Source organism: Beutenbergia cavernae DSM 12333, from assembly GCF_000023105.1.
Lineage (GTDB): Bacteria > Actinomycetota > Actinomycetes > Actinomycetales > Beutenbergiaceae > Beutenbergia > Beutenbergia cavernae.
Genome location: NC_012669.1, coordinates 1,943,678 through 2,000,501 on the forward strand (window position 1 = coordinate 1,943,678; position 56,824 = coordinate 2,000,501).

Annotated in this window: 53 protein-coding genes (2 of these 53 cut by a window edge); 39 read left to right on the forward strand and 14 right to left on the reverse strand. The window is 72.4% G+C overall.

Annotation, left to right across the window (positions count from 1 at the left end):
• From BCAV_RS08540 to BCAV_RS08560, 5 genes are all read left to right on the forward strand, one after another.
• Positions 1–566, forward strand: the 3' portion of a protein-coding gene (locus BCAV_RS08540) for a LacI family DNA-binding transcriptional regulator (protein WP_015882192.1). 463 nt of this gene lie to the left of the window's left edge; the window shows 566 of its 1,029 coding nt (coding positions 464–1,029); its start codon lies off the left edge, out of view; it ends in the stop codon at positions 564–566.
• Between the two features lie 133 nt (positions 567–699).
• Positions 700–1,782, forward strand: a complete 1,083-nt coding sequence (locus BCAV_RS08545; protein WP_015882193.1) for a glycoside hydrolase family 172 protein — start codon at positions 700–702, stop codon at positions 1,780–1,782.
• Positions 1,783–1,873: 91 nt separating this feature from the next.
• Entirely contained in the window at positions 1,874–3,217 is a 1,344-nt protein-coding gene (locus BCAV_RS08550) for an ABC transporter substrate-binding protein (RefSeq protein ID WP_015882194.1), read from the forward strand.
• Positions 3,214–4,161, forward strand: coding sequence for a carbohydrate ABC transporter permease (locus tag BCAV_RS08555; RefSeq protein WP_015882195.1), 948 nt, complete (start codon positions 3,214–3,216; stop codon positions 4,159–4,161). Before BCAV_RS08550 ends, BCAV_RS08555 begins: the two co-directional genes overlap by 4 nt.
• 46 nt (positions 4,162–4,207) lie before the next feature.
• On the forward strand, positions 4,208–5,032 hold the full coding sequence (locus BCAV_RS08560; protein ID WP_050761829.1) for a carbohydrate ABC transporter permease: 825 nt from the start codon (positions 4,208–4,210) through the stop codon (positions 5,030–5,032).
• Between the two features lie 4 nt (positions 5,033–5,036).
• On the opposite strand, the gene BCAV_RS08565 is transcribed toward BCAV_RS08560, so the two are convergent.
• Positions 5,037–6,293 carry an RNA polymerase sigma factor gene (locus tag BCAV_RS08565; protein WP_015882197.1) on the reverse strand — a complete coding sequence of 419 codons (1,257 nt, stop codon included), beginning with the start codon at positions 6,291–6,293 and terminating at the stop codon, positions 5,037–5,039.
• A gap of 34 nt (positions 6,294–6,327) precedes the next feature.
• Positions 6,328–6,768, reverse strand: coding sequence for a YciI family protein (locus tag BCAV_RS08570; protein WP_015882198.1), 441 nt, complete (start codon positions 6,766–6,768; stop codon positions 6,328–6,330).
• Between the two features lie 220 nt (positions 6,769–6,988).
• Between BCAV_RS08570 and BCAV_RS08575 the strand changes: the two genes are divergently transcribed.
• The 17 genes from BCAV_RS08575 (at position 6,989) to BCAV_RS08655 (ending at position 25,709) form a co-directional block, all read left to right on the forward strand.
• Complete coding sequence (locus BCAV_RS08575; protein WP_015882199.1) at positions 6,989–7,399, forward strand: RbsD/FucU family protein; 411 nt, start codon at positions 6,989–6,991, stop codon at positions 7,397–7,399.
• On the forward strand, positions 7,396–8,013 hold the full coding sequence (locus BCAV_RS08580) for an SIS domain-containing protein (protein WP_015882200.1): 618 nt from the start codon (positions 7,396–7,398) through the stop codon (positions 8,011–8,013). The genes BCAV_RS08575 and BCAV_RS08580 overlap by 4 nt, the downstream gene beginning before the upstream one ends.
• Positions 8,010–8,960, forward strand: a complete 951-nt coding sequence (locus BCAV_RS08585; protein ID WP_015882201.1) for a ribokinase — start codon at positions 8,010–8,012, stop codon at positions 8,958–8,960. Before BCAV_RS08580 ends, BCAV_RS08585 begins: the two co-directional genes overlap by 4 nt.
• Before the next feature lie 88 nt (positions 8,961–9,048).
• Positions 9,049–10,161 (forward strand): glycoside hydrolase family 172 protein, encoded by a 1,113-nt coding sequence (locus BCAV_RS08590; RefSeq protein WP_015882202.1) that lies wholly within the window; start codon positions 9,049–9,051, stop codon positions 10,159–10,161.
• Positions 10,158–11,318: a glycoside hydrolase family 183 protein gene (locus tag BCAV_RS08595; protein WP_015882203.1), complete on the forward strand. Its 1,161-nt coding sequence runs from the start codon at positions 10,158–10,160 to the stop codon at positions 11,316–11,318. The genes BCAV_RS08590 and BCAV_RS08595 overlap by 4 nt, the downstream gene beginning before the upstream one ends.
• Positions 11,319–11,388: 70 nt before the next feature.
• Positions 11,389–12,765, forward strand: a complete 1,377-nt coding sequence (locus tag BCAV_RS08600) for an ABC transporter substrate-binding protein (protein WP_015882204.1) — start codon at positions 11,389–11,391, stop codon at positions 12,763–12,765.
• 68 nt (positions 12,766–12,833) lie between these two features.
• Positions 12,834–13,811, forward strand: a complete 978-nt coding sequence (locus BCAV_RS08605; protein WP_015882205.1) for a carbohydrate ABC transporter permease — start codon at positions 12,834–12,836, stop codon at positions 13,809–13,811.
• Complete coding sequence (locus BCAV_RS08610) at positions 13,811–14,719, forward strand: carbohydrate ABC transporter permease (protein WP_015882206.1); 909 nt, start codon at positions 13,811–13,813, stop codon at positions 14,717–14,719. Before BCAV_RS08605 ends, BCAV_RS08610 begins: the two co-directional genes overlap by 1 nt.
• 29 nt (positions 14,720–14,748) lie before the next feature.
• Positions 14,749–16,113, forward strand: a complete 1,365-nt coding sequence (locus tag BCAV_RS08615) for an ABC transporter substrate-binding protein (RefSeq protein ID WP_015882207.1) — start codon at positions 14,749–14,751, stop codon at positions 16,111–16,113.
• A 71-nt stretch (positions 16,114–16,184) separates the two neighbouring features.
• Positions 16,185–18,782, forward strand: coding sequence for a GH116 family glycosyl-hydrolase (locus BCAV_RS08620; protein WP_015882208.1), 2,598 nt, complete (start codon positions 16,185–16,187; stop codon positions 18,780–18,782).
• Positions 18,783–18,846: 64 nt separating this feature from the next.
• Complete coding sequence (locus BCAV_RS08625) at positions 18,847–20,550, forward strand: lipoprotein (protein ID WP_015882209.1); 1,704 nt, start codon at positions 18,847–18,849, stop codon at positions 20,548–20,550.
• A gap of 88 nt (positions 20,551–20,638) precedes the next feature.
• Complete coding sequence (locus BCAV_RS08630; RefSeq protein WP_015882210.1) at positions 20,639–21,166, forward strand: hypothetical protein; 528 nt, start codon at positions 20,639–20,641, stop codon at positions 21,164–21,166.
• Positions 21,163–22,896 (forward strand): metallophosphoesterase family protein, encoded by a 1,734-nt coding sequence (locus BCAV_RS08635; RefSeq protein ID WP_015882211.1) that lies wholly within the window; start codon positions 21,163–21,165, stop codon positions 22,894–22,896. The genes BCAV_RS08630 and BCAV_RS08635 overlap by 4 nt, the downstream gene beginning before the upstream one ends.
• 7 nt (positions 22,897–22,903) lie before the next feature.
• On the forward strand, positions 22,904–23,377 hold the full coding sequence (locus tag BCAV_RS08640) for an SRPBCC family protein (protein ID WP_015882212.1): 474 nt from the start codon (positions 22,904–22,906) through the stop codon (positions 23,375–23,377).
• Positions 23,378–23,437: 60 nt separating this feature from the next.
• A complete protein-coding gene (locus BCAV_RS08645) occupies positions 23,438–23,998 on the forward strand; it encodes a toxin-antitoxin system HicB family antitoxin (RefSeq protein WP_015882213.1) in 561 nt (186 codons plus the stop codon).
• Between the two features lie 22 nt (positions 23,999–24,020).
• Complete coding sequence (locus BCAV_RS08650) at positions 24,021–24,917, forward strand: DUF4097 family beta strand repeat-containing protein (RefSeq protein ID WP_015882214.1); 897 nt, start codon at positions 24,021–24,023, stop codon at positions 24,915–24,917.
• Between the two features lie 66 nt (positions 24,918–24,983).
• The gene (locus BCAV_RS08655; RefSeq protein WP_015882215.1) at positions 24,984–25,709 is read left to right on the forward strand and encodes a vitamin K epoxide reductase family protein; all 726 of its coding nucleotides are present in this window, start codon (positions 24,984–24,986) and stop codon (positions 25,707–25,709) included.
• 30 nt (positions 25,710–25,739) lie between these two features.
• On the opposite strand, the gene BCAV_RS08660 is transcribed toward BCAV_RS08655, so the two are convergent.
• Genes BCAV_RS08660 through BCAV_RS08670 form a run of 3 tightly spaced genes read right to left on the reverse strand, consistent with a single transcriptional unit; the run spans position 25,740 to position 28,413 of the window.
• Entirely contained in the window at positions 25,740–25,964 is a 225-nt protein-coding gene (locus tag BCAV_RS08660; RefSeq protein WP_015882216.1) for a hypothetical protein, read from the reverse strand.
• On the reverse strand, positions 25,961–27,034 hold the full coding sequence (locus BCAV_RS08665; protein ID WP_015882217.1) for a hemolysin family protein: 1,074 nt from the start codon (positions 27,032–27,034) through the stop codon (positions 25,961–25,963). Before BCAV_RS08665 ends, BCAV_RS08660 begins: the two co-directional genes overlap by 4 nt.
• The gene (locus BCAV_RS08670) at positions 27,031–28,413 is read right to left on the reverse strand and encodes a hemolysin family protein (RefSeq protein ID WP_015882218.1); all 1,383 of its coding nucleotides are present in this window, start codon (positions 28,411–28,413) and stop codon (positions 27,031–27,033) included. Before BCAV_RS08670 ends, BCAV_RS08665 begins: the two co-directional genes overlap by 4 nt.
• A gap of 281 nt (positions 28,414–28,694) precedes the next feature.
• Between BCAV_RS08670 and BCAV_RS08675 the strand changes: the two genes are divergently transcribed.
• From BCAV_RS08675 to BCAV_RS08685, 3 genes are read left to right on the forward strand one after another with little or no spacing between them, the layout of a single operon-like run.
• Entirely contained in the window at positions 28,695–29,846 is a 1,152-nt protein-coding gene (locus BCAV_RS08675) for an LLM class flavin-dependent oxidoreductase (RefSeq protein ID WP_043349212.1), read from the forward strand.
• Entirely contained in the window at positions 29,843–30,322 is a 480-nt protein-coding gene (locus BCAV_RS08680) for a MarR family winged helix-turn-helix transcriptional regulator (RefSeq protein ID WP_015882220.1), read from the forward strand. The genes BCAV_RS08675 and BCAV_RS08680 overlap by 4 nt, the downstream gene beginning before the upstream one ends.
• On the forward strand, positions 30,319–30,939 hold the full coding sequence (locus tag BCAV_RS08685) for a CE1759 family FMN reductase (RefSeq protein ID WP_015882221.1): 621 nt from the start codon (positions 30,319–30,321) through the stop codon (positions 30,937–30,939). The genes BCAV_RS08680 and BCAV_RS08685 overlap by 4 nt, the downstream gene beginning before the upstream one ends.
• Positions 30,940–31,034: 95 nt before the next feature.
• Here the strand turns inward: BCAV_RS08685 and BCAV_RS08690 are convergent, their stop codons facing one another.
• Positions 31,035–31,469, reverse strand: a complete 435-nt coding sequence (locus tag BCAV_RS08690) for a MarR family winged helix-turn-helix transcriptional regulator (protein ID WP_015882222.1) — start codon at positions 31,467–31,469, stop codon at positions 31,035–31,037.
• Positions 31,470–31,596: 127 nt separating this feature from the next.
• On the opposite strand from BCAV_RS08690, the gene BCAV_RS08695 reads away from it, so the two are divergent.
• Both BCAV_RS08695 and BCAV_RS08700 read left to right on the forward strand, forming a co-directional pair.
• The gene (locus tag BCAV_RS08695) at positions 31,597–32,253 is read left to right on the forward strand and encodes a hypothetical protein (protein ID WP_015882223.1); all 657 of its coding nucleotides are present in this window, start codon (positions 31,597–31,599) and stop codon (positions 32,251–32,253) included.
• 29 nt (positions 32,254–32,282) lie between these two features.
• Positions 32,283–32,699: a nitroreductase/quinone reductase family protein gene (locus tag BCAV_RS08700; RefSeq protein WP_015882224.1), complete on the forward strand. Its 417-nt coding sequence runs from the start codon at positions 32,283–32,285 to the stop codon at positions 32,697–32,699.
• 56 nt (positions 32,700–32,755) lie between these two features.
• Here BCAV_RS08700 and BCAV_RS08705 read toward each other — a convergent pair whose 3' ends face one another.
• Positions 32,756–33,205 carry a Dps family protein gene (locus BCAV_RS08705; protein ID WP_015882225.1) on the reverse strand — a complete coding sequence of 150 codons (450 nt, stop codon included), beginning with the start codon at positions 33,203–33,205 and terminating at the stop codon, positions 32,756–32,758.
• A gap of 283 nt (positions 33,206–33,488) precedes the next feature.
• Here BCAV_RS08705 and leuS point away from each other — a divergent pair, with 283 nt between their 5' ends.
• Complete coding sequence (gene leuS / locus BCAV_RS08710; protein ID WP_015882226.1) at positions 33,489–36,395, forward strand: leucine--tRNA ligase; 2,907 nt, start codon at positions 33,489–33,491, stop codon at positions 36,393–36,395.
• Between the two features lie 52 nt (positions 36,396–36,447).
• Positions 36,448–37,122 (forward strand): response regulator transcription factor, encoded by a 675-nt coding sequence (locus BCAV_RS08715; RefSeq protein WP_015882227.1) that lies wholly within the window; start codon positions 36,448–36,450, stop codon positions 37,120–37,122.
• Here BCAV_RS08715 and BCAV_RS08720 read toward each other — a convergent pair.
• Entirely contained in the window at positions 37,104–38,267 is a 1,164-nt protein-coding gene (locus BCAV_RS08720; protein WP_015882228.1) for a sensor histidine kinase, read from the reverse strand. The two genes, BCAV_RS08715 and BCAV_RS08720, sit on opposite strands and share 19 nt — an antisense overlap.
• Positions 38,268–38,426: 159 nt before the next feature.
• Between BCAV_RS08720 and BCAV_RS08725 the strand changes: the two genes are divergently transcribed.
• Genes BCAV_RS08725 through BCAV_RS08735 form a run of 3 tightly spaced genes read left to right on the forward strand, consistent with a single transcriptional unit; the run spans position 38,427 to position 40,735 of the window.
• Complete coding sequence (locus tag BCAV_RS08725; protein ID WP_015882229.1) at positions 38,427–39,281, forward strand: alpha/beta fold hydrolase; 855 nt, start codon at positions 38,427–38,429, stop codon at positions 39,279–39,281.
• Between the two features lies 1 nt (position 39,282).
• On the forward strand, positions 39,283–39,846 hold the full coding sequence (locus BCAV_RS08730) for a dihydrofolate reductase family protein (RefSeq protein ID WP_015882230.1): 564 nt from the start codon (positions 39,283–39,285) through the stop codon (positions 39,844–39,846).
• Positions 39,847–39,892: 46 nt separating this feature from the next.
• Positions 39,893–40,735: an alpha/beta fold hydrolase gene (locus tag BCAV_RS08735; protein ID WP_015882231.1), complete on the forward strand. Its 843-nt coding sequence runs from the start codon at positions 39,893–39,895 to the stop codon at positions 40,733–40,735.
• A 42-nt stretch (positions 40,736–40,777) separates the two neighbouring features.
• Here BCAV_RS08735 and BCAV_RS08740 read toward each other — a convergent pair whose 3' ends face one another.
• Positions 40,778–42,667, reverse strand: coding sequence for a helicase HerA-like domain-containing protein (locus BCAV_RS08740; RefSeq protein ID WP_015882232.1), 1,890 nt, complete (start codon positions 42,665–42,667; stop codon positions 40,778–40,780).
• A gap of 145 nt (positions 42,668–42,812) precedes the next feature.
• Between BCAV_RS08740 and BCAV_RS23400 the strand changes: the two genes are divergently transcribed.
• The 3 genes from BCAV_RS23400 (at position 42,813) to holA (ending at position 47,220) form a co-directional block, all read left to right on the forward strand.
• On the forward strand, positions 42,813–43,685 hold the full coding sequence (locus tag BCAV_RS23400; RefSeq protein WP_015882233.1) for a ComEA family DNA-binding protein: 873 nt from the start codon (positions 42,813–42,815) through the stop codon (positions 43,683–43,685).
• On the forward strand, positions 43,682–46,147 hold the full coding sequence (locus BCAV_RS08750) for a ComEC/Rec2 family competence protein (protein ID WP_015882234.1): 2,466 nt from the start codon (positions 43,682–43,684) through the stop codon (positions 46,145–46,147). Before BCAV_RS23400 ends, BCAV_RS08750 begins: the two co-directional genes overlap by 4 nt.
• 68 nt (positions 46,148–46,215) lie before the next feature.
• Positions 46,216–47,220, forward strand: coding sequence for a DNA polymerase III subunit delta (gene holA / locus BCAV_RS08755; RefSeq protein ID WP_015882235.1), 1,005 nt, complete (start codon positions 46,216–46,218; stop codon positions 47,218–47,220).
• 116 nt (positions 47,221–47,336) lie between these two features.
• On the opposite strand, the gene rpsT is transcribed toward holA, so the two are convergent.
• The 4 genes from rpsT to BCAV_RS08775 all read right to left on the reverse strand — a co-directional run bounded on the left by rpsT (position 47,337) and on the right by BCAV_RS08775 (position 50,002).
• Positions 47,337–47,597: a 30S ribosomal protein S20 gene (rpsT, locus tag BCAV_RS08760; RefSeq protein WP_015882236.1), complete on the reverse strand. Its 261-nt coding sequence runs from the start codon at positions 47,595–47,597 to the stop codon at positions 47,337–47,339.
• Between the two features lie 150 nt (positions 47,598–47,747).
• Entirely contained in the window at positions 47,748–48,299 is a 552-nt protein-coding gene (locus tag BCAV_RS08765; RefSeq protein ID WP_015882237.1) for a type II toxin-antitoxin system PemK/MazF family toxin, read from the reverse strand.
• Positions 48,300–48,403: 104 nt separating this feature from the next.
• Complete coding sequence (locus BCAV_RS08770) at positions 48,404–49,315, reverse strand: hypothetical protein (protein WP_015882238.1); 912 nt, start codon at positions 49,313–49,315, stop codon at positions 48,404–48,406.
• A gap of 198 nt (positions 49,316–49,513) precedes the next feature.
• A complete protein-coding gene (locus BCAV_RS08775) occupies positions 49,514–50,002 on the reverse strand; it encodes a hypothetical protein (protein WP_144016748.1) in 489 nt (162 codons plus the stop codon).
• A gap of 122 nt (positions 50,003–50,124) precedes the next feature.
• Here BCAV_RS08775 and lepA point away from each other — a divergent pair, with 122 nt between their 5' ends.
• The 3 genes from lepA (at position 50,125) to BCAV_RS22940 (ending at position 54,718) form a co-directional block, all read left to right on the forward strand.
• Positions 50,125–52,026, forward strand: coding sequence for a translation elongation factor 4 (lepA, locus tag BCAV_RS08780; RefSeq protein ID WP_015882240.1), 1,902 nt, complete (start codon positions 50,125–50,127; stop codon positions 52,024–52,026).
• A gap of 24 nt (positions 52,027–52,050) precedes the next feature.
• Positions 52,051–53,268: a radical SAM family heme chaperone HemW gene (gene hemW / locus BCAV_RS08785; protein ID WP_015882241.1), complete on the forward strand. Its 1,218-nt coding sequence runs from the start codon at positions 52,051–52,053 to the stop codon at positions 53,266–53,268.
• A gap of 91 nt (positions 53,269–53,359) precedes the next feature.
• Positions 53,360–54,718: an integral membrane protein gene (locus tag BCAV_RS22940; RefSeq protein ID WP_015882242.1), complete on the forward strand. Its 1,359-nt coding sequence runs from the start codon at positions 53,360–53,362 to the stop codon at positions 54,716–54,718.
• A gap of 90 nt (positions 54,719–54,808) precedes the next feature.
• Here the strand turns inward: BCAV_RS22940 and BCAV_RS08800 are convergent, their stop codons facing one another.
• A complete protein-coding gene (locus BCAV_RS08800) occupies positions 54,809–55,627 on the reverse strand; it encodes a DUF3097 family protein (protein WP_015882243.1) in 819 nt (272 codons plus the stop codon).
• A gap of 282 nt (positions 55,628–55,909) precedes the next feature.
• Here BCAV_RS08800 and hrcA point away from each other — a divergent pair, with 282 nt between their 5' ends.
• Positions 55,910–56,824: the 5' portion of a heat-inducible transcriptional repressor HrcA gene (hrcA, locus tag BCAV_RS08805; RefSeq protein ID WP_015882244.1), read on the forward strand. It continues 141 nt past the right edge of the window; 915 of the gene's 1,056 nt are visible here — the first part of the coding sequence; its start codon is at positions 55,910–55,912; the stop codon falls past the right edge of the window.

Sequence of the window (56,824 nt, forward strand, 5' to 3'; positions counted from 1 at the left end):
GGCGCGTGCACGACTTCGCCGGCGACGCGATCCTGCTGGACAACGTCGAGGCCGGCCGGATGGCCGCGCGGCACCTGCTCTCCCAGGGGTATGCCGCGCCGTTGTGCATCGCCGGCCCCCGTGACGTCTCGACCACCGAGGACCGGCTCGCCGGGTTCCGCGAGGTCTTCGCGGAGGAGGGCGTGTCGGTCGCCGACTCCCGCGTGATCCGCACCGAGCTCCTCGGCGAGCGCGCCGAGGGGATCGTCGCCGACCAGGTGGAGGCGGATCCCGACGTCGACGCCGTGTTCGCGCTGAACGGACCGCTCACGGCGGCCAGCTTCCGCGGGATCGAGGCGGCGCGCCGCCGGATCCCGGGCGACGTGGCCCTGCTCGGCGTCGACGACGACCACTGGACCCGCATGGTCAACCCGCGGGTGAGCGTCGTCGCGCAGCCCGTCGATCGGATCGGCCAGCTCGCGGGCGAGGTGCTCGCGGCGCGCACCCGAGGCGAGGAGCGCGACGCCGAGCACGTGCTGCTCGCTCCGGAGCTCCGCATCCGCGCGTCGACCAGCCGAAGGAGCTGATTCACCTCTTCCGACCCGGCGGGTCCTCCCGCCGCGAGAAGCAGAGGACGGTCCGACGTGCCGTCCACGACATCGAATCGATTCGAGCAGCCCGGCGGTCGACGCCGGCATCCCACGAGAGAAGGAGAACCCCATGGACCTGTCCGCCATCGGTCGCCTGCGCGACGTCAGCACCCGGTCGATCAGCCCGGAGAACTTCGACGGCAGCAAGGGCGGCGGCGGCCGCGCGACGGAAGGGACCGGCGCGCAGTGCGCCCGCGATCTCGGCCAGGGCTGGAAGGTCTCGCCGAGCGTCGAGATCGGCCCGGGCGAGAAGTTCGACGTGGCGCGCATCGAGGGCGCCGGCAAGATCACGCACATCTGGCTCACCACGCACCGGGACCACTGGCGCACGCTGCTGCTGCGGGCGTTCTGGGACGGTGCGAGCGAGCCCGCGATCGAGACGCCCGTGGGCGACTTCTTCGGGCAGGGCTGGGGTCAGTTCGCCCAGCTCAGCTCCGCGCTCGTGGCCGTCAACCCGAACGGCGGGTTCAACAGCTACTGGCCGATGCCGTTCCGCAGCGGGGCGCACCTGGAGCTCGAGAACCTCTCCGACGTGCCGGTGGTCGTGTACTACCAGGTCACCTACGAGGTGGGCGACGTCGTCACGCAGGAGGCCCAGGACTCGGGCTACCTGCACGCGCAGTGGCGCCGCAGCAACCCGCTCCCGGACGCCACGACGCACGTGCTGCTCGACGACGTCCGCGGCAAGGGGCAGTACGTCGGCACGTACATCGCGTGGGGCGTCAACAGCACGGGCTGGTGGGGCGAGGGCGAGATCAAGTTCTACCTCGACGGTGACGCCGCGGCGCAGGAGCGGTTCCCCACGATCGCGGGGACCGGCACCGAGGACTACTTCGGCGGCGCCTGGAACTTCGACGTCCCCGGTCAGGGGTACACGGAGTTCTCGACGCCGTACCTCGGCCTGCACCAGGTGATCCGTCCGGACGGGCTCTACGCGTCGCAGCAGCGCTTCGGCATGTACCGCTGGCACGCCGTCGACCCGATCCACTTCGACACGGACCTCACCGTCGACATCCAGGCGCTGGGGTGGCGCAGCGGGCACCGGTACCTGCCGCTGCACGACGACATCGCGTCGACGGCGTTCTTCTACCTGGACGCAGCGAGCACCACGCGGCCGGCCACGCCGTCCGTAGACGCGCTCGAGATCCTCTGACCCCCGCGGCCCGGCCCCGCACCGCGGGGCCGGGCCGCGTCATTCCGCACCCGTGCTGAGCAATCGATTACCTACCCTCGAAGGGAGACCCATGGCCGAGGGACTGAGCCGACGCAGGCTCCTCCAGGCCGGCACGCTCGCCGCCGCCGGCCTCGGCGCCGGCGCGCTGGCCGGCTGCGCGCCGTCCGGTGCGAGCCGGACCACGCTGCAGCTCTGGAGCGCCTACGCGCCGGCGCCCCAGCAGGATCCGAACATCGTCGCGCAGAGCGACTGGTTCCTGGACCGCCTGGCGGCGTGGAACGCCGCCAACGACCGGCAGATCGAGGCGGTGTACATCCCGAACTACGCCGACCCGACGAACACCCGCATCGCGACGGCGTTCGCCTCGGGCACCGGGCCGGACATCTTCCTCATCTCGCCCGGCGACTTCCTCCGCTACTACAACGGGGGCGCGCTCGTCGACCTCGCGCCGTACATGACGCAGGAGGCCATCGACGACTACTTCCCGCAGGCGCTGGCCACCCGTCGGGACGGGGACGGGATCTACGGCCTGCCGATGGAGCAGGAACCGCTCGCCGTCTTCTACAACATCCCCGCGTTCGAAGAGGCGGGCCTGAGCGAGGGCGACATCCCGACCACGTGGGAGGACCTGCTGGAGCTCGGCCGCCGTCTCACGGGCGGCCAGCAGGCGGGGATGGTGTTCGAGACCACGCCCGGCTACTACCAGAACTTCACCTTCTACCCCTGGATCTGGCAGGGCGGCGGCGACGTGATCGACGCCGAGACCCAGGTGCCGGACTTCACCTCGGACGCCGCAGTCGCAGCCCTCGAGCTGTTCGGCGAAGGGGTGCGCTCGGGAGCGTCACCGCGCACGCTCCCCGCGAACGGCGACGTCGTCGGCGCCTTCACGAACGGCTACGCGGCGATGTGGCAGAGCGGGATCTGGCAGGTCGAGGCGATGCGGCAGAACGCGCCCGACCACCCCTACGGCGTCTTCCCGCTGCCTGCGCCCGCCGGCGGGGAGCCGACCACCGTGCTGGGCGGGTGGGCCTGGTGCGTGAACAGCAAGGGATCCGATCCTGAGGCCGCCGCCCGGTTCACCGTCGAGGTGATGGGATCGATGTCGGCGGAGTCGATCAACGCCGGCGCGGACTGGAACGGACGGTTCAAGGGGAACATCCCCGCGCGCCAGTCGGTGCTGGACGCCATCGGGGACGACGACATCTTCGCCGACCCGATCCTCCAGAAGTTCCGGGACGAGATCTACCCGACCGGTCGCGGCGAGCCGCGCTACCCGCCCGTCATCTACAAGGCCGTGTCGAACGCGCTGCAGGCCGTCCAGCTCGCGGGTGCCGACGCCGCCCAGCAGGCCGAGCAGGCGCAGCGCGCGATCGAGAGCTACCTCGAGACCTACGACGGAGGTGACCTCCTGTGAGCACGTCGACCCCGGTCCTGGCCCGCACGGCCGGACGCACCCAGCGCAGCGCGCACCTCGCGCAGCAGGCGAAGCGGGAGCGCCGCGCCGCCTGGCTGTTCCTGCTGCCCGACTCGCTCGGGCTCCTCGTGTTCGTCGGCCTGCCGATGGTGCTGGCGATCGCCCTCGGGTTCTTCCGGGTGGACGGGTTCGGCAACATCGACTTCATCGGTGGCGCCAACTACGTCCGGATGGTGGGCGACCCGCAGTTCTGGTCGAGCGTCCGGATCACGCTGATCTACCTCGTCACGCTGGTGCCGTTGCTGTTCGCCGTCGGGCTCGCCCTGGCGCTGCTGGTGCAGCAGAAGTTCCCGTTCGTCGGCGCGGTCCGCAGCGCCCTGTTCGTGCCCTACGCGATCAGCCTGGTCGTCGTCGCGATGGTCTGGCAGTTCATGCTCGGCGACCGCGTGGGGATCGTGAACCAGGTGCTGTCGTGGTTCGGCGTCGAAGGGACGTCGTTCCTGGGCCAACCGTCGCTCGCGCTCGCCACCCTGGTGTTCGTCACCCTGTGGTTCCAGATGGGCTACTACATGGTGATCTTCCTGGCGGGCCTGCAGGACATCCCGGGGGAGTACTACGAGGCGGCCCGGATCGACGGCGCGGGAGCCTGGCAACGGTTCCGCGCCATCACGTTCCCGCTGCTGCGACCGACCAGCTTCTTCGTGCTCATCACCTCGACGGTCGCGGTGATCACCGGCGGTCTGGACCTCGTCTTCATCATGACGAAGGGCGGTCCGGCGGGCGCGACGAGCCTGCTCATCTACTACATCTACGAGCAGGCGTTCCTCTTCGGCGAGCTCGGCTACGCCGCCGCGATCGGGTCCACGCTCATCGCCGTGCTCCTCATCTGGTCCGGACTCATGTTCCTCGTCACGAAGGGAGGGCGGTTCGACGATGGTCGCTGACACCCTCACCCGACCGGCCGCCGCCACCGCTACCGAGCCTCGCCGCGTGCGTGGCGAACGCCGGTGGACGCGCCGCAACGTCGCCCTGCTCGTGGTCGGCGTGATCCTCGGCCTCGGCACGATCTTCCCGCTCGTCTGGATGGTCGTCGGCGCCTTCAAGACGGCCGCCGAGGTCAACAGCTCGAGCCTGATCCCGAGCGAGATCACGTTCGACAACTTCCGGTACGTCTTCACCCAGGTGCCGTTCCTGCGGTACATGCTCAACAGCCTGTTCGTGGCCGGCCTCGTCACCGTGCTCGCGCTGTGGTTCCACTCGATGGCGGCGTATGCCCTCGCGCGGCTGCGGTTCCCGGGCCGAGAGACGGTGTTCCTGCTCATCTTCTCGACCCTGCTGGTGAGCCTGCCGGTCATCCTCATCCCGACGTTCGTCGTCATCCGCACGCTGGGTCTCGTCGACTCGTACGCCGGGCTCGTGATCCCGGCGATCTTCAACGCGTTCGGGATCTTCCTGCTCCGCCAGTTCTACATCTCGCTCCCGGGCGAGCTGGAGGAGGCGGCGCTCGTCGACGGCGCTGGGTACTGGCGGATCTACCGCAGCATCATCCTGCCGCTGTCCCGGCCGATCATGGCGGCGCTCGCCGTGTTCTTCTTCCTCGCGAACTGGAACTCGTTCGTGTGGCCGTTGACGATCACGTCGAACCCGGACCTGCGCGTGGTGCAGGTCGGGATCGCCACGTTCCAGCAGCAGTACGTCTCGGACTGGAACTACGTGCTGGCGGCGGCCACCGTCGCGGCCCTGCCGACGCTCCTCATGTTCTTCTTCTTCCAGAAGCAGATCGTGGAGTCGATCAAGACCGCCGGGTTCAAGTAGCGGTTCAGGCGGGTCGTTCGCCGGCGGCGGCGGCTCGTTCCAGCAGGAGGCGGCGCTCGCGCGTGCTCGGCGCGTGCGCCGCCGCCTGCTCGAGGGTCGAGGCTGCCTCGTCGCGCCGCCCGAGGCGGAGGAGGACGTCGCCCCGCACCGCGCCGTACAGGTGGTGGCGGGCGAGGCGGGGATCGGCGCCGACGGCGTCGAGCTCGTCCAGCGCGGCCTGCGGTCCGTCCGTCATGAGGACGGCGACGGCACGGTTGAGGGCGACCACCGGCGACGGCGCGACCTGCGCCAGACCGTCGTACAGCGCCCGGATCGCGTCCCAGTCGGTGTCCTCCCACGTCGCGGCGCGTGCGTGCTGCGCGGCGATCGCCGCCTGGAGGCAGTAGGGCCCGAGCGGACGGCGGAGCTGCGCGGCCCGGTCGAGGGCGGCGAGCCCGCGGGTGATGAGCAGCCGGTCCCAGCGGCGGCGGTCCTGGTCCTCGAGCAGGATCGGGGCGCCGTCGGGACCCTGCCTGGTGGCGAACCGGGAGGCCTGCAGCTCCATGAGCGACACGAGGCCGTGGACCTCCGGCTCGGCGGGGAGCAGCCCGGCGAGCACGCGCCCGAGCCGCATCGCGTCCTCGGCGAGGTCGCGGCGGACCCAGTCCTCGCCGGAGGTCGCCGTGTACCCCTCGTTGAACACGAGGTAGACGACCTCGAGCACGGCGCCGAGACGCGCCGGCAGCTCGTCGGGCTGCGGGACCTCGAACGGGACCTGGGCCTCGGTGAGCGTGCGCTTCGCGCGGGAGATCCGCTGGCCGAGCGTCGCCGACGGTACGAGGAACGCCCGGGCGATCTCGTCGGTCGACAGCCCACCGACCATGCGCAGGGTCAACGCAACCCGGGCCTCGCGGGGCAGCACCGGGTGGCACGCCACGAAGACGAGCGAGAGCAGGTCGTCGCCGATGGGGTCGTCGACGACGGCGTCAGGTGCGTCGGGTGGTCGCGTCGCCAGGTCGGCAGCGACCGCCGTGTACTTCGCGTCGCGGGTGTGCTCGCGCCGGATGAGGTCGACGGCCTTGTTCTTGGCGGTCGTCGTCAGCCAGGCCGCCGGGTTGTCGGGGATGCCGTCGCGGGGCCACTGCTCGAGCGCCGCGACGAAGGCGTCCTGGGCGAGCTCCTCGGCGAGGCCGACGTCCCGGACGGTGCGGGCGAGGGTGGCGATGAGCTGCGGCGACGACATGCGCCAGATCGCGTCGATCGTGCGCCGGACATCAGGCATCGCTCGCTGCTCCCGCTCCCTCGCCCGCTCGTCCTCAGGCCTGCCCGTGCTGGGACTGGATCTCCTCGGCCAGGCGCTCGTCCTTCTCCCGCAGCTCCGGCGTGTACTCCGCGCCGAAGTCCTCCGGCGAGAAGATCTGCCGGATCTCGAGGACCTGCGTGGCGCCGTACTGGGGGTCGGACGGGCACTTCTTCGCCCACTCCACGGCTTCCTCGAGGCTGCTGACCTGCCAGATCCAGTACCCCGCGATGAGCTCCTTGGACTCTGTGAACGGCCCGTCCACGACCGACGTGTCACCGCCGGCGAACACGACCCGGGCGCCCTTGGCGCTCGGGTGCAGTCCCTCGCCGTCGAGCATGACGCCCGCCTTGACGAGCTGCTCGTTGTAGGCGCCCATCTCGCGGAGCATCTCCTCCGTCGGCGCGATCTTGTCCTCGTCGGCGCCGGCTCCCTGAATCATGACCATGACCTTCATGATGTTCTCCTCCTCGGTGTGACCCAGACCGTACTGGCCGGGGTGTGCGTTCACGAGGTCGTCGAACGGGCCGGGGGAGTTTTCGACACGAGCGGCCGACGAGTTCTCACGGCCTGTCTCGTGGCTCGCGCCACCTGGGACGATTGACAGGCGAGCCCGCCGCGTCCTACGCTCCAGCAATCGATTACTCGACCACCGAAGATCGAGGTGAAGGCGCACCATGCTCTCGGGCATCCACCCGCTGCTGACCGGCTCCCTGCTCGCGGCTCTCGACGCGATGGGCCACTCGGACGCCGTCGTCGTCGCGGATGCGCACTTCCCGGCCGCCCGCCTCGCGGCGCGACTCGTCGAGCTGCCGGGGACCACCGCCCCGCAGGTGGTCGAGGCCCTGTGCACCGTCCTCCCGCTCGACGACGGTCCCGACGCCGCGGTCCTCATGGACGCGCCGGAACGGCAGCCCGTCCAGGACGAGCTCGTCACCGCCGCCGGCGCCCCCGAGTCCTCGGGCATCGACCGGTTCGCGTTCTACGACGCCGCCGCCCAGGCGTTCCTCGTCGTCCGCACGGGCGAGACGCGCGCCTACGGCAACCTGCTGCTGCGCAAGGGGCTCGCCCGGGGGCTCGAGCGATGAGCGCGCCCGTCGATGCCGACGCCCGCGCCCTCGACGCGGCGCTCGAGTCGCTGCGCATCGAGTCCCGAGCCATCGAGGTGGCCGCCGGGCGGTCGTCCGAGGCGCTGCTCGCGGCCACTCGCCTGATCGAGGCGCGGTCCGGCCGCCTCATCGTCTCCGGGCTGGGCAAGTCGGGCCACATCGCCGCGAAGATGGCCGCCACGTTCGCCTCGACGGGAACGCCGGCGCACTTCGTGCACGCGACGGAGGCTCTGCACGGCGACTCGGGGATGGTGGTCCCCGGTGACGTCGCCATCCTCATCTCCAACTCCGGGACCACGGCCGAGGTGGTCCAGTTCGGCCGGATGATCCGCGCACTCGGCGTGCCGGTGATCGCGATGGCACGCGACGCGTCCTCGCCGCTCGCGAGCCTCGCGCAGGTCTGGCTGGACATCTCCGTCGAGCGGGAGGCGGACCCCCTCGGTCTCGCCCCGACGGCGTCGACGACGCTCACCCTCGCGCTCGGGGACGCGCTCGCCGCCGCCCTCATGACCCGGACCAACTTCGACGACGCGGCGTTCGGCCTCCGTCACCCGGGCGGCGCGCTCGGTCAGCAGCTGGGGGTCGACGAATGAGCGCGTCGCGCGGCCGCGTCTGCGTGGTCGGGTCGTTCATGATGGACCTCGTCGTCTCGGCGCCCCGCCGCCCGCGGCCGGGGGAGACGCTCGTCGGGACGTCCTTCGCGCAGTACGTCGGAGGCAAGGGGTTCAACCAGGCCGTGGCCGCCTCCCGGGCCGGCGCGGCGACGTCGTTCGTCGGCCGCCTGGGCGACGACCTGTTCGGTGCCGAGTTCCGCGCGGCGCTTCGTACCGACGGCATCGACGACGGCGGCGTGCTCGACGACGCCGAGGGCGGCACCGGCGTCGGCCTCCCCGTGGTCGAGCCGGGCGGGCAGAACTCCATCATCATCGTGCCGCGCGCGAACCTGCGGCTGACGCCTGCCGACGTCGAGCGTTCGCGGGAGCGCATCGAGGCGGCCGACGTCCTGCTCCTGCAGCTGGAGGTGCCGGTGGAGGCCTCGCTGGCCGCGGCCCGGATCGCCCGGGGAGCCGGCACCGCCGTCGTGCTCAACCCGGCGCCGTACGCGCCGCTGCCGCCCGAGCTCGTCGCCGCCTGCGACCTGCTGGTCCCGAACGAGCACGAGCTCGCCGGGCTGGCGGGGGCGCCGGTGCCGGCGGACGGACCCGAGGCGGTGGAGGTGCTCGCGCGCGACGTGCTCGGCCGCCACGGCGTCTCCCTCGTCGTGACGATGGGTGCGACGGGGGTGCTCGTGCTCGCCGCCGACGGCGCGTCGAGCCTCGTGCCCGGCCGCACCGTCGAGGCCGTCGACACGGTGGGCGCCGGCGACACGTTCTGCGGCAACCTCGGCGCGCGGCTGGCCGTCGGTGACGCACTGACGGACGCCGTCGCGTACGCGAACGCCGCGGCGTCCATCGCCGTCACGCGGCACGGGGGTGCGCCGTCCGCTCCGGAGGCCGACGAGGTCGAGGCGGTCCGTCGACACCTCGAGATCGCGGGCTGAGGTCACAGTTCCACAACGTCGCTTGACCGGGCACGACGTCCGGTCTACCGTCCAAGTAATCGATTGCTCGATGACGAGAGGATCGCTGGTGATCAACGGTTCATCCGCCCTGGCGGGCTCCGCGGCCGGCAGCTACGGGTCGTACGGCAGCAGCCTGCGCGACCTGCCGCGGCTTCGTACGCACCGCCGGGGGCGCGCCTCCAGCTGGGACCGTACGGGTGGCAACGACGACCGGCTCACCGTGCGTCCGGGCGAGACGGTGACGCTCGCGGACATCACCGGCGCCGGCTCGATCAACCACATCTGGATGACCGTCGCACCGCGGGACGGGCTCGACCCCGCCACGCTCGACCGCGACTACCTGCGCAAGCTCGTGCTGCGCGTCTACTGGGACGACTCGCCCGAGCCGAGCATCCTCGTCCCTCTCGGCGACTTCTTCGGGGTCGGGCACGCCCGCACGGTGAACTTCGCCTCCCTGCCGCTGCAGATGAGCCCGCAGGACGGCAAGGCGTTCAACTCGTTCTTCCACATGCCCTTCGCCACGCGTGCCCGGTTCGAGCTGACGAGCGAGTGTGCCGACGAGGTCATGTGGTTCTACTACTACATCGACTACGACGCGTTCGCCGAGCTCGAGGACGGGCTCGGGCGCTTCCACGCGAGCTGGAACCGGCAGTGCCCCACCGACGGCGTCGAGCAGGGCGCCCAGACGAACTCGGAGCTCCTGTTCGAGGGCACCAACCTCACGGGTGACGGGAACTACACGATCCTCGACACCGCGGGCCGCGGCCACTACGTCGGCTGCGTCCTCAACGTCACCAACCTGCGCCACACGGCGGACTGGAACTGGTACGGCGAGGGCGACGACATGATCTTCGTCGACGGCGAGTCGTGGCCCCCGAGCCTGCACGGCACCGGCACCGAGGACTACTTCAACACCGCCTGGTGCCCGAGCGAGTCCTACTCCGCGCCGTACCACGGCCTCACGCTCCCTGGCGGGGAGAACTGGAGCGGCCAGGTGTCGACCTACCGGTTCCACGTTGAGGACCCGGTGCCGTTCACGAGCTCGATCCGGGTGACGATCGAGCACGGGCACGCGAACAAGCGCAGCGACGACCTGTCCTCGACGGCGTACTGGTACGCCGAGGAACCGGCGCGCGGGCTCACGCTCGCGCCCGTCGAGCAGAGGGTCCCGCGACTGTGAGCGCCCGCGCACGCACGTACCGCCGCGTCGTCCCCGCCGCCGCGACGACCATCGCCGTGACGGCGGCGCTCGCCGCGTGCGGCGCGAGCGGCGAAGGAGCCCCCGTGGACACCGAGACCGACAAGCCGTTCGTGATCAGCGGCGTCGAGAACGTCACCCAGGTCGCGCAGCTGACCGGGCCGGACTCCACGCTCAACGACACGGACGCCGTCGCCGTCGCCGGCACCGACCTCGGGTCGATGATCAACGTCGGCGACCGCACGTACTTCCTCTTCGGCGACACGTTCGGCGTCCGCGAGCCGGGGATGACCGGCGGCGGTGGCGGGAACTGGCGCTCCAACGCCATGGCCTACACCACCGACGACGACCCGACCGACGGCATCACGTTCGACGGCTGGATCACCGACGACATCGGGCTCGCGCTCGAGCTCGTGCCCGGTCTCAAGGAGCCGGACGACACGGGCGAGGTCACGAAGATCCCGACGTACGGGTTCGCGATCGAGGACACGCTCTACCTGTCGTTCATGTCCGTCCGGCACTGGGGCGACCCGGGCGTCTGGACGGCGAACTACTCCGCGCTCGCCCGGTCCACGGACGAGGGTCAGTCGTGGGAGGTGCTGGACGACGTCCAGTGGCCCGGGGACTCGAACTTCATCCAGGTGGCGACGGCGCAGGTCGTCGAGGACGGCACGGAGTACGTCTACCAGTGGGGCATCCCCGCCGGCCGGTTCGGCGGCGTCCAGCTGATGCGCGTCGAGGCGACCACCGACGCCGTGGAGGACCTCGGCGCCTACGAGTACTTCACGGGCACCGACGACGACGGCGCGCCGGTCTGGAGCGAGGACCTGGACGAGGCCGAGACCGTGCTCGACGGCACGATCGGCGAGCTCTCGGTGATGTACCACGAGCAGACGGAGCGCTGGCTGCTGACGACGTCGACGGGCGGCGACGCCGTCCTGTTCGAGGGCGCGACGCCGTGGGGGCCGTGGTCCGAGCCGCACACGATCACCACCCAGGCCGAGACACCGGGGCTGTACTCGCCGTACCTCAACCCGCGGTACGTCTCCGAGGACGGCTCCACCCTCTACTTCACGCTCTCGATCTGGGATCCGTACAACGTGTTCTGGTACGCGATGGACCTGGTGACCGAGTCATGAGCGCCCGCACCCCGCGACGCGCTCCTACGAACCCCCCGGGATCCGGGGACGACCTATCGAGGAGGATGGGATGAGAACCACCAGAAGGCGGGCACTGTCGCTCACAGCGGCCGCGCTCGGCGTCGCGATGGTCGCGACGGCGTGCGGATCCGGCACACCGGGGGAAGAAGCGCCGGAGGAGGGCGCGAACGGCGAGTCCGGGGGCGGCGTCGTCGAGCTCGAGATGTGGCAGACGAAGTTCCAGGACCAAGAGGACGAGTGGTACAAGACCGCCGTCGACGAGTTCAACGCGTCGCAGGACGAGATCCACATCAACCTCACCACCGTCCCTGGTGACGCGTGGGAGCAGAAGGTCACCGCCGCCCAGGCGGCCGGCCGGATGCCCGACATCTACACGATGAACTACGCGAACGTGCTGCCCGCCGCGGCGCGGGGCGAGCTGACGCCGATCGGCGACCTGCTCGGCGACGACGCGTTCGCCGACATGGAGGAGGCGGTCCTCGGCTCGGTCACGAACGGCGACGACCAGGTCTTCGCCTACCCGATGCTCGTGGAGCCCAGCGCGATGCTCTACTACCGCGCGAGCATGTTCGAGGCTGCCGGGCTCGACCCGGACGACCCGCCGACGACGTTCGACGAGCTCATCGAGTACGGGCAGGCTCTGCGGGACGCCAATCCGGACGTGACGGCGTACGGCACGTCGCAGGTCGCCGCCGACATGGGGTGGTCGACCTGGGGCCTGCAGATGAACACGGCCGGGCACTTCCCGATCTCGGACGACTGGTCCGAGGGCATGGCGACCGCGCCGGAGTACCGCCCGCTGTTCGAGATGTACCAGACGCTGTACGCGGAGAACATCCTGCCGCGGCAGGCGCTGGCCGGCTATGCCGACATCACGCCGTTCGGTCAGGGCCAGCTGCAGATGGTGGCGTGCGGGTCGTGGGGCACGAGCCTCCTGCTCAACGACTACCCCGACATCGTCGACGACGTCCGTGTCGCGCCGATGCCGTCGTGGGACGGCGACCAGACCCGGCCCACCGCCACGCTCGGCGGCTGGACGTGGGTCGTGGACGCGAAGTCGGAGCACGCGCAGGAAGCGGCCGACGCCGTCGCGGCGATCCTCGGCAACGAGGACCCGTCGACGCTCGTGGACTACTTCACGACGATGCAGTTCTCGAAGGTGTCGCCGCGCTCGACGGTGGTCGACGCCATCAACGCCGACCCCGAGTCCGCGACGGTCAACCCGTGGGGCCAGGTCATCTCCGACGTCGTGCCGTACTCGGTGCCGGAGCCGTCCTACCCGTGGGACATCTCCCTGGCGTTCGCGACGGCGCTCGAGGAGTCGCTCCAGGGCGGTGACATCGACGCCGCGCAGCAGAAGGCGCAGGACACGATCGACGCGTTCATCGCCGACAACCAGCTGGCCGGCACAGCGCCCGGTCAGTAGGCCCCCGCTGCGAGCCGGGCGGGAGATCCGCCCGGCTCGCAGCGCCCCACCGTGCGAGGAGGCACGAGATGACCAGCCAGCTGGCGAACCCCGACACACCGGGGGTGCAGCGGGAGGTAGCACCGCGCCGCAATCGGCGGCGGGTGTCCGAGACACGGCACGAGGGCGGCGTGCGGCGCAAGGACAACACGATGGCCTACCTCATGGTAGGCCCGGTCGTGATCCTCCTGTCGATCTTCGTGGTGTGGCCGGTGATCTACGCGGGCTACCTGAGCTTCTTCAACTGGAGCTTCTACGTCGAGCCGGTCTTCGTCGGGCTCCGGAACTTCCGGAACGTGCTCAACGACCCCTACTTCATGCAGGCGATCTGGCGCGGGCTGCGCTTCGCGCTCATCGTCGTCCCGATCCAGCTCGTCATCGCGTTCCTGTTCGCCTCCCTCGTCAAGGCGGTGGGCAGCAAGATCGCGACGACGCTGAAGGTCAGCATCTACCTGCCGACGATCATCTCCGGCGTCATCGCGTCGATCATCTTCGTCCTCATCTACAACTACCCGGGCGGGATCCTCAACGCGTTCGTCGGGCTGTTCGGGATGGAGCCCCAGGCCTGGCTCGGCGATGTCCAGCTGGCGCTCGGAGCGATAGCGATCCCGGCGATCTGGCTCGGCACGGGCATCGGTGCGCTCATCATGCTCGCGGGGATCATCGACATCCCGGAGAGCTACTACGAGGCGGCGAGGCTCGAGGGTGCGAACTGGTTCCAGCAGACGTTCTTCATCACGATCCCGTTGCTGCGGAACATCATCCTGTACCTGCTCATCGCGGGCTTCACCGGCGCGATCCAGCAGTACGAGCTCCCGCTGGTCATGACGAACGGCGGGCCGCTGCGTTCGACCGAGCTGCCGAACCTGTACATCTTCAACCACTTCCGGACCGACGACTACGTCGGGTTCTCGATCGCCGCGGCGTTCCTGCTGTTCATCGTGCTGGGATCCATCTCGGCGGCGATCTTCAAGGTGCTCAACTCGGAGAAGGCGGTGGACGGCTGATGGCCGCTGTGTCGCAGGTGGCGTTCGACCCGGAGGCGCTGGCGAAGAGCGCGCAGAAGGTGCGCCGTCGCCGTCCGATGGACCGCTCGCCCAAGGGCGTCGCCGTCCTCGTCGGAAAGATCCTCGGGGGCCTGCTGCTGGTGTTCCTGGCGCTCTTCCCGCTCGCGTGGATGGTCGTGGCCGGCTTCAAGGCGAAGACCGAGGTCGTGCGCACGCCGTTCCAGTTCTTCCCCGACGTCTGGCTGTGGGAGAACTACGTCCAGATCTTCTCCGACCCGACGTTCGTGCGGGCGATGTACATCACGTTCATCGGCGCCGTGCTGTTCACCATGCTGAGCCTCACCGTGAACTCGCTCGCCGCGTACGCGTTCGCCCGCCTGGAGTTCGACTTCAAGCGCACGATCTGGGTGTTCACCATCACGACGATGTTCATCCCGGGGATGGCGATCCTCGTGACCAGCTTCATCGTCGTCACGAAGCTGTACATGCTCGACACGCTCGCCGTGCTGGTCATCCCCGGTGCGGCCGCCGCCGCTCACGTGTTCTTCATGCGGCAGTTCTACCTGAACGTCCCGCTGGCGCTGGAGGAGGCGGCGATGCTCGACGGCGCGAGCCGCTGGGGCATCTACCGGCACATCTTCCTCCCGATGTCCGGCCCGGTGTTCGTCGTCGTCGGCATGACGTCGTTCCTCGCGTTCTGGAACTCCTACGTCTGGCCGATCCTCACGATTACCAGTCTGGATCTCTACCAGATCCAGCAGTACCTGGCGACGTTCCGTTCCGAGCGGTCGACCGAGATGGGTCTCCTGATGGCGGGTTCGACGCTCGCGGCGCTGCCGGTCATCCTTCTGTTCCTCGTCTTCCAGCGCTACATCATCGGCGGCATCAAGATCGCCGGGCTCAAGTAGCTCGTCACCTCTGGCCTCTGAGGAGAGACATGGGTACCTCGGTCGTGTCACGGAGGGCGGTGCTCGGTGCAGCGGGCGCCGCCGCTGGCCTCCCGCTGCTGTCCGCGTGCGGAGCGGGCGCACCGGGGGAGAGGGCACCGGACGACGACGGCGGCGGCTCTGCCGGCGCTGTCACGATCCAGATGTGGCAGGACCAGTTCAGCACCGAGGACAACGCGTGGTACGCGTCGAAGGTGGAGGCCTTCAACGCCGCCCAGGACGAGATCCGGGTCGAGCTCGTCGTGGTCCCCGGCGACGCGTGGGAGCAGAAGATGACCGCCGCGCAGGCGGCGGGCACGGCTCCAGACATGTACACGCTCAACTACTCGGAGGTGCAGCCGAAGGCGCGGAACGGCGAGCTCGCGCCGATCGAGGAGCTCGTCGACTCGGCCGGCTGGGACGATCTCGACCCGCGGTTCCGCGACGCCGTCACCGTGGGGGGCAGCCACTTCGCCTACCCGATGCTTTACGAGCCGAGCTCGCTGCTGTTCTTCCGGACGGACCTGTTCGAGCAGGCGGGTCTCGACCCGTCGGCGCCTCCGACGAGCTGGGAGGAGCTGATCGCGGCGGCCGCTGCCGTGAAGGCGAGCGTCGACGACGTCGTGCCGTTCCAGACCGCCCAGAACCTCGTCGACCTGTCCTGGAGCACATGGGGGCTGCAGATGAACGCCGCCGGCCACCTGCCCATCAGTGACGACTGGTCGACGTCGCTCGCCGACGATCCCGCCTACGGCGTCCTGCTCGAGACGTACCAGCGGCTCATGGCGGACGGGCTGCTCGCGCCGCAGGCGCTCGCGGGGTACGGCGACATCACGCCGCTCGCCCAGGGCCAGCTCGCGATGCAGGCGTGCGGCTCGTGGGCGATCAGCGTGCTCGTGACGGACTACGCGGACCTCGTGCCGAACCTGGCTGTCGCGCCGCTGCCATCGTTCGACGGCGACCTGACGAAGCCGACCGGGACGCTGGGCGGCTGGTCCCTCGGCGTCGACGCACGGTCCGAGCACCCGGCGGAAGCCGCCGCCGTCATCTCCTGGCTCTTGGCTGAGGACCCGACGGTCCCCGGCGACTACTTCGCCGCCACGAGCCAGACCAAGTTCTCGCCTCGCGCGAGCGTCGCCGATGCCATCGCCGCCGACGCGGACACGTCGGTGAATCCCTGGTACGACGTGCTCGTGGGCTCCGTGATCGATCACCAGATCCTGGAGCCGACGTACGACTGGTCCGTCAGCGAGGCGTTCGGCACCGCTCTGGAGAAGGCACAGCAGGGCCAGGACATCGCCGCAGCACAGGCGACGGCGCACTCCGACATCACTCGCGCGATCGAGGAGAAGGGACTCGCCGGGCAGAACGGCTGACGCCCGACAGGCTCCGTACGATCGTCCCCCTGACGCGACCCTGACCCGACCCCTCGAGCCTGGAGCCATCCGTGACCGAGCACGCCCCCGTCCCGCACACCCGCGGCCGCCACATCGCGATGCCGCTCGGCGGGATCGGCACCGGGAACGTCGCGATCGGTGCCGACGGGGGCTTGCGTCAGTGGCAGCTGCACAACATCGGCAACCACCACGGCGACCTGCCGGGGAGCCTGTTCGCCGTCCGCGTCTCGCAGTGGGAGCCGCCGCTCGACGAGGTGCGTGTGCTCCAGGCACCCGCCGCGCCCGCGGGGAACACGCGCACGCCCATGGTGGACGACGACCACGTGCCCGACTGGCAGCGGGAGCTCGCGGCGGCCCACGGCGTCACGGCCACGACGATCAGCGCCACCTACCCGGTCGCGCGGGTCGCGTACGACCTGGGGGAGGTGCCGCTGGCGATCGAGCTCGAGGCGACCACGCCGCTCGTCCCGCTGGACGAGGCGGCGTCGTCCCTGCCGGTGGCCATGTTCACGTTCACGCTGCGCAACGCGGGGACGTTCCCGGTGCACGGCTACCTCGCGGGAGCGCTGCAGAACGCCGTCGGGTACGACGGCGTCACGCCGATCGACGGTACGCGGTTCCGCGGCTACGGCGGCAACACCAACCGGGTGCGCAGGCGCGCCTCGTGGACCGACCTCGTCATGACGAACGACTCGCTGCCGCCGGAGCACCCCGGCGCCGGATCCATGGCCCTGGCGTGCGACGACCCCCGGGCGAGCGCGCTGCCGGCGTACTCCGGCACCGAGGAGCTCCTCGCGTTCCTGCGGTCCCGGTCGATGGGCGGCGACACAGCCCGCTTCACCGGCGCGCCCTGGGCCGCCGACTCGCACGCCGAGGGGCCCGGGGCGGCGCGCGGGCCCAGTCCCGCCGCCGAGACCTGGCTGGGCGCCCTCGCCTCCCGGTTCCACGTCGAGCCCGGCGAGTCCACGACCGTGCGGTTCCTCATGGCCTGGCACTTCCCGAACCGCTATGTGAACTTCACGCAGTTCGGCCCCGAGCGCCCGGAGTGGGGGCCGACGAGGTTCTGGATCGGCAACCACTACACGCTCGCGCACGACGACGCCGCCGCGGTCATCGCCGACGTGACGAGCCGCTGGGACGAGCTGCTCGCGCCGACGCGGCGCTGGACGGACCTCCTGGCCGGCTCCGCGCTCGACGCCACGGCCGCCTCCCATCTGGCGACCCAGGCCGTGGTGCTGCGCAGCCCCACGTGCTTCCGTACCGCCGACGGGGCCTTCTACGGCTTCGAGGGCGTGAACGGGGTGTCGACGCGAGGCCATGCGGGCGACGTCGGCGGCTCCTGCCCGCTCAACTGCACGCACGTGTGGAACTACGCGCAGGCGCTCGCGCGGCTCTTTCCCGGCCTCGAGGCGTCGATGCGCGCCACGGAGCTCGACGTCATGCAGGTCCCGGAGCGCCACACGCACGCGGGTGCCGTCCCGCACCGCGTGCTGCTCCCGCGGTACGTGCCCCAGATGTGGGACGTGCCCATCGGCGGCCCGGAGGAGCCTGCGCTCGACGGCATGCTCGGCGTCCTGCTCAAGACGTACCGCGAGGTGCGGAGCGGCGCGATCGGGCTCGGCCACCTGGCGGCCTCGTGGCCCCGGCTCATGCTCCTCCTGGACCATGTGCGTGGTCGGTGGGACCCCAGCGGGTCGGGCGTCCTGCGCGGGGTCCAGCCCTCGACCCACGACATCGACCTGCGCGGCGTCAACACGTTCATGGGCACGCTCTGGCTCGCCGCGCTGCGCGCGTGCGAGGAGATGGCGCTCCGCCTCGCCGCGGACCCGCACCACGCCGACGCGCTCGGCGGTGCCACGCTCGGTCGCGAGCTGGCCGCGGAGCTGCACGCGCTGTTCGAGCGGGGGAGCGCCGCGTACGACGAGATCTGCTTCACCGGGGAGTACTACCGGCAGGTGCTCGAGCCCGACGAGCCCACGCAGTTCCAGTGGGGAGACGGCTGCCTGTCCGACCAGCTCATCGGGCAGTGGTGGGCGCACCTGCTCGACCTCGGCCACGTGCTGCCCGCCGCGCACGTCCGCTCCGCCCTCCGGGCCGTCGTGGGGCACAACCTGCGCCGCGGGTTCGACGGCTGGGAGCACACGCAACGCGTGTACGCGGACGGCGACGACGTCGGCCTCCTCATGTGCACGTGGCCGCACGGTGGGCGCCCCGAGGTCGCGACGCGGTACTGCGACGAGGTGTGGAGCGGGGTCGAGTACGAGGTGGCGGCGCACTGCCTGCTCGAAGGGCTCACCGCCGAGGGCCGGGCCATCCTCGACGGGCTCTGGGCCAGGCACGACGGCAGCCGCCGGAACCCGTTCAACGAGATCGAGTGCGGCGACCACTACGCGCGCTCGATGGCCGGCTGGAGCGTGCTCGAGGCCGTCACCGGCCAGGTCTGGGACGCGCAGACGCGGACGTTGCGGGTGCGCCGGCCGAGCCGGGACGGCGCGTGGTGGCCGGTGGTCCTGGACTCGGGCTGGGGTCGCGTGGTGCGTGACGGCGACGACGTCAGGCTCGACGCCTGGCACGGCGATCTGCGGGTCGCCGAGCTCGTGCTGGTCGACGACGAGGTGCCGCCCAGCCACGGCCGCGACATAGGCTAGGTGCCGTCCGCCGCCGGGTGCTGCCGCGGCGGTGCACCACGGGTGGACGACGGACGGGGGCAGGATGCGGAAGGCCACGAGGTTCGCTGCTGTCGGAATCGCTGCCGTTCTCGCGCTCACCGGCTGCACGGGCGCCGGGGAGCTCGAGCCGGATCCCACCGCGGAGGCCACGACGGCGGCCATGACGACGGCGCCCGAGGAGGCGACCACGCTCGTCGCGGGCGACGATCCCGCTGCTCTCGCGATCACCGCGAGCCAGATGTTCTTCACGTCGGCCTCGATCGCCGTTCTCGCTGACGCCGGCGATCCCGCAGCCCAGCTGCGTGCGGCGTCGGTCGCCACGCTGCTCGGCCTCCCGGTGCTGCTGACCGGGGCGTCCGAGTCGGCCGACGCGGACGTGGCCGCCGAGCTCGCCCGCCTCGACGCGACGACAGCCCTCACGGTGGGGACCGACGTCGTGGTCCCGGAGGAGCCAGGACGGCAGCGCACGCGCGTGATCCCGGCACCGAGCGACCCGGACGACCTCGCGACGGTCGTCGGTCGGGAGATCACGGATGCCCAGGACGTCACGGCCGACGGCGAGATCGAGGCGCTCGCCGGCCTGGAGGTCCCGGGGAGCACGATCCTCACGCTCGTCCCCGAGCCGGGCGACGAGCCGACCGACGACGCGTCGGGCACGCCCGGCTCCACGGACGTCGACCCGGATGCGGGCGGGCTGCCGATCTTCCTCGACACGCAGGTCCAGGAGGGCGTGCTTGCGGTGTCGGACGGAGACACCGGCCAGGTGGCCGCTCTGGGGACGGCGCGCGCGGCAGGTGCCGACGTCCTCGTCGTCCCGAGCGGCGACACGCGGACGGATCCGGCGGCGATCCAGGCGATCGCCGCGCGAGCCGACGACCTCGTCGTGGGGTTCGGCTCGGCGCTCGGCGCACCGGAGGTGTTCACGAGCCGCATCGCGGCCGCCCGCACCGGCGTGGAGCTGCCGGCCGGGGGGCAGCTGGCCCTCCCCGGGGCGAGGTACGTGGCGCTCTACGGCAGCCCGGTGACGCCGACGCTCGGCGTGCTCGGCGAACAGGGGGTGGCCGAGACGATCGCCCGCGCTCAGCAGCACGCGGCCCCGTACGCCGCGCTGACCGACGAGCCCGTGGTCCCGGCGCTCGAGATCATCGTGACCGTGGCGTCGAGCTCGCCGGGCGACGACGGGAACTACTCGAACGAGTGGCCGAGCGAGACGTTCCGGCCGCTCGTCGACGCCGCGCACGAGGCAGGGATGTACGTCGTGCTCGATCTCCAGCCCGGCCGGACGTCGTTCCTCGACCAGGCGAAGCTGTACGCGGACCTGCTCGCGCTGCCGTACGTCGGCCTTGCGCTCGACCCCGAGTGGCGCCTCGGCCCGGACCAGGTGCACCTCGAGCAGATCGGATCCGTGGACATCGCCGAGGTCAACGAGGTCGTGACGTGGCTCGCGGACCTGACGGCCGAGAACCACCTCCCGCAGAAGATCCTCATCCTGCACCAGTTCAGCCTGTCGATGATCACGAACCGGGGTGGGCTCGACACGTCCCGCGAGGAGCTGGCCGTCGTCATCCACGCCGACGGGCAGGGCAGCCAGGCGGCGAAGGCGGAGACGTGGGCGGCGCTGCACGCCGACGCACCGGAGGGCGTGTTCTGGGGCTGGAAGAACTTCTACGACGAGGACGCCCCGATGCTCACCCCCGAGCAGACGTTCGCGGTGACCCCGCTGCCGGACTTCGTGAGCTACCAGTAGTCGCGGCGCGGACGATGGCGGGGCGGCGCGCACCCTGGCACGCTGAACCGTGCGACGCTCGCCGTCGCCCACGCGACGAGGAGGCACCATGAGCCGATCGGCAGCCGACGAGACTCCCGACAAGGACCCGTCGCGCGGCTCCGGCGCACGCGGGACGACCGGCCCCGGCAGCGAGCCCGTAGCCGGGTCCGGAGCGGGATCCGCGGCGGGGTCCGCAGCGGGGTCGGGCAGCGGTCAGGGCCGGGCGGCGGCGGACGCGCCGAAGCCCTCCAGCGGCGTGGGGGAGAAGCAGGCGTCGCCCGGCGTGGTCATCGACATGTCGCGCAACCCGGTGGGGACGGCTGCCGTCATCGCCGCCGTGCTGCTCGTCGTCCTCGGGGTCATCGCGAACCTCATGCTGTTCAGCGGGGTGGACGACGTCGACAGCCTCCGCAGGTTCACCACCGTCCGTGACCTGCTCGGCATCATCCTCGGGACCGGCACGGTGGTGCTCGGGATCATCGGGCTGACGAGCCGGCGCACCCCCCGCTGGGGCGCGCTCGTCGGGCTCGGGATCGGGGCGTACGTCTTCCTCAGCTCGCTGGCCTCGTTCATCGGCTCACTCATGTTCGCGTGAGCGCCGCCCCACCCGAGAGCGCCGGTCCCGATGCCGGGACGGCCGAGCATCCCCGATGGACCAGGTGGTGGCACGCCCGGACCCCGACGTTCCGCCGCACGACCCGTCAGGTCCTCGCCGTCCTCGTGACGGGCGTGCTCGCCGCCGTCGTCGGCGTCGCCACGGCCACGGCCACCGGATCGCTCGGCCCGCACGAGGCGCAGTACTCCGTCACGGCCCGGCACGACATCGTCATCGACCTGGGGCCGCTCGGCTCGGTCGTGCTCGACTCGCCCGCCCCGTGGCCGGTCGGGGCGCGCGTCGACGTCGGCGAGATACCGAGCTCGCTCACCGACGTGCGCAGCCCGCTGGACCAGCTCGGCGGGGACGTCACCGGGTATGCGCAGTTCTTCTCCCACCCGCAGGTGGCGATCGAGGCGGCCGCCTGGGCTGTCGTCGCCGACGCGGTGCGCCGCACCGTGCTGCTCTGGTCCGTGCTGCTCGTCGCGATCGCCGCGGCCCGCCTCGCCTCCCGGGGTCTGCTGCGGCGCGAGATCGTCGCCGCGATGCGCCGGCCGGGCGTCGGTGCGCTGGCCGGGACGCTGGCGGCGACGGCGCTCGCGGTCCCCGTCGTCGGGTGGCTGAGCGAGCCCGAGCCCGAAGGAAGCCCGTCCGCCGTCTTCGCCGGCACCGCGCTCGAGGACGCCCGCGTGACCGGGCGACTCGCCGCCGTCATCGACACGTACGGCAGCCTCGCGCTCGACGCGATCGAGGACAACGACGAGTTCTACCGCGTCGTGCGGGACAACCTCGTCGAGGCGTACGCCGTCGATGCGGAACCGCTCGCGCCCGACGTCGAGCCGGTGCCGGACGACCCCGGCGAGCAGGACCCACCGGCCACGCCGTCCGACGCACCCTCCGGCACAGCTCCCGACGCGGATGCGGACGCCGCAGAGGACGGCGAGCCCGACGTCGCGACGATCCTCATGGTGTCCGACCTGCACTGCAACGTCGGCATGGCGCCGGTGATCGCGGAGGCGGTGCGCCAGTCGGGCGCGACGCTCGTGCTCAACCTCGGCGACACCACGATGGGCGGGTCCGGCGTCGAGGCCATGTGCGTCGACGCGCTCGCCGAGGCGATCGACGGCGAGGTGCCCATCGTGGTGGCGGACGGCAACCACGACAGCGCGCTCACCATGGAGCAGGAGCGCGCCGCGGGCGAGATCCTGCTCGACGGCGACGTGCTCGAGATCCAGGGGATCCGGATCCTGGGCGACCGCGACCCTCGGCTGACGACCATCACCGACCGTGAGGAGTTCGAGACCAAGGCGGAGATGGGCGAGCGCCTGGGTGACGTCGCGTGCGCGGCCCAGGAGGACGACGCCGCGGTGGACCTCCTCGCGATCCACGACCCGTACGTCGGCGCCGGCGTGATGGAGACCGGGTGCGTGCCGCTCCAGCTCTCCGGGCACCTGCACCGGCGGGTCGGGCCGCTCCAGCAGGGGCTCGGCGTGCTGTACGTGATGCCGTCGACCGGTGGTGCGTCGTCGGGCACGCTCACGATCGGGCCGCTCAACGCGCCTGCCACGATGACGGTGCTGCGCTTCGACCGCACCACGCGCACGGCGGTGGCCATGCGGGAGATCACCGCCGCTACGACCGGCGACGTCGTGCTCGGCGCGTGGGAGGGCTTCCCGCCCCGCCCGGACGACGTCGTCGTCGCCGATCTGGCACCGAGCGCGCAGGACTGACGGAGCCGTGATCACCCGCCGGGCGTACGCGCTGACCTCGCGGTGGTGCGTGCCGGCGCCGCGTGCGGCGTGCTGGTCGCAGCTGGCCGACCCCGGGTCGTGGCCCGAGTGGTGGCCGCACCTGCGCAGCCGGGTGCTCCGCGACGGCGACGAGGCCGGCGTCGGGACGCGCGGCGTCCTCGTCTACCGCAGCCCGCTGGGCTACCGCCTGCGGATCGGGCTCGAGGTCCTCGCCGCGGACCCACCGGAGCGCGTGGAGTTCGCTGTCGTCGGCGACCTCACCGGTCGGGCGACGGCGCAGCTGGACGAGGTCGAGCGGGACGGCGCGGCGTGGACCAGCATCACGACCCGGTGGCCGGTCCGCACCACGCGCGGCTGGATGAACGCCGCGGCGCCGGTCCTGGCGCCGGCGTTCAACTGGGCGCACGCGCGCGTGATGAGCGCCGGAGAACGGGGTCTGGTCCGCCGCCTGACGACCTGACGCCACGCTGATGTCGCCATGACGTTGCGCATGACGCCATAGTGATGTCATGATGGCGTCATGAACATCGATCGCTACGTCTCCTCCCTCCGGGACTCTCTCGAGGTCTCGGGCCGGGCCGGTGGCGGCGCGGCGGCCGAGGCGGCGGCACACCTCGCCGACGCCGTCGAGCCGGCCGTGCGGCTGACCGTGCAGCAGGTCCTCATCGACGCCGCCGCTGAGGTCAACGGGCAGCTCGGCTCCGACCCGGTCGTGGAGGTCCGCCTCCGCGGCACGGAGCCCGAGCTGGTCGTGGTCCCGGGGACGGCGACACCGCCGCGTGGCGAGTCGCTCGTGGCCTCGATCCTCGACCGCGTCATCCCGCCCCCGCCCGCCCCGCCGGCGCCGCCGCGCCCGCCGGGCTCCGAGGACGTCCCCGAGCGCGACGACGACGCCGTCGCCCGCATCTCGCTCCGGATGCCCGAGTGGCTGAAGGGGCGCGTCGACGAAGCCGCCGCACAGGCCGGCATCTCCGTCAACACCTGGCTCGTGCGCGTGGCGCAGCTCGCGCTCGACGCCGGTGACACCCCCCACACCCCGTCGTCCCGGTCCGGCAAGCGCCTGACCGGCTGGGCCCGTTGAGACCACCCGGAGGAGAGCACCGATGAGCACGAACGACACCCAGCACACCGGCCCCAGCGAGGAGCGCCTGTCCGACACGCGGCGGCTGCACCGGTTCGACGTCGGCGCCGAGCCGCGGCTCGTCGCCCAGCTCGGGCTCGCAGACGTCGAGATCGACGCGACCGGACCCGGCGGCCACGTCGTCGTCGACCTGGAGACGTTCGGGTCGAAGGCCCGCGACCTGCTGGAACGCACGTCCGTGGAGCAGGACGGCTCGACCGTGCGCATCGACATGCCGCGGGTCTCCACGTTCTTCGGCCTCTCGCCCCGCATGCGGGTGCGGGTGCAGGTCCCGGCAGGGACCGCCGTCGACCTCGGCGCCGGCTCCGGCGACGTCTCCGTGAGGGGCGAGCTCGGCGGGGCACACGTCGAGACGGGTTCCGGCGGCATCGACCTCGAGTCGGTCCACGAGGCCGAGATCAAGGCGGGATCGGGCGACGTCCGCGTCGGACGCGCGCACGGCCTGCGGATCCGCACCGGCAGCGGCGGGATCCGGATCGGCGAGGTGGTGGGCGACGTCGCCGCCACCGCCGGCTCCGGCGACATGACCGTCGGCACCGTCAGGGCATCGACGTCGCTCACGTGCGGCTCCGGCAACATCGACGTCGAGGACGTCTCGGGCGACGCGCAGGTGAAGACGGGCTCCGGCCGGGTCCGGGTCGCGCGCGCCACCCAGGGACAGCTCTCGGTCGCCACCGGCTCGGGGACGATCCGGGTCGGCGTCGCCGAGGGCACGGCCGCCCACCTCGACGTCTCCACCGTCAGCGGCCGCGTGCGCAGCGAGCTCGAGTCGGTGCCGGGAGCCGGTGAGAATGACCGTACGCTGATGCTCCGGGCACGCGCGGTGAGCGGCAACATCGACCTGGTCAGGGCGGTGTGACGCCATGATCGTCAGCAGCACGAACCTCGTGGGCGCCCGCCGGATCGGACGGGCGATGGAGGAGCAGTGGCGCCACGGCAGCACGACGACGTTCACCCCGAGGGTGGCGAGCCCGAGGGCGTGGCCGATGCCGACGAGGCTGCGTATCGTGCCGAGGTCGAGCGGGAGCTCGCCCGGCTCGATGTGAGCGCACCGGACGAGGCGCAGCGCGCAGGCGCTGCGCCTCGTTCGTACGCCTGGCTCCTCGTGGTCGCCGGCGTGCTGGGCACGTTGGCTGCGGCCATGCTGACGATCGACTACGTCAACACGCTCCTCGACCCGACGTACGTCCCGACGTGCGACGTGAACCCGCTCATCGGGTGCGGGCAGTTCCTCGGGTCACCGCAGGCGCGGGTGTTCGGGTTCCCCAACGTCGTGATCGGGCTGGTGGCCTTCCCGGTGCTCGTGACCACCGGGCTCGCCTTCCTCGCGGGGGCGCGGCTGGCCCGCTGGTACTGGTGGGGCCTGCTCGCCGGGTGCCTGGCCGGCGCCGTCTTCATCACGTGGCTGCAGGTCCAGTCCCTCAATGTGATCAAGGGCCTGTGCCCGTACTGCCTCGTCGTGTGGGCGGTGGTGATCCCGGTGGTCGTGCAGACGTTCGCCCGGGCGATCCAGGGGGGAGCGCTGCCCGCCCCCGAGGGCGTCCGCCGGTTCGTCGTCCCCAACCGCTGGCTCCTCACCGGCCTGTGGTACGCCGTCGTCCTCGTGGCCGTGATCCTCGCGTTCCGCGACCAGTGGGCGGTCGTCTTCTGACGACCGCCCATCGGCCCTGAGCCGGGCCGCTCAGGTCAAGCGGTCGACGGCGGCGCTCGCGTCGGCGAGGCACGCCCCGGTGAGATCGCGGTACAGCCGGATGGCGTTCACCCGCCGTCCGCGCGCGAGGAGCACGCGCACGTGCTCGCGGTGCTCGTCGGGCAGCGCCACCTCCGGGTCCCCGGGGGCGCCGGCCAGCCACGAGCTGCCGGGGATCGGCGCGGTACCGGGGCGCGGCGCGTCGTCGTCCCTCATGTGCGCACCGGCCGGCGCGAGTCGTCGCGGATCTCGCCCACCAGCTCCTCCAGGACGTCCTCGAGCGTGACCACGCCGAGCGGTGCCCCGGACGGAGCGCCCGTCGGGCCTTGGACCGGTTGGTCGCGCACCGCTGCGAGGTGGCTGTTCGTGCGCTGCATGACGGCCATCACGGCGCGCAGGGAGTCGTTGACGCTGACCGTCGGGAGCTCGCGCACGACGTCGTCCCGGATGGGTGCGTCCCGGAGGCGCGGGTCGTCCTCGATGAGGTCCTTGATGTGCACGTACCCCGTGAGCGCGCCGTCCGGGGCGCGCAGCGGGAACCGCGAGAAGCCCTCGATCGAGGCGGCCTCCGCCTCGGCGGGGGTCACACCGAGGGGCAGCGTGCGAACCCGGGCCATCTCGAGGAGCACGGACCGCACGTCGCGTTCGGTGAACTGCAGAGCACCGAGCAGCAGACGTTCGTCGTTGAGCTCGATGAGGCCGCCGTCGTGCGACTCCTCCACCAGTTCCGCGACCTCGTCGCGGGTGAAGGCCGACGTGACCTCGTTCTTCGGTTGGACCCGGATCGCGCGGAGCACGAGGTTCGCGAGCCCGTTGAGCAGCCAGAGCACGGGATAGAGCACCCGGACGATGAACACGAGGAACGGGGACAGCGCCAGCGCCATGCGATCGGGGCCGGCGAGCGCGATGTTCTTCGGGACCATCTCACCGAGGACGACGTGCAGGTACGTGACCAGCGAGAGCGCGATGACGAGCGCGATCGGGTGCAGCAGCGTGGACGGGACGCCCATGCTCTCCAGCGGTCCCTCGATGAGGTGCGCGATCGCCGGTTCGCTGATCGAGCCCAGCGCGAGCGAGCAGATCGTGATGCCCAGCTGAGCGCCGGCCATCATGAGCGACACGTGTTCCATCGCGTGCAGCGTCACGCGTGCGACCCGGTGCCCCTCGGCTGCGCGCGGCTCGATCTTGGTGCGCCGGGCGGAGATCAGGGCGAACTCGGCACCGACGAAGAACGCGTTGAGCGCGAGCAGGACGATCGTGAGGCCGATGCCGACCAGGTCGCTCACTCCTCCTCACCGCCCGCAGGTGCCGCGTCGCCGTCGCGCTCGACGATCGCCAGGTGCACGGTGTCGACGCGTCGCGCGTCGATCGCGAGGACCTCGAGCTCGATCCTGCGGTCGGGGACGCCCGGCACGTGCTTCGCATCCACGACGACGGTGTCGCCGACCTCCGCGAACCGCCCGAGCTCTGTCGTCACGAGGCCGCCCAGCGTGTCGTACGCCTCGTCCTCCGGCAGCGCGCAGTCCACGACGTCGGACGCCTCGTCGATGCGCATGAGGCCCGAGAGCACCCACCCGCCGTTCCCGTCGCGCGCGGGCTCCGGCTCGTCGTAGTCGTGCTCGTCGCGCACCTCGCCGACGATCTCCTCGACCAGATCCTCGAGCGTGACGAGACCGGCGAGGGAGCCGAACTCGTCGATGAGGAGGGCCATCTGCAGCCCGCCCTCGCGGAGATCGTCCATGAGCTCGTCGAGCTCGATGGAGTCGGGGACGAACGTCGCGGGAGCGAGGACCGAGGAGACGGGTGTGCTCGTGCGCCGCTCGAACGGGACGGAGAGCGCGGCTCGGACGTGCACGATCCCCGCCACGCGGGCCTCCGTGTGCCCGTCCTGCTCGACGACGTCCACCACCGGGAACCGGGAGTGACCCGTCGCCTTCGATCGGGCGATGAGCTCCGACACGGGATCGTCCGGTGCGAGCGTGACCATCCGGGAGCGCGGCGTCATCGCGTCGCGGGCGCGCCGGTCGCCGAACGCGAGCGAACGCTCGACGAGCTCGGCGGTGTCGTGGGCGAGCGTGCCCTCCTTCGCGGAGTGCCGGACGAGCGCCGTGAGCTCCTCGGCGGAGCGGGCCGAGGCGAGCTCCTCCTGCGGCTCGATGCCCATGGCCCGCAGGATCCGGTTGGCCGTCCCGTTGAAGAAGCGGATCGGCCAGGCGACGGCCTTCGTGAAGCCGCGCTGGAATCCGGCCACGGCGCGAGCGGTGGCCATCGGGCGGGCGATCGCGAGGTTCTTCGGGACGAGCTCGCCGAACACCATCGTGATCACCGTCGCGGCGACCAGCCCGATCGTGATCGCCGTCGTCGAGATCGCCGACTCGCTGAGGTCGGTGCGCTCGAGCAGGGGTCGGATGAGCTCCGAGATCGCGGGCTCCGCCAGGAACCCGATCGCGAGGTTCGTCACGGTGATGCCGACCTGTGCGCCCGACAGCTGGGTCGAGAGCGTCCGCAGGGCGACGAGGACGCCGGCTGCCCGCTTGTCGCCGCGCTCCGCGGCCGACTCGACCTGGGCGCGGCCGACGGTGATGAACGAGAACTCTGCGGCGACGAATCCGCCGCAGGCGGCCACGAGAGCCATGGCCAGGAGAAGGAGCAGGACTTCGGTCACGGTGTCACCTCGCGGGGATGTCGGCCGCGAGGCCAGGGTCTATGACCCTCGGGACTGTCACCGGCGCTGGGTGCGCGCATCGTCTCCATCCGTGGTGTTCGGGGGACCGCCACCGTGGCGGTCCGGCTGATAGCCGACAAGAGTACGACAGATCGATGTCCCCGTGGGCGGCGCATACCGGGAATAGCCGTGCCGACCGTGTGGTTGTGCGCACCAGGATCGATGCACATGCATGGATCGGACGGACAGACGGATCAGCAGCGAGGTGCGAGATGAACGGGATGCAGTTCGGCATCTTCACGGTCGGCGACGTGACGCGTGACCCCACGACGGGTCGGACCCCCACGGAGGCGGAACGGATCGACGCGATGGTGACGATCGCCCAGCACGCGGAGGACGTCGGGCTCGACGTGTTCGCGACGGGGGAGCACCACAACCCGCCGTTCGTGCCGTCGTCGCCGACCACGATGCTCGGGTACATCGCCGCCCGGACCGAGCGCCTCATCCTCTCGACGTCGACGACGCTCATCACCACGAACGACCCGGTGAAGATCGCCGAGGACTTCGCGATGCTCCAGCACCTCGCGAAGGGCCGCGTCGACGTCATGCTCGGCCGCGGGAACACGGCGCCCGTGTACCCCTGGTTCGGCAAGGACATCCGGCAGGCCATCCCGCTGACCGTCGAGAACTATCACCTGCTGCGCGAGCTGTGGGACCACGACGTCGTCACGTGGGAGGGTCGTTCGCGCACGCCGCTCCAGCAGTTCACCGCCACACCGCGCCCGCTGGACGGCGTCGCACCGTTCGTGTGGCACGGGTCGATCCGCTCACCGCAGATCGCCGAGCTCGCCGCGATCCACGGCGACGGCTTCTTCGCGAACAACATCTTCTGGCCGAAGGAGCACTTCCAGCAGCTCGTCGGTCTCTACCGGGAGCGTTACGAGCACCACGGCCAGGGCAGCGCGGACCAGGCGATCGTCGGGCTCGGCGGGCAGGTGTTCATGCGGAGGAACAGCCAGGACGCCGTGAACGAGTTCCGGCCCTACTTCGACCATGCGCCCGTGTACGGCGGCGGCCCGAGCCTCGAGGAGTTCACCGAGGCGACGCCGCTGACCGTCGGCAGCCCGCAGGAGGTCATCGACTCCACGCTGTCGTTCAGGGAGACGTTCGGTGACTACCAGCGCCAGCTGTTCCTCATGGACCACGCCGGCCTGCCGCTGAAGACCGTGCTCGAGCAGCTCGACCTGCTGGGCGGCGAGGTGATCCCGGTCCTGCGGCGGGAGATGGACGGGATGCGGCCGGCCCACGTCCCCGGTGGGCCGAGGCACGCCGCGCGGGTCGCCGCTCGGGAGTCCGCCGGGGGCACGACGCCGTCGGCGCTGATCGCCGAGGACACGGTGACCGGTCGGGCGCCGGCGGCGGAGCGGGCATGAGCAGCATGCGCGCCTCGGCCCAGGCCTGGGAGTCCCTCCTACGGGCCCAGTCCGGCCTCATGCGTGCGTTCGAGGCCGACGGCGACTTCGCGCCGCTGAGCCCGCGGGAGTACGACGTCCTGCTGCAGCTGGCGGAGGCCGGCCCGGACGGGCTGCGCCTCGGCGACCTCGCCGAGCAGACGCTGCTCCCGCAGCCGAGCATGTCGCGGATGATCGACCGGCTGACGTCGCGCGGCCTCGTCCGGCGTGCGGCGTCGCCGGGCGACCGGCGGGGAGTGCTCGTGGTGCTCACCCCGGCCGGGGCCGACCTCCAGGCGCGGGCGGCACGCCGGCACCTGCGCAGCATGCACGCCTACCTCGGCGGCACGCTCACCGGCGACGAGCTGGATACCCTCACGCGGCTGTGCGAACGCCTGCGGGACGGCGTCACAGCTGTCGGCGCCCAGGCGCCGCACGACGAACGGAGAAGCGCATGAAGACGCAGGCGACCTCGGGCACCGGGGCGGCGGCGGACGCGGGGCGGCGGCCCGTCCGCCTCGTCGCGCTGAGCGGTGGGCTCGGCTACCCCTCGAGCACCCGCACGCTGACCGACCTGCTGACGAGCGCCGTCGCCGACCGGCTGGCCGGGGACGGTCAGGAGGTGCTGACGACGACCGTCGAAGTCCGCGACGTCGCCCAGGACGCCGTCGCCGAGACCCTGCTCGGGCTGCGCAGCGAACCGCTCGCCGCCGCGCTCGCCGAGGTCGAGGACGCCGACGCCCTGATCGTCGCGAGCCCCGTGTTCCGTGGGTCGTACGCGGGCGTGTTCAAGGCGGTCGTCGACCTGCTCGACCCCCTCGCGATGCGGGGCAAGCCGGTGCTTCTCGCCGCGACGAGCGGCAGCGCCCGGCACACGCTCATGGCCGACCACGCCCTCCGACCCCTGATGTCGTACTTCGGCACGCTGACGGTGCCGACAGCCGTCGTCGCGACACCGGAGGAGTTCGCGTTCGGGACGCGTCCGGTCGACGGCCTCCGGGTGCGGATCGACCGGGCCGCCGACGAGCTCGCCGACCTGACGCGGGTGCGGGTCCGCGCCCGCTCCGGCGCCTGAGTCCGTCCGCGAGAGGTTCGTGGCCCGTCCGCGAGAGGTTCGTGGCCCGGCCGCGAGAGGTTCGTGGCCCGACCCCGAGAGGATCTCTGCGCCCCTCAGTCGGCGGCGAGCAGCTCAGAGATCAGGCGCCGCAGCTCGGCGTGCCCGCGCGGGCCGAGAACCCGGGTGATGCGCTCCTCGATCCCCTGGATGGTGGAGATGCCGGCCGCGATGCACTCGCTGCCGCGGGGAGTCAGCGTGATGAGCTTCGCACGCCGGTCGGTCGGATCCGGCCGCCGCTCGACATATCCGAGGTCTTCCAGCTCGTCGACTAACTCTCCCATCGCCTGCGGCGTCATGTTCGCCCCGCGAGCCAGGTCCGTGAGCCGGCTTCCTTCCGGCCGGATCTGCGCGAAGACCGCGGAGTGCGACGGCTTCTGAGGGAATCCGGCACCCACCACGCCGTCGACGATCCGGAACCCGAGAAGGCTGTAGGCCTGCCCCAGCATCGCGACGGTATTCGTGGCCTGCTCCGGAGGGTCTTGCGCCATGGCAACTCCTTCAGGGATACTTGATCATCAGGTCGACCTTATCGAATAGGTGTCACAGCCGTCGGCACCGACACACCCTCGCCGTGGCGGGGATCCGCTGGGCACGTCTCGAGGGAGAGGCGCAACGATGGAGAACCCCCAGGCTCCTGAACCCGCGACGCGTGCGCTGCGGACCGTGCCCCGCGGGGCGTGGATCGCCGGTGGCGCGATCTGCGGCCTCGCCTGGTCGGCCGCGCTGCGCGGCTACATGGTCGAGCTCGCCGGAACCGAGTCCACCTTCACGTGGGGCGGCACGTTCGGGGCGCTGCTCCTTCCGGGAGCGCTCGCGGGAGGACTGCTCGGCTGGGCGGAACATCTGCGGCGCACGGGCGGCCGGCCGCGATGGCGCGCTCTGGCGCTCGCGCCGCTGCCCCTCGCCGTGGCGCCGCTCCTGATGCCCGGCGCGCTCGCGACGCTCGCGACGACCGGCGAAGGCGGCGGTGCACTCGCCGTCGGCCTCATGGGTCCGGTCGGCGGGTACGCGCTCGCTGGCCGTGGCCCACTTCGCGTGATCAGCCAAGCCGCAGCCGGCGCCTTCGTCATCGCGTTGGGCGCGACGGCCCCCGTCATCACCCGCACACCGCTGAGCGACCCACGCAGCGCGTGGAACGCCGTGCTCGTCACCGCGTTGTACGGCGTGCTGGCGCTCGGTTGCGCGATCCCGTTCCGGGGTGTCGTCGCACCGGAGCCGGCGCGGGACGGCGCGGCCCCCGACCGAGGCCGAACGACGGCGGTGTCACCGTGACGCGGCTCGGCCGGGTGGAACGATGGGCGATGCGGACCGCCAACCGGGTCTCGATCCAGCTCTACCGCCGTACCGGCGGCAAGGTCGCGAGCTCGGCGAAAGGGTTGCCCGTGCTGCTGATCACCGTGCGGGGACGTCGCACCGGCAGGCTGCACACGGTCCCGGTCGTGTACCTGGAGCACGACGGCGGTCTGCTCGTCTTCGGATCGGCCGGCGGCGCGAGCGTCGAACCAGCGTGGTTCCGTAACGTCCGGTCCAGCGGACGCGTGCAGATCGAGGTCGGGCAGGAGCGCTACGACGCCGACGCCGATGTCGCCGACGATGACCGCCGCGACCGGCTGTGGCACGACGTGGTGCTGCCCCGGGCACCCTTCTTCGCGAGCTACCAGGTCAGGGCAGCAGGACGAACGATCCCCGTGGCGCTCCTCACGCCCGTGCGGCCCTGACGTCATCGCCGCGGTCGTGGCGAGGGACCGTGCGCGTGGCCCGGGTCCGGCGCCGCTCAGCCCTCCGCGGCGCGGAACATCCAGGCGTGCTTCTCCAGGCCGCGCGCGACGTCGATGAGCAGGTCCTGCGTCAGCAGGTCCTCGGAGTCGAGTGCGGGGAGGTGCTCGTTGATGCGGGCCGCCGCCGCCGTCAGGCGCTCGGCGAACTGCCGCACGACCTTGTCGCTCGAGAGCGGGCCGCCGTCGATCTTCTCGACCTGGGACGACGTCGCGACCGTGCCGGCTCGGCCGTCAGGCGTGCCGCCGAGCGTCACGAGACGTTCGGCGACGTCGTCCGACCAGATCCGGACGTCGTCGATCACCGTGTCGAGCTGCAGGTGCACGGACCGGAAGTGCGGGCCGTGGACGTTCCAGTGCGCCTGCTTGCCCTGGAGCGAGAGGTCGATGAGGTCCGCGAGGGCCTCCTGCAGGCTGGTCGAGACGATCTCGGCTGGTGCCGTGGCCATGTCGCACTCCTTTCCACCGGGGGACGTGTGCGTGTCTCTCACGATAGGTCGGTGCCCTCGACCTCGCCTCTCCGCGTCGGGCCGTGGCTCCGCCGGCCGCCTCGGGGCGGCGTCGCCGCAGGCCCGCGCGATAGACTGCGCCGCATGAACCCCCGGGAGCTCCTGAGCCAGCAGCGCTGACGTCGACGCCGACGGCGTCATCTCAGCGTGGCCGACCTCCCCGGCGGGGAGGTCGTCGTGTGTCCGTGCCCCCGAGGACGCGAGCTCTCCCGAAGGACGAGGAATGACCGACGCCGCAGCCACGCACCAGCCCGCACCCTCCGCCGCCGACGTCCCGCCGCACCGGTACACGGCCGACCTCGCGGAGCGCATCGAGCTCGCGTGGCAGGACCGGTGGGCGAGCGAGGGCACGTTCCACGCGCCGAACCCGTCCGGTGACCTCGTCGGCGACGCCGCCGCCGAGAAGTTCTACGTGCTCGACATGTTCCCGTACCCGTCGGGCAAGGGGCTGCACGTGGGACACCCGCTCGGCTACATCGCGACCGACGTCGTCGGGCGGTTCCAGCGGATGCAGGGGCGCAACGTGCTGCACGCCCTCGCCTACGACGCGTTCGGCCTCCCGGCCGAGCAGTACGCCGTCCAGACCGGCCAGCACCCGCGGATCACCACCGAGCAGAACATCGCGACGATGCGTGGCCAGCTGCGCCGTCTGGGCCTCGGCCACGACGACCGGCGCACGTTCGCTACCACGGATCCCGACTACGTGCGGTGGACCCAGTGGATCTTCACGCAGCTGTTCGCGTCGTTCTACGACGCCGACGCGCCGCGTCCCGACGGCGGCACCGGGCGCGCCCGGCCGATCGCCGAGCTCGTGGCGGAGCTCGACGCGGGAACCCGCGCGCTGCCGGACGGTCGCGTGTGGACCGACCTGGACGCCGCCGCCCGCGCCGACCACCTGGACTCCGTCCGGCTGGCGTACATCTCGAACTCGCCGGTGAACTGGGCGCCGGGCCTCGGCACCGTGCTGTCCAACGAGGAGGTCACAGCCGACGGGCGCAGCGAGCGCGGCAACTTCCCCGTGTTCCAGCGCAACCTGCGCCAGTGGATGCTGCGGATCACCGCGTACGCCGACCGCCTCGTCGACGACCTCGAGCTCATCGAGTGGCCCGAGAAGGTCAAGACGATGCAGCGCAACTGGATCGGTCGCTCCTCGGGCGCGCAGGTGCGCTTCGTCACCGACGCCGGCGACCTGTCCGTGTTCACCACGCGCCCGGACACCCTGTTCGGGGCGACGTTCGTCGCCGTCGCCCCGGAGCACCCGCTGCTCGACGCCCTCGCGAGCGAACAATGGCCCGAGGGCACGTCGGAGGCGTGGACGGGCGCAGCCGCGTCGCCGCGGGAGGCCGTGACCGCCTACCGGCGTGCGGCGTCGACGAAGACCGAGCTGGACCGGCAGACCGAGGGCCGGGACAAGACGGGCGTGTTCACCGGCGCGTTCGCGACGAACCCCGTGACCGGCGCGCGGGTCCCCGTGTTCGTGGCCGACTACGTGCTCATGGGGTACGGCACCGGCGCGATCATGGCCGTGCCGGGCCAGGACGAGCGTGACTGGGAGTTCGCCACCCGCTTCGGCCTGCCCATCGTGCGCACCGTCGCCCCGCCGGAGGGCTGGGAGGGCGAGGCGTACCCCGGGGAGGGGCCGGCGATCAACTCGGCCAACGACGAGATCTCGCTCGACGGCCTCGGCGTGGTCGAGGCGAAGGCGGCGATCATCGCGTGGCTCGAGGCCAAGGGGCTCGGCACCGGCACCGTGACGTACCGCCTGCGGGACTGGCTCTTCAGCCGCCAGCGGTACTGGGGCGAACCGTTCCCCGTCGTGTTCGACGACGACGGCCGCGCGCACACGCTCCCCGACGAGATGCTGCCCGTCGAGCTGCCCGACGTGCCCGACTACGCGCCGCGCACGTTCGACCCGCAGGACGCCGACTCCGAGCCCGAGCCGCCCCTGGCGCGCCTGCCCGAGTGGGTGGACGTCGAGCTCGACCTCGGCGACGGCGTGCGCCGCTACCGGCGCGAGACCAACACGATGCCCAACTGGGCCGGCTCGTGCTGGTACGAGTTGCGTTACCTCGACCCGCACGACGAGAAGGCGCTCGTCGACCCCGACATCGAGCGCTACTGGATGGGGCCGGGCGCCGAGCGGCCAGGCGGTGACCCGACAGACGTCGCCGGCGGAGCGGACCTGTACGTCGGCGGCGTCGAGCACGCGGTCCTGCACCTGCTGTACGCCCGGTTCTGGCACAAGGTCCTGTACGACCTCGGGCACACCGCGAGCCGGGAGCCGTTCCACAAGCTCTTCAACCAGGGGTACATCCAGGCGTACGCGTACGCCGACGCCCGGGGCGTGTACGTCCCGGCGGACGAGGTGCACGAGGAGCCCGGGCTCGACGGCGAGACCACGTACACGTGGCGGGGCGAGCCCGTCGTGCGCGAGTACGGGAAGATGGGTAAGTCGCTGAAGAACATGGTGACGCCCGACGACATGTACGCCGCGTACGGCGCCGACACGTTCCGCGTGTACGAGATGTCCATGGGGCCGCTCGACCAGTCGCGCGCGTGGGAGACCCGGGCGGTGGTCGGGGCGCAGCGCTTCCTGCAGCGGCTGTGGCGCAACGTGGTCGACGAGACCAGCGGCGCCGTCGTCGTCGTGGAGGAGCCGGCCGACGACGCCACCCGGCGCCTCGTGGCCCGCACGATCGCCGACGTGCGGACCGAGTACGCGGCGATGCGCCCGAACACGGCGATCGCGAAGCTCATCGCCCTCAACAACCACCTGACGACGCTCGCGGCCGTGCCGCGCGAGGCCGTGGAGCCGCTCGTGCTCATGGTCGCGCCCGTCGCCCCGCACATCGCGGAGGAGCTGTGGGCGAGGCTGGGGCACCCGGCGTCGCTGGCGCACGAGCCGTTCCCGACGGCGGATCCCGCCCTGCTGGTCGAGGAGACGGTGACGTGCGTGGTGCAGGTCGCCGGCAAGGTCCGCGACCGGATCGAGGTGCCGCCCGCCATCGGCGAGGCGGAGCTGCGCGAGCTGGCACTGGCGACCGCGGGCGTCCAGCGTGCCCTGGACGGGCGAGGCGTCCGGACGGTCATCGTGCGCGCACCGAGGCTCGTCAACGTCGTGCCCGCCTGACCGTCGCCCTCGGGCTGCTGACCCGCTCCCGGCGGCCGCTACCATCGCGAACGTGGAATCCAGGGGCAATCCGCAGAACATCGGCGTGCTGATCGTCGACGACCAGGATCTCGTGCGGATCGGGCTGCGCACGCTGCTCGAGCACGCCGGAGGGTTCGCGGTCGCCGGTGAGGCTGCCGACGGTCTCGGCGCCGTGGAGTCGGCGATTCGGCTCCGCCCGGACGTCGTGCTCATGGACATCCGGATGCCGGGGATCGACGGGCTCGAGGCGACGCGCCGCATCGTGTCGGACGGTCGACTCGCCGACACGAAGGTGATCGTGCTGACGACGTTCGAGCGCGACGAGTACGTGTTCGAGGCGCTCCGGGCCGGGGCCAGCGGCTTCCTGCTCAAGAACACGCCCCCGCCGGTGCTGCTCGACGGCATCCGCACGGTGGTCGACGGCGGAGCGCTCCTCTCCCCGACGGTGACGCGCACCGTGATCGCGGAGTTCACGTCGCGCTCGCCCCGCCCGCTCGACCCGCACCCCCACATCGATCAGCTCACGAACCGTGAGCACGAGGTCGTCTCGCTCGTGGCGCAGGGCCTGTCCAACGAGGAGATCGGGAAGCGGCTCTACGTCAGCCCCGCGACGGCCCGCACGCACGTCAGCCACGCCATGCTCAAGCTCAGCGCCCGCGACCGGGCCCAGCTCGTCGTCTTCGCCTTTCAGTCCGGGCTGGCCTGACCGTCCGGCGCACGCGGAGCCGTGCCCCTCCCGGACGGGATGACCGCCCGCACCCGCACGGCGCCGTCGTGCTCGAGGGTGAAGGCGCCGCCGAGGCTCTCGATCCGACGGCGCATGCCGCGGACGCCGAAACCGTCGTTCAGGGGCGAGCCGTCGTGCGGGCTCGTGACGGCGACGGTGACGCTCTCGCTCTCGAAATGGAGGCGTACGTCGGCCCGTCGCTCGGGCGCGTGCTTGACGACGTTGGTGAGCGACTCCTGGACCACGCGGTAGGCGGCCACCTCGACGTCGGCCGGGAGGCGCCGCGGTTGTCCCTCCACCACGAGATCGACGGCGACCCCGGCGTCACGGGTGCGGCGGCAGAGCGCGTCGATCCCCGCCAGGCCCGACACGGGGACGGGGGCGCCGCCGGCCGCACCGTCGGAGCCGGGCGCGACCGAGCCGAGCGTCGTCCGCAGCTCGCCGAGCGCCGCCGCACTCGCGGAGCTGATCGCCTCGAGCGCGATCGTCGCCTGATCCGGTTTACGAGCACCGAGGTGCAGTGCGATGTCAGCCTGCATCTGGATCGCCGCGAGCCCGTGCCCGACGATGTCGTGCACCTCCGTCGCGAGCCGCAACCGCTCCTCGTCGACCTTCCTGCGCTCGGTCTCCGCACGTTCCCGGGCGGACGACTCGGTGACGAGCCGGGCGGCGACACCGACCGTGAACGGGACGATGATCCACGCGGCCGCGAGGATCGTGCCGCTGACCCGGTTCGACTCCGGTCCGACGACGACGTGCGCGGCCAGCGCGAGGAAGGCGCCGACGGCGGCGAGCGTGGCGTGAAGCGTGGTGCTGCGTCGCCCGACCGTGTACACGGCGGCCACCAGCGGAAGGACGACCGGACCGAACGGGTAGCCGATGACGAGGTAGCCCGACACCGCCAGCGTCGTCACGGTCAGCACCAGGATCGGGAACCGACGGCGTGCGGCGAGCGGCACACAGGCAGCCGTGAGGAGCACGTAGCCGAGGACGTCGACGGGTCGCTGCCCGTGGACCCAGGCGTTGAGCAGCGGCGCCGTGAGCAGGCATACGGCCAGGAGCACGCCGGCGAGCACGCCGTCGGTCAGCACGCCGCCCCGCCGCGCCGGTCGTTGCGTCGACATCGCAGTCCCTCCGCGGCCCTCGGTATCCGCCTGGACGCCATCATGGTGGCAGGTGCGCGGCGTGGCAGGCCGAAGGTGGCCGGGTACGCGGGATTGCGTACGGCGAGTCACGACCGTCGCCGTACGCGCCGCCCTGGACGGTGCAGCACCCTCGTGGACATGACGAGCCCATCCCCCCTGAGTCCCCCCGAAACCCTCGACAGCACCGTCACGTCGGCCGACGGCACCACCATCGCCTACTCGGCGTGGGGTGCGGGCGAGCCGATCGTCATCATCGACGGCGCGACTGCGTACCGTGCCACGACGCCCGAGAACGCGGCCACGGCGGAGCTCCTCGCCGACGAGTTCCTGGTGATCAACTACGACCGCCGCGGCCGGGGCGGCAGCGGGGACACCCCGCCGTACGCCGTCGAGCGCGAGTTCGAGGATCTGGCCGCGATCCTCGAGCACGTCGGCGGTGGCCGCGCGGCCACGGTGTTCGGCTGGTCCTCCGGCGGGAACCTCGCCCTCAACGCCGCACAGGCCGGTGTCCCGATCGCACGGCTCGCGGTGTTCGAGGCGAACGCCGTCGTCGACGACGACCGTCCTCCGCTGCCGGCGGACTACGTCCAGCGGGCCGAGGACGCCGTCGCCGCGGGCCGACCGGGCGACGCCGTCGCCCTGTTCCTCTCCGCGGCCGTCGGCCTGCCGGACGAGATGATCGCCGAGCTGCGCCAGGACCCGAAGGAGTGGCCGCCGCTCGAGGCGATCGGCCCGACGATCGCGTACGACGGACGCCAGGTCGGCGATGCGATGTCCGGCCGGCCGCTGCGCTCCGATCTGTGGAACCGGGTCGACGTTCCTGTGCTGGTCATGCACGGCAGGGACACCTGGCCGTTCCTCGCCGCGGCCGCGCGGGCGATCGCGGAGCATCTGCCCACCGCCACGCTCAAGCCCGTGCCGGGTGAGAACCACAGCACCTCGCCCGAGGTGCTCGCCGCGGCACTGCGTCAGCTCGCCACCGAGGGAGCGTGAGATGGGACGGATCGTGCTGACCGAGTTCATCTCGCTCGACGGCGTCGTGGAGGCACCCGGCGGGGAGGACTTCAAGTACCCGGACTGGAGCTTCAAGGTCGACCGCGGCCCGGAGGGCGAGAGGTTCAAGGAGACCGAGGCGCTCGGCTCTGCCGCGCTGCTGCTCGGGCGCACCACCTACGAGGGGTTTGCCGAGGCGTGGCCGCAGTACGAGGGGGAGCTGGCCGACAAGTACAACTCGATGCCCAAGTACGTCGTGTCCAGCACGCTGAGCGACCCCGGTTGGACCAACACCACCGTGCTCTCCGGCGACCTCGTCGAGGTGGTGTCCCGGGTCAAGGACGAGGTCGACGGCGAGATCTCCGTCGCCGGCAGCATCCAGCTCGCGCAGGGTCTGCTCGCCCACGACCTGGTCGACGAGATCCACCTGATGGCGTTCCCGGTCATCCTGGGCCACGGCCGGACGCTGTGGACCCAGACCCCGGACAAGTCCGACTGGAGTCTCACCGAGGCCACGACGTACGGCGACGGCGTGCTCGTCACCATCCACGAGCGCCGCCGATGACGGGCCGGTCCGCCACCAGCCGCCGTCGCCCTGGGGAGTGAGGGGCGTGCCCACGATCGAGCTGGAGACGGCGACCCTCGACTACGCCGACAGCGGCGGCACCGGCCCGGTGGTCGTCCTGCTGCACGGCCCGCTCCTGGACCACACCGTGTGGGACGCCGTGATCGATCGCCTCCCAGGCATGCGGTGCCTCGCTCCGACCCTGCCGATGGGCGCGCACCGGCACCCGGCACCGCACGACGAGCTGACGAACGCCTCCCTGGCACGGCTCGTCGCCGAGTTCCTGGCCGCGCTCGACCTGACGGACGTGACCCTCGTCCTCAACGACTGGGGCGGCGCACAGGTCATCGTGGAGCTCGGCCTCGCCGAACGCGTCGGGCGGCTCGCTCTCGTGGCGTGCGAGGCGTTCGACAACGTCCCCGCCGGCCGGCCCGGCCGCATGCTGGCGCGCATGGCGCGGTTGCCCGGGGGACTCGCGCTCCAGGCGCAGCTGACCAGGATCCCCGCGGTGCGCCGTCAGCTCGCCACCGGGATGGCCGCGCAGCCCGTCCCCGACGAGCTCCTGCGGCGCTGGTTCACACCCTCTCGCGACCCCAGGATCCGGGACGACCTCCGCCGCTTCTCCGCTCGGTTCCCGATCCCCGCCGACCGCGACTGGTCGAGCGGGCTGGGTGGGTTCGCCGGACCGGCACTCGTCGCCTGGGCCGAGGACGACCGCATGATGCCCGCCGAGCACGGCCCTCGCCTCGCACAGCTGCTGCCCGACGCCGAGCTGGTCCACATCTCCGGCGCCGCGACGCTGGTCCCGCTCGACCAACCCGGGGTCCTGGCCCACCACCTGCGCACGCTCGTCGCCCGGCCCGTGCCCGACCGCCGCGCGAGGGCCTGAGCGACCCCGCGTCGCGGGATCGCCGTCACGCCCGCGACGGCGTCAGCGCCGTCGGGTCCCGAAGATCGTCCGGGTGATCTCGCGGCCGAGCTGTGTTCCGGCGGACTTCAGGAAGTTGTCCAGCGGCGACGCCGACGAGCGGGACGACGTCGACCGTTGGGTGCCCGACCGAGCCTTCGCGGCGTCGCGCTCGAGCTCCCGCTGCATCTTCGCCAGCTCGGCGTCGCGCTTCTTCGCCTCCTTCTCGGCCTCCTTGGCCAGCTTCTCGGCCTCCTCGGCGTCCACCTCGGCTTGTTCCGCCGCCCGCCGGGCGGCCTCCTGCGTGGCCACCCGTTCGGCGAGGAGCTCGTGCGCCGACACGTTGTCGACGGCGCTCGCGTACGTGGCAGCGAACGGCGAGGCGGTGACGAGTCCCGCGACGTGCGCCTCGGGGGCGACGTCCATCGAGGACTGCGGTGCACGCACGCGGGTCCACGCCACGGGAGCCGGGGCGCCCTTCTCCGTCAGCACCGTGACGACCGCCTCACCGGTGCCCAGCGTGGTGAGGAGCTGCTCGAGGTCGTAGGGCGACGTCGGGAACGTGCGCACGCTGGCGCGCAGGGCGTCCGCGTCCTGCGGGGTGTAGGCGCGCAGCGCGTGCTGCACGCGGTTCCCGAGCTGGGCGAGCACGTCCGAGGGCACGTCCTTCGGCGTCTGCGTCACGAAGAACACGCCAACCCCCTTGGAGCGGATGAGTCGCACGGTCTGGGTGATCTGCGTGAGGAAGTCCTTCGACGCGCCGGTGAACAGCAGGTGCGCCTCGTCGAAGAAGAACACCAGCTTCGGCTTGTCCGGGTCGCCGACCTCCGGGAGCTCGCTGAACAGGTCGGCGAGCAGCCACATGAGGAACGTGGAGAACAGGGCCGGCCGGTCACGCACCGCCGGCAGCTCGAGGCACGAGAGGACGCCGTCGCCGTTCGGGTCGGTGCGCAGCAGGTCCGACGTCGCGAAGGCGGGCTCGCCGAAGAACACGTCGGCACCCTGCGCCTGCAGGGCGACGATCTCGCGCAGGATGACGCCCGCCGTCGCCGCGGACAGCCCGCCGATGCCCTTGAGCTCGACCTTGCCGTCGTCGGAGATCAGGTACGCGATGGTCGACTGGAGGTCCTTGAGGTCGAGCAGGGCGAGCCCCTGCGTGTCGGCCCAGTGGAAGATCAGGCCGAGGCTGGACTCCTGCGTCGCGTTCAGCCCGAGCACCTTGGCGAGGAGCAGCGGGCCGAAGTCCGTGACGGTGGTCCGGATCGGGATCCCGGTGCCCATCCCTCCGAGGGAGTAGAACTCGACCGGGAACGACCGCGCCGTCCAGTCCTGCCCGATGCTCCGGGCGCGTTCGGCGAGCGCCGGGCTCTCCTCGCCCGGCACCGTCAGCCCCGTGAGGTCGCCCTTGATGTCGGCGAGGAAGACCGGCACCCCGGCCTCGGACAGCCCTTCCGCCATCGCCTGCAGCGTCCGCGTCTTGCCGGTGCCGGTGGCGCCCGCCACCAGGCCGTGGCGGTTGAGCATCCCGAGCGCGAAACCGACCTGCGCGGCCGGCACCGCCTCGTCGTCGGCCACCAGCGCGCCGAGGCCCAGCGTCCCGCCCGGGAACGTGTACCCGGCGGCGACCTCGGCGGCGTAGCCGTCCGCCTCCGGCGCGGCCGACGGCGTCGGCTCGTCGTCGTCGCCCTCGGAGGCGGCCGCGGGTTCCGGCTCGGGTGTGGCTGCGGGTTCCGGCTCGGCCGCCGGCTCGGGCTCGGGTTCGGGGTCCGGCGCGGTCGCGGCCGCCTGGGCCTCCGCGGCGGCGAGCGCCGCCTGGGCGGCCCGCGCCTTGGCCTCGGCCGCGTCCGCCTCGGCCTGGGCGGCGGCGGCACGGAGCGCGGCGAGATCCGGCGTGGTGGGTGCGTCGTCGGCCATGGGAGCGATCGTAGGGGCGGCCGGCCGGCGCGCACGGTGAGGCCGAGACCATCGATGTGACGCAGCGCCTGGGGATGACGGGGTCGGAGCCGTCGGTCCACAGGCCCGCGTCCGCGGTCCACCGGGGATGCCTACGGTCGCAGCCATGGACCGGCACCGGCAGCGCGCGCAGAACCGGGCGCGGCTCGCCGCGCTCACGCGCGCCGCCTACTCGGCGGGGGAGGGCGTGCTGCCGGTCGACGCGGCCGAGCACGACCACCTCGCCGGTGCTGCGGCGCCGGACGAGCTCGCGCCGGAGGAGATCGAGCTGGATCGGGGTGCTGTCGACCGTCGGCGGCGGCGCGCCCGGGCGCGGTGGCGGGTGGGGGTCGCCCCGCGGGCAGCGCTCGGCCTGGTGCTCGCCGTCGCCGTGGTCGTCGTCGTCCTCGCCGTGCGTTCGCTGGCGGCCGACGGCGGTACGCCGATCCCCGACCCGGCGCCTGGTTCCGCCTCGTCCGCTGGTTCCGAAGATCGCACCGCGGACGCGTCCCCCGGTGAGACCGCTGGACCGAGCCCCGCCGTGCCGTCGCCCACCGGCGAGGTGGTCGTGCACGTCGCCGGCCTCGTCGCGAGTCCGGGAGTCGTCTCGCTGCCGCCGTCCTCGCGCGTGCAGGACGCCCTCGAGGCCGCCGGCGGTGCCCTCCCGGAGGCCGACCTCGCGGCGCTCAACCTGGCGCGGGTCCTCGTCGACGGCGAGCAGGTGTACGTCCCGGCGCCGGGGGAGGCCCCGCCGGCCGGAGCGGGCGGCGCGCCGGGTGCTCCCGCGGCGGAGGGCGGGTCCGACGGGGGCCCGGTGAACCTCAACACCGCCGATCTCGCCGCGCTCGACACGCTCCCCGGGATCGGCCCCGCACTCGCGCAGCGCATCGTCGAGTGGCGGACGGCCAACGGCTCCTTCGTGGACGTCGAGGAGCTCACCGAGGTGTCGGGCATCGGCCCGGCCACCCTCGAACGCCTGCGACCGCTGGTCACCGTGTGAGCGGGCCGTCGCCGGCCGCGCGCCCGGTCGATGCGCGTCTGGTCCCGGCGGCGCTCGCGGTGTGGGTGACGTGCGGTGTCGCCGTCGGGCTGGAGCCGCGCACCACCGCGCGCGCTCTCGTCGTCGTCGCGGGCGGCACGCTCGTCGCCGTCGTCGCCGTGCGGTGGTTCGCACGCCCGCACGGTCGCCATCGACGCGACCTCGGCGCCCGCGCCTGGGCGGCGATCCTGCTCCTCGGGACGTGCGTGCTCGCGGCCGGCGCGCTGAGCGCCGCGGGGGTCGAGGCCCGGACGTCCGGCATCGTGGGGGAGGCGGTGCGCTGGGACGGCAGCGTCGAGGTGAGGCTCCGCGTGCTCGGCCGGGCGGAGCCCCTGGACGCCGGGTCGTTCGGCGGTGGTGAGCGGTTCACCGTGCGGGCGGTCCTCGAGACGGTGACGCTGCGGGGCCGTCCCGGCCCGTCCCGGGCGCCGGTCCTCGTGCTCGCCGACGCCGGCTGGTCCGCGGTAGAACGCGGTGCTCTCGTGGACACGCGCGGGCGGCTGCTGCCGGCGGAGCCCGGCGACGACGTCGTGGCGCTCCTCGCCGCCGACCGGCCACCCGAGGTCGTCACGCCGCCCGGGGTCGTCGACCGGGCTGCCGCGCGGCTCCGGACGACGCTCCTCGGCGCCACGAGCTCCCTCGCGCCGCACGCTCGCGGTCTGCTCCCAGGGATCGCCGTCGGCGACGACTCGCGGATGCCCCCCACCTTGGAGCAGGACATGCGGACGGCGTCGCTCGCCCACCTCGTCGCCGTCTCCGGCGCGCATGTCGCGATCGTGCTCGGGGCGGTGCTGGCGCTCACGACGGCGCTCCCGCGAGGGGTGCGGATCGGCGTCGGCGGGGCGGCACTGGCGGGGCTCGTCGTCCTCGTCGGGCCGGAACCGAGCGTGCTGCGCGCGAGCGCGATGGGCGTCGTCACCCTCGGTGCGTTCCTGCTGCGGCGACCGTCCCGCGCGCTCCCGGCGCTCGCCGTCGCCGTCATCGTCCTGCTCCTCGCCGACCCGTGGGCGTCGAGGTCGTTCGGGTTCGCGCTCTCGGTGTGTGCGACGGCGGGGTTGGTGCTCCTCGCCGGCCCGTGGACGCGGGCGCTCGCGAGCCGGATGCCGACGCCGCTCGCGGCGGCGCTCGCGATCCCGGCCGCGGCGCAGGCGGCCTGTGCACCCGTGGTGGTGCTGCTGGACCCCGGCGTGCCCGCGTACGGCATCCTCGCGAACGCCCTCGTCGCGCCGGTCGTGGCGCCGGTCACCGTGCTCACGCTGCTGGCCACGCTGGCCGGGCCGTGGTGGCCGGGCCTCGCGCACGTCGGGCTCGTCGTAGCCCAGGCCGGGACGTGGTGGGTGGAACGGGTCGCGACGTGGGTGGCCCTCGCGCCCGGCGCCCGGCTGCCGTGGCCGGGCGGCGTCGGTGGGGCGGTGGCGCTGGCCGCGCTCGAGGCCGGGCTGCTCGCACTCCTCGCGAGCAGGCTCGCTCGTGCCCGGCTCGCGGCGGCCGCACGAGCGAGTGCCGTCCCCGGTCTCGCCGCGGCACTCGTGCTGACGCTCGCGGCGGCGATCGCGCTCACCGTCCCGGCCACGCGGGAGGTCGTCGCGCCGTGGGTCCGGCGCGTCCTCCCGGCGAGCTGGCCGCCGGCCGGGTGGCGGCTCGTGCAGTGCGACGTGGGCCAGGGGAGCGCGCTCGTGCTCGCCTCGGGTCGCACGGGGCACGCCGTCATGGTCGACGTCGGCCCGGCCGACGGGTCAGGGGCGGCCTGCCTGCGCTCGCTCGGCATCCGGGTGCTCGACCTGCTCGTCGTCACGCACGCCGACGCCGACCACGTCGGCGGGCTCGACGCCGTCCTGGGGGCTGTCGACGTCGAGTCCGCGATGGTCGGCCCGTACGACGACGGCGGTCGGGACGACGCCGTGCGGGAGCTGCTGACGGCCGTGGGGGCACGGATCATGCTCGGTTCCACGGACTCGCCGGACGTCACGGGCCAGGTCGGTGACGTGATGTGGCAGGTGCTCTGGCCGACTCCGCGGTCGACCCAGCTCGCGGGAGCCGAGGCCGCGAACGACCAGAGCGTCACCGTCCGGTTCGTCGTCGGGTCCGGCGACGCCGCGCTCCACGTCCTCGTGCACGGCGACCCCGGGGCGGAGGCGCAGGCGGCCCTCGCGCGCGCGTTCCCGCCCGGAGGGGCGCTCGACGTCGTCGTCGTCCCGCACCACGGCTCGCCCGACCAGGACGCCGGGATGGCCGCGCTGACGCCGGCGAGACTCGCGCTCGTCAGCGTCGGTGCGGACAACGACTACGGTCACCCGGCCGAGGCGACGCTCGACCTGTACCGCGACGCGGGCGCCGTCGTCGCGCGGACGGACATCTGCGGGCCGATCGCTGTCGTGCCCGGCGCGGGCGGCGGACTCCGGCTCGCCGGGTGCCCGCCGTGAGCGGCGGCCGCATCGGTGCCCGCCGCGCCGGTGACTGCCGTGTCGTCGGCCCGTGGCAGGCTGTCCGCATGCCTCCGCAGCGACGCCCATCGACCCGGGGCGCGGCGCTCGTCTCGTGGGACGCCGTCCGCCTCGCGCCCGTCGTCCTGGTGCGGGGCACGGAGGAGCTCCTGGGTGATCGCGCGCTGACGCGGCTCCTCGAGCAGGCACGCGAGCAGGACCCCGGTGTCGAGGTCACCCGCCTGGACGCCGCGGGGTACGAGCCGGGCCGGCTCGGCATGCTCACGAGCCCGTCGCTCTTCGGGGAGCGGCGGCACGTGGAGATCCTCGGGCTCGAGAACCTGACGGAGGCCTGCGCGTCGGACGTGCTCGCGTACGTCGACGACGTCGCACCGGACGTGACTCTCGTCCTGCGGCACGGCGGAGGGGTGCGCGGGAAGAAGGTGCTCGACGCCGTCACGGCCTCGGGTGCGCCGGTGGTGGCGTGCGACGCGCTCAAGTACGAGAAGGACAAGGTCGCGTTCGTCACGCAGGAGTTCCGCCGCACGGAGCGCCGGGTGCAGGGCGCCGCGGTCCAGGCGCTCGTCGACGCGCTCGGTTCCGACCTGCGCGAGCTGGCGGCGGCCTGCGCGCAGCTCGTCGCCGACACCACGGGAACCATCACCGCTGACGTCGTCGATCGGTACTACGGCGGGCGGGTCGAGGTTACCGGGTTCCGCGTGGCCGACTCGGCGGTCGCCGGCGACGCCGGGGGAGCGCTCCTCCTGCTCCGGCACGCGATCGCCGCGGGGACCGACCCCGTGCCGCTCGTCGCCGCGCTCGCCCTCAAGCTGCGCACGATGGCCAAGGTCGCCGCTGTCCGGGGGCGCGGCCCGGCCGCGCTCTCGGAGCTCGGCCTCGCCTCCTGGCAGGTGGACCGCGCGCGGCGCGACCTCGGTGGGTGGACGCCGGAGGGCCTGGCGGCGGCGATCTCCGCCGTCGCGACCGCCGACGCCGAGGTGAAGGGCGAGAGCAGGTCGCCGGCGTTCGCCGTCGAGCGGGCCGTCCTGCGGATCGCGCACGCGCGAGGCTGACGCACGGCGCTCGGGGCGCCGTCGTCCCGGTCCGGGCATGCGAACGGCGCCGCACCCAGAAAGGTGCGACGCCGTGCGTCACGCCGTCGGCGACACCGTCGCCGACGGGCGGCGGCTCAGAGGCCGGAGACCTGCTTGGCGAGCGCCGACTTGCGGTTCGCTGCCTGGTTCTTGTGGATGACGCCCTTGCTCACGGCCTTGTCGAGCTTGCGGGAGGCGACCTGGAGGGCGTCGGACGCCGTCTCCTTGTCGCCGGCCGTGACGGCCTCACGGACCTTGCGCACGTGGGTCTTGAGCTCGGACTTGTACGCCTTGTTGCGCTGGCGTGCCTTCTCGTTCGTGCGGATCCGCTTGATCTGGGACTTGATGTTTGCCACGTGTGGACTCTCTGGTGCGATCGGTTAGGTCGGGTGAGGGTCTCCCGCGGCCGGGACCAAGACGGTGGGGACGCCTCGTGGAGAGCCGATCGGGTCGAGCGACCGCACGACCTGGGCGGTGGCTCAGCCCAGCAGTCTAGCAGTGCGAGATCAGCGCTCGTGCAGCTCGCGAAGTGCACGGGCGAGCGCGGTGTAGCGGTCCCTGCTCAGCGTGGCGCCCTCGCGTCGGACGGCGGACGGCGGGACGCGGAGCAGGCGGTCGAGGCGCACCTCGCTCTCGCGGCCCTGGGAGTCCCACGCCCCCGAGCCGACGTCGAACCAGACCCGCCCGTAGCGCAGCTCGTCGGCGCGGTCGCGGTCGTGGTCCTTCGACGTCATCTGCAGTCCGACGAGGGCCCCGGCTCCGCGTCCGACCACGAGGATCGGGCGGTCCTTGCCCTGGCGTGGGTCGTCCTCGAAGGGGACCCAGCCCCAGACGACCTCGCCAGGATCGGGTTCGCCGTCGGGCTGTGGCGCGTACTCGAGGCGCGGGAGTCCGTGGGCCGCCACGTCGAGCTCGGTGATCGTGGCGGCAGTGTCCGCGGGGATCGCCGGTGCGTCGGACGCGGCGGGGCGCGGCCGGTTGCCGGGGGGCCGACGACGACGCCGGTCGCCGCCGGCGAGGATGCGACCGAGGGCGGTGGTCACCGAGCGCAGGCTCACCTGGCGGAGCCTACGCGAGAGGCTCGTGGCCCTTTGGCGAGAGGCCTGTGGCCCTTTGGCGAGAGGCTCGTGGCCCTTTGGCGAGAGGCTCGGGACCGTGATTGTCACCAGCTGCGCGGTCGCGGTTCCCTCCTGAGCATTTCACCGAGCTCCATCTCGAACGAGGGATCCTGGCCGAAGATTCGCTCGGACGTCCCGATGTTGAACCGCCAGCCGAACCGTCGCTCGAAGTACGCCCTGCGCCGTTCGTCGTGCTCGACGTCCGTGTCGGCCGTGTGGAACTCGCGGCCGTCGTACTCCGACGCGATCAGGAGCTCCTCGTACGCCATGTCGAAGAAGCGCGGAACTCCGTCGCCGTCCTTCATCTCGAGCTGCAGCTCCGGACGCGGGAAGCCGGCGTCGAGGATGCGACACCGTTGCCACGACTCGCCATGTGACTCGGCGCGTCGATCGACGCGCGGAGCGAGCTCCTTGGCCTGCTTCGTTCCCGGGAACCGGCGAAGCTCGGCCACGTACTCACGCAGTGCGACCTCGTCAACGACGCGAGCATGCGCTAACGCGTCTGCGGCAGCCAGGGCATACGGTCGCCATCGCAGCCTCAGCAAGTCTGCCGCTGTGCGTAACGGCGAGGTCAGCAGCAGGCCATTCAGCTCGACCACGTCTCGATCGGGAACGACAGTTTGTCGGGTTCTTGCCCTGTCCGGGGTGATCCGGTTGCGACCGTGCGGCACCACGAAGCTGGGGCGCATCTCGAACCGGTCGCCAGGCGTGCGGGTGTCTGCTCCGTGGACCCAGGCCGCGAAGTCGTCGCACGCCACCGCGTGCCTTGGGACGACAAGCAGCGCCGCAGCGGAGCGAAGCTCGCGCGTGTCCGCCACGTCCGCGTCGACAAGCACCCCGCGAAACACGCGACGGAGTGCGCCGACTGCAAGTGCCTCGCGGACGTCGCGGCGAGAGAGGCCGACGCCGCCGGACCTTGTCACCGTGAACGGGATCCCGTCGTTCAGGGTTGTCATGGCCAATTGAAGCCAAGGTTCACCTAGGCGGGTTCGAGTTATCCACAGTGCACGACCCGGCCGTGGCCGAGCGAGCCGCTCGTGAGGGGCCACGGACCTCTCGCGAAGGGGCCACGGCTCTCGCGAAGGGGCCACGGACCTCTCGCGAAGGGGCCACGGACCTCTCGCGAAGGGGCCACGGACCTCTCGCGAAGGGGGTCAGCCGACCGCCTGCGCGACGGCCAGGACCAGGACGAGCCCGAAGGCGAGGCCGGACGCCATGAGCGTCCCGAAGGCCGCCGCGGCGGTGCGCCGCAGGTCCCGGCTGAGCGTCGGCACCGGGTCCGAGGGACGCCGCTGGCTCTGCACGATGATCTCCACGGTGCGGCCGTCCTCGGTCCGCGTCGTGACGACGTCGGCCGGGTCCGTGCCCGTCCGCTCGGTCTCGGCGGCCGTGCGCAGGAGGCGGGAGCGGTACACCGCGAGCAGCACGACAGGCACGGCGAGGAGGACGGCGAGCACACGCAGCGCCCACGCGCCGAAGCCGGTGAGAGGGAGGGTCATCAGCGCCAGACCGACCACGAGCACAGCCCCGACGACGACGAGCACGAGCGTCGGGCGCGCCATCGCCCTGCCGCTGCGGGCCGCGAACGGACCCCAGGACATCGCGGGCGGCATCCCCGGTGCGCTACCGGGTGGCACTGTCATGGTCCCAGCGTCGCACGCCGGCCGGGATGTGCGCACGGTTCGCGCGATGGGGCCGTCGTCGTGCGGGCATGGGACCATGGAGGCCGTCCCCGCCCCGCCCTGAGATCCGAGGTAGTCGCAGCGTGCCCGTACCGACCCCCGCACAGCTCGAGCGGATCCGCCCCGCCGCGACGCCGCCGGCGCAGCTGCGCAACTTCTGCATCATCGCGCACATCGACCACGGCAAGTCGACGCTCGCCGACCGCATGCTGCAGCTCACGGGTGTCGTCGACGCGCGGGCCATGCGTGCCCAGTACCTCGACCGCATGGACATCGAGCGAGAGCGCGGCATCACGATCAAGTCGCAGGCCGTCCGGATGCCGTGGGCCGCAGCCCAGGGCGGCGAGGCGGGCGCGCCGCTCGTCCCGTACGCCCTCAACATGATCGACACCCCGGGGCACGTCGACTTCTCCTACGAGGTGTCGCGCTCGCTGGCCGCGTGCGAGGGCGCCGTCCTGCTCGTCGACGCCGCCCAGGGCATCGAGGCGCAGACGCTCGCCAACCTGTACCTCGCGCTCGAGAACGACCTCGTCGTCATCCCGGTGCTCAACAAGATCGACCTGCCGGCGGCCCAGCCGGAGAAGTACGCGGCCGAGCTGGCGAACCTCATCGGCGGCGACCCCGAGGACTGCCTGCGCGTCTCGGGCAAGACCGGCGAGGGTGTCGAGGAGCTGCTCGACCGGATCGTCGCCGACGTGCCGCCACCGGTCGGCGACCCCGACGCCCCCGCGCGGGCCATGATCTTCGACTCCGTCTACGACACCTACCGCGGCGTCGTGACGTACGTCCGCGTCGTCGACGGCTCCCTGTCGCCGCGCGAGCGGATCGCGATGATGTCGACGCGCGCCACGCACGAGCTGCTCGAGATCGGCGTGAGCTCGCCCGAGCCGGCGCCGACGCAGGGGCTCGGCGTCGGCGAGGTCGGCTATCTCATCACCGGCGTCAAGGACGTGCGCCAGTCGCGCGTGGGCGACACCGTGACGAACTCGGCGAAGCCGGCGACGACGGCGCTCGGCGGGTACCGGGATCCGAAGCCGATGGTGTTCTCGGGCCTGTATCCGATCGACGGCAGCGACTACCCGGTGCTCCGGGACGCCCTCGACAAGCTCAAGCTCAACGACGCCGCCCTGGTCTACGAGCCGGAGACGTCGGTGGCCCTCGGCTTCGGGTTCCGGTGCGGCTTCCTCGGTCTGCTGCACATGGAGATCGTGCGTGAGCGGCTCGAGCGCGAGTTCGACCTCGAGCTCATCTCGACGGCGCCCAACGTCGTCTACGAGGTGACGATGGAGGACGGCACGCACCACACGGTGACCAACCCGAGCGAGTACCCGGCGGGAAAGATCCACGAGGTCCGCGAGCCCGTGGTGCGGGCGACGATCCTCGCCCCGAGCGAGTTCGTCGGCGCGATCATGGAGCTGTGCCAGAGCCGGCGCGGCTCGCTCGGCGGCATGGACTACCTCTCCGAGGACCGCGTCGAGATGCGCTACACGCTGCCGCTCGCGGAGATCGTGTTCGACTTCTTCGACCAGCTGAAGTCGCGCACGCGCGGCTACGCCTCGCTCGACTACGAGCCGCAGGGCGACCAGGTCGCTGATCTCGTCAAGGTCGACATCCTGCTGCAGGGCGAGCACGTGGACGCGTTCAGCGCGATCGTGCACAAGGACAAGGCGTACGCGTACGGCGTCATGATGGCGGGCAAGCTGCGCGAGCTCATCCCGCGCCAGCAGTTCGAGGTGCCGATCCAGGCGGCCGTCGGGTCGCGCATCATCGCCCGGGAGACGATCCGCGCGATCCGCAAGGACGTGCTCGCCAAGTGCTATGGCGGCGACATCACCCGCAAGCGCAAGCTCCTCGAGAAGCAGAAGGAGGGGAAGAAGCGCATGAAGATGGTCGGCCGGGTCGAGGTCCCGCAGGAGGCGTTCATCGCCGCGCTCTCCTCCGACTCGCCGACGGGGAAGGACGCCAAGGAGAAGGCGCGCAAGTGAGGTTCGCGCGGGCGAGGGACTGCGGTGCCGCAGCTGCCTGACGGCGACCCGCCGCCGTCGGACGGTTCGCTCCCGGCGTCGGTGCTGCCCGGGGCGGACGAGCGCGCGTTCGGGGTCTATCTCCACGTCCCGTTCTGCCGGGTGCGGTGCGGGTACTGCGACTTCAACACGTACACGGCGAGCGAGCTCGGCGGCGGCGCGAGCCAGGCCGCTTATGCGGCGACGGCGCAGCGGGAGATCGCGCTGGCGGCGCGGGTCCTCGCGTCGTCGGGTCTGCCCGAGCGCCGGGTCGAGACGGTCTTCGTGGGCGGCGGGACGCCCACCCTGCTGCCGCCCGGCGACCTCGCGGGACTGGTGCGCGCCGTCGACGACGCGTGGGGCCTCGCTCCAGGCGCTGAGGTCACGACCGAGGCGAACCCCGACTCGGTGACGCCGGAATCGTTGGCAGCGCTCGCCGACGCGGGGTTCACGCGCGTGTCGTTCGGGATGCAGTCCGCGGTCCCGCACGTGCTCGCCACGCTGGACCGCACCCACGATCCCGCCCGCCTGCCCGCCGTCGTCGCGTGGGCGCGCGACGCCGGTCTGGCCGTCTCGCTGGACCTCATCTACGGGACGCCCGGGGAGACGCTCGACGACTGGCGCGTCAGCCTCGAGAAGGCCGTCGCGCTCGATCCGGACCACGTGTCGGCGTACGCCCTCGTCGTGGAGCCGGGGACGGCGATGGGTCGGCAGGCGGCGCGCGGTGAGCTCCCGGCTCCGGACGGCGACGACGAGGCGGCGAAGTACGAGCTGGCCGACGCCGTGCTCGCCGACGCCGGGTACTCCTGGTACGAGATCAGCAACTTCGCCCGGACCTCGGCCGACGAGTGCCGCCACAACCTCGCCTACTGGCGCGGCGACGACTGGTGGGGGATCGGGCCCGGGGCGCACAGCCACGTCGGGGGCGTCCGGTGGTGGAACGTCAAGCACCCGCGCGCGTACGCCGGCCGGCTCGAGGCCGCCACCTCGCCGGCCGCGGGCCGGGAGACGCTCGACGACGACGCGCGCGAGCTCGAACGCGTGCTGCTCGGGATCCGCCTCGCGACCGGCCTGGACGCCGAGCGCGCGGACGCCGCCGCGGTGGCCGAGCTCGCCCGCGGCGGGTTGGTGAGCGTCCGGTCGCCGGGCGACGGCGGCCGGCGTCTCGTGCTCACGCGGCGCGGGAGGCTGCTCGCCGACACGGTGGTTCGCGCGCTGACCTGAGGCGGCGCTTCGCCTTGACACCCTCGGGTGGTGGCGGTTCGCTGAGGCGCGTGCCGCTCGTCCCGCGCGGCCGTCGAGCACGAGGAGCGACATGAGCAACCCGACCGGCCCGGAGAACCCGGAAGGCTCCGACGAGAGCCGTGAGTCCACGGGCCCTGACGCGCCGCTGCCCCCGGACGAGCCGTCGGTCTCGCAGGAGCCTCCCGCGGAGCCGGTGATCCCGCCGGCGCCCCCCGTCGAGCCGGGCGTGCCGCCGGCACCTCCGGCGGAGCCCGTGATCCCGCCGGCCGAGCCGGTGGTGCCGCCCGCTCCGCCGGTCGAGCCGGAGGCGCCGCCCGTCGTGCCGCCGGTGGTCCCGCCGCCGAGCCCGCCGGCCGAGCAGGTGGTGCCGCCCGCGCCACCCGTCGTGCCGCCGGCTCCCGCCCCGGAGCCCGACGCGCCGCAGGCTCAGAGCTATGCCGCACCGCCGCCTCCGGCGAGCGCCTATCCGCCGCCGGACCAGGGCGGGTTCACCGGGGGGGCCGCCGTCCCGCCACCGCCCGCGCAGCCGGGCTCCGAGCTCCCACCGCAGGCACAGCCTGCGGCCGTCCCGCCGCCTCCGGCGCAGCCGGGCTTCTCGCCCCCGCCCGCTCAGGCTGGCGGTTTCCCGCCGCCCCCGCCCGGCCAAGGTGGGTTCCCGCCTCCTCCCGGTCAGGGTGGTGGCTTCCCGCCGCCTCCGCAGGGTGGGTTTCCGCCGCCTCCGCAGGGCGGGTTCCCGCCGCCGGGCGGCGCGTACGCCAGCCAGGTCCAGGCGACCGACGGCTTCTCCTGGGGCTGGAAGAAGTTCACGGAGAACTGGGGCACGCTCGTCCTCGCCCAGCTGCTGTGGGGCCTGATCATCGCCGCTCTGGTGATCCTCTGGTCGTTCATCATCATCGGGATCGGGCGCGCGGCTGCGGGCTCGGGTTCTGCGACGGAGGACGCGTTCAGCGTGCTCGGCTTCTTCGGCACGGTGGTGCTCTTCTTCGCCGTCATCGCGGGCGCCTTCCTGTCCCAGATCGGCATGGTGCACGGCTACCTCGAGATCGCGAACGGCAAGCCGGTCACGCTGAAGGACTTCTTCACGTTCAAGAACGTGGGAGCCGCGCTGGGCGCGACCCTCCTCATCGCGCTGGCCTCGATGGTGGGATCGTTCATCATCGTCGGCGGCCTCATCGTGCTGTTCTTCGCGCTCTACGTCATCTGGTTCATCGTCGACCAGCGACGTGGAGCCATCGACGGCATCAAGGCGGGCATCAACCTCTCGGCGAACAACTTCGGGCAGACGGCGCTTCTGCTGCTCCTCGTGCTCGTCGCCAACGCGGTCGGGAGCGCTCTGTGCGGGATCGGGACACTGATCTCCGCCCCGCTCGGCAACCTGGCGACCACGTACATGTACCGCAGGCTGCAGAACCAGCCCGTCGCACCCTGACGTGGCACGACGAGCGGGCCGGGGCGGCGTGCCGCCCCGGCCCGTCGCTCGTGCTGGGCGGGGAAGCGCCAGAGGCTGACGACGCCGGCGTCAGCCCTCGCCGGTGACGAAGTCGACGAGCTCCTCGACCCGGCCCAGCAGCGCGGGGTCGAGGTCGCGGTAGTCGCGCACGTTGCGCAGGATCCGCTTCCAGCCCGCGGCGACGTCCGCCTGGTCCGCGTGCGGCCAGCCGAGCGCGCGCAGCGTGCCGGTCTTGATGTCCTCCGACCGGGGGACGTCGGGCCATACGCGCAGACCGACGCGTTCCGGCCGGACGGCCTGCCAGACGTCGACGTAGGGGTGCCCGAGCACGAGCACCGCGTCGGCCGCAGGACCGAGCCGGCGCAGAGCCTCGGCGGTGAGGCGCTGCTCCTTGCTCCCGGGCACGAGGTGGTCGACCAGGACGCCCGCGCGGCGCCCGGGACCCGGCGCGAACTCCGTGAGCGCGTCGGCGAGGTTGTCGACGCCGTCGAGCAGCTCGACGACGACCCCCTCGATCCGCAGGTCCTCGCCCCACACGTGCTCCACGAGCTCGGCGTCGTGGCGTCCCTCGACCCACAGGCGCGAGGCCCGCGCCACCCGGGCGCGTGCGCCGGCCACGGCGCGCGAGCCGCTCGCGGTGCGGACCGCGGCGCGGGGGCGCTCGCCGCGCGGCATCACGAGCCGCACCGGTTCGCCGTCGACCCAGAAGCCCGGCCCGAGCGGGAAGGTCCTGGTGGTTCCGCGCCGGTCCTCGAGAGCGACGGTGACCCCGCCCGCGCTCTTCTCGACGCGCACGACGGCGCCGACCCAGCCCGTCTCGACGTCCTCGACGACGAGGCCGGCGACCGCCGGCTCGTCGCGCGTCACGCGGCGGGTGCCGGTCCGCACTCGCGGATCGGCGCTCAGAGCATCTGGCCCGTAAGGGTCGGGGAACCCACGGCGGTCGGAAGGCACCCGGCGAGGATGCCGCACCGGTCGGCGTCGTGACGCGCGACCCACCGGGGGACGGCCGGAATCGCCGGGGCCGACGGCGTGTCGCCCGTCGGTGCGCCCGCCCGGCCGGTGCGGCCGCGAGGATGGCGGCGCCGGGACGCCGGAGGCGCGCGCTGGCAGCAGCGTAGAATTGGCACTCGGCCCGGGTGAGTGCTGGCACGCGATCGAGGGAGGACCATGAGCGACGAACGACGCCTCGAGGTCCTGCGCGCGATCGTGCGCGACTACGTGAGCACCCGGGAGCCCGTCGGGTCCCGTGCGCTCGTCGAACGGCACGCGCTCGGCGTCTCCCCGGCGACCATCCGGAACGACATGGCGGCGCTCGAGGAGAGCGGCTACATCGCGCAGCCGCACACGTCGGCCGGACGCGTGCCGACCGACAAGGGGTACCGGCTCTTCGTCGACCGGCTCTCCACGCTCAAGCCGCTCACGCCGGCGGAGCGCCGCGCGATCGAGCACCTGCTCGACGAGGCCGTCGACCTGGACGACGTCGTCGACCGCACGGTGCGGCTCCTCGCGCAGATCACGCACCAGGTCGCCGTCGTCCAGTACCCCTCGTTGCGCCGCACGACGCTGCGGCACATCGAGCTCGTCCCGATGGCCCCGGGTCGTCTGCTCGTCGTCATGATCATGGACACCGGGCGGGTGGAGCAGCGCACGATCGAGCTGGCGGCCGACGCCGCGCCCGACGAGGCTGTCGTCGCGGAGCTGCGAGCCCGGCTGAACGCGGTGGGTGCCGGGCGGCGCATGCCGCGTCTCGGCGTCGAGCTCGAGATGCTGCCCACCTACTTCGCCCCGGCCGACCGCCCGTTCGTCGACGCCGTCAACGCCGTGATCGCCGAGGCGCTCGCGGAGGAGACGGAGGAACGCATCGTCATGGCCGGCACGGCCAACCTGGCGCGTTCCGACACGGACTTCCCGCGCACCATCAGCCCCGTGCTCGAGGCGCTCGAGGAGCAGGTGGTACTGCTGCGCCTGCTGTCCGAGATGGCGCTCGACGCCGAGGAGGTGCGCTCCGAGCGCGGCGACGGCATCAGCGTGCGGATCGGCCACGAGAACCGGCACGCGGGTCTGGCGGAGACGTCGATCGTC

Coding starts and splice junctions, on each gene's coding strand:
- BCAV_RS08545 (WP_015882193.1), top strand. CDS start 700: ATGGACCTGTCCGCCATCGGTCGCCTGCGCGACGTCAGCACCCGGTCG.
- BCAV_RS08550 (WP_015882194.1), top strand. CDS start 1,874: ATGGCCGAGGGACTGAGCCGACGCAGGCTCCTCCAGGCCGGCACGCTC.
- BCAV_RS08565 (WP_015882197.1), bottom strand. CDS start 6,293: ATGCCTGATGTCCGGCGCACGATCGACGCGATCTGGCGCATGTCGTCG.
- BCAV_RS08570 (WP_015882198.1), bottom strand. CDS start 6,768: ATGAAGGTCATGGTCATGATTCAGGGAGCCGGCGCCGACGAGGACAAG.
- BCAV_RS08575 (WP_015882199.1), top strand. CDS start 6,989: ATGCTCTCGGGCATCCACCCGCTGCTGACCGGCTCCCTGCTCGCGGCT.
- BCAV_RS08580 (WP_015882200.1), top strand. CDS start 7,396: ATGAGCGCGCCCGTCGATGCCGACGCCCGCGCCCTCGACGCGGCGCTC.
- BCAV_RS08585 (WP_015882201.1), top strand. CDS start 8,010: ATGAGCGCGTCGCGCGGCCGCGTCTGCGTGGTCGGGTCGTTCATGATG.
- BCAV_RS08600 (WP_015882204.1), top strand. CDS start 11,389: ATGAGAACCACCAGAAGGCGGGCACTGTCGCTCACAGCGGCCGCGCTC.
- BCAV_RS08605 (WP_015882205.1), top strand. CDS start 12,834: ATGACCAGCCAGCTGGCGAACCCCGACACACCGGGGGTGCAGCGGGAG.
- BCAV_RS08610 (WP_015882206.1), top strand. CDS start 13,811: ATGGCCGCTGTGTCGCAGGTGGCGTTCGACCCGGAGGCGCTGGCGAAG.
- BCAV_RS08615 (WP_015882207.1), top strand. CDS start 14,749: ATGGGTACCTCGGTCGTGTCACGGAGGGCGGTGCTCGGTGCAGCGGGC.
- BCAV_RS08625 (WP_015882209.1), top strand. CDS start 18,847: ATGCGGAAGGCCACGAGGTTCGCTGCTGTCGGAATCGCTGCCGTTCTC.
- BCAV_RS08630 (WP_015882210.1), top strand. CDS start 20,639: ATGAGCCGATCGGCAGCCGACGAGACTCCCGACAAGGACCCGTCGCGC.
- BCAV_RS08645 (WP_015882213.1), top strand. CDS start 23,438: ATGAACATCGATCGCTACGTCTCCTCCCTCCGGGACTCTCTCGAGGTC.
- BCAV_RS08650 (WP_015882214.1), top strand. CDS start 24,021: ATGAGCACGAACGACACCCAGCACACCGGCCCCAGCGAGGAGCGCCTG.
- BCAV_RS08660 (WP_015882216.1), bottom strand. CDS start 25,964: ATGAGGGACGACGACGCGCCGCGCCCCGGTACCGCGCCGATCCCCGGC.
- BCAV_RS08675 (WP_043349212.1), top strand. CDS start 28,695: ATGCAGTTCGGCATCTTCACGGTCGGCGACGTGACGCGTGACCCCACG.
- BCAV_RS08680 (WP_015882220.1), top strand. CDS start 29,843: ATGAGCAGCATGCGCGCCTCGGCCCAGGCCTGGGAGTCCCTCCTACGG.
- BCAV_RS08685 (WP_015882221.1), top strand. CDS start 30,319: ATGAAGACGCAGGCGACCTCGGGCACCGGGGCGGCGGCGGACGCGGGG.
- BCAV_RS08690 (WP_015882222.1), bottom strand. CDS start 31,469: ATGGCGCAAGACCCTCCGGAGCAGGCCACGAATACCGTCGCGATGCTG.
- BCAV_RS08695 (WP_015882223.1), top strand. CDS start 31,597: ATGGAGAACCCCCAGGCTCCTGAACCCGCGACGCGTGCGCTGCGGACC.
- BCAV_RS08700 (WP_015882224.1), top strand. CDS start 32,283: ATGCGGACCGCCAACCGGGTCTCGATCCAGCTCTACCGCCGTACCGGC.
- BCAV_RS08705 (WP_015882225.1), bottom strand. CDS start 33,205: ATGGCCACGGCACCAGCCGAGATCGTCTCGACCAGCCTGCAGGAGGCC.
- leuS (WP_015882226.1), top strand. CDS start 33,489: ATGACCGACGCCGCAGCCACGCACCAGCCCGCACCCTCCGCCGCCGAC.
- BCAV_RS08720 (WP_015882228.1), bottom strand. CDS start 38,267: ATGTCGACGCAACGACCGGCGCGGCGGGGCGGCGTGCTGACCGACGGC.
- BCAV_RS08725 (WP_015882229.1), top strand. CDS start 38,427: ATGACGAGCCCATCCCCCCTGAGTCCCCCCGAAACCCTCGACAGCACC.
- BCAV_RS08730 (WP_015882230.1), top strand. CDS start 39,283: ATGGGACGGATCGTGCTGACCGAGTTCATCTCGCTCGACGGCGTCGTG.
- BCAV_RS08740 (WP_015882232.1), bottom strand. CDS start 42,667: ATGGCCGACGACGCACCCACCACGCCGGATCTCGCCGCGCTCCGTGCC.
- BCAV_RS23400 (WP_015882233.1), top strand. CDS start 42,813: ATGGACCGGCACCGGCAGCGCGCGCAGAACCGGGCGCGGCTCGCCGCG.
- holA (WP_015882235.1), top strand. CDS start 46,216: ATGCCTCCGCAGCGACGCCCATCGACCCGGGGCGCGGCGCTCGTCTCG.
- BCAV_RS08770 (WP_015882238.1), bottom strand. CDS start 49,315: ATGACAACCCTGAACGACGGGATCCCGTTCACGGTGACAAGGTCCGGC.
- BCAV_RS08775 (WP_144016748.1), bottom strand. CDS start 50,002: ATGACAGTGCCACCCGGTAGCGCACCGGGGATGCCGCCCGCGATGTCC.
- BCAV_RS22940 (WP_015882242.1), top strand. CDS start 53,360: ATGAGCAACCCGACCGGCCCGGAGAACCCGGAAGGCTCCGACGAGAGC.